The following is a 50,109-nucleotide window of genomic DNA, read 5'->3' as shown; positions in this document are numbered from 1 at the left end:
TGCCATCTTCTTGAATGATTCGTCAAATACTCTTTTCATGATAAAACAAATTTAAATCTATTTTTTTAAATATGTCTCCACTCAAAGGTAGCAACTCCACTCATTGATTATCCTTTTGGCGGAAAACTGTCTTTACCATAAGTATTGCGCTCCCTGATCTGGCCATTCCTGCCGTGAACGAGCATTTCCGAGCCTTGGTTAATTGCAATTTTCCGGGCGATTTGAACCGCTTCTTTTTGCGTTGACACTACCTTGGTAACTTTACTGTTACCCGCGCCTCTGATTGCCCAGTTGTCACCTTTTGGCACAACATGCTGATTTTTTTTAGTCATGATGATTAAAATTTAAAAATTAGTATTACCTTTGTTTCATATATAAGACAAATGTCAATCTTGTTGCAGCAAAGATATTAAGAATTTTTATATGTTGCACCAATGAAACAATGTTTAATTAATAAAACTTATCAACATGCAGTCAACACTTAATACAGACCTTTTAGCAGGGATGTTAAAAAGTAAAAGAGCAAGTAAGGGTTTGAGAGCTGTCGCTGAAGAAATTGGCAATGTCAGTGCAGCAACACTATCAAGAATAGAACAAGGGAAAATACCAGATGTCGATACATTTATCAGTATTTGTAACTGGTTGAAAGTAACTACCGATACTTTTATTTTGGGGGATACTTCAAATAAACCTACTTCAAATAAAGAGCATGTGGTTGCTCACCTTCGGGCAGAAAAAGAATTGAGTCAGGACACAGTCAACATGCTTATTAAGATGATTGATATGGCATACGACACCAAATAAGTGCAGACAATTGGCAACGCAAACAACGCTCATACGTGGATTTAAGGCAAAGGCCGAACGCATCTCGACTGAATATCGCGAGAAACTTGGTATACATGCATGTGCACCGCTTTGTGCTTTTAAGCTTGCAAATTACTTAAAGATTCCCATTTATAGGGCCACTGACTTTATCACCGATGCTGCTGAACTCAAAAAGTTAGAAGGTATCGATTGCGAGGGATACGGATGGAGTGCCTTAACGATGATTACCAAAGCAGGTAATCGTATTATCATTCATAATAATTACCATGTTCCTGCAAGACAACAAAGTGACATTATGCACGAGATTGCCCATATTATTTGCGAACATGAAGTTAAATTACCACCGCAAGGAATTAATTTACCTTTAGGGATGCGTGATTTTGATAAATCCCAGGAAGATGAAGCTATATATCTCGGCGCCACCTTACAACTGTCACGACCATGTCTTTTATGGGCTAAGAAAAACAATATGACCAATGCTGCAATTGCCGCCCATTTTAATGCGAGTATGGAAATGGTAAACTTCAGAATCGGTTCCACAGGGATTAACAAGCAGTTTTCTTTTCGAAAAAATCAGGTAAATTAATGCTGCATAATAGTAATTAATTTAGAAGACACCATCTTACCTGAAACGGCTAGTGCCGACTTGATGGAATATACTTTCCTATCGCCACAGACTAACGGCCGGGACGTTGAATTGATCGTCAGGTTGATTAAGTTCTACACCTTTTGAGCTTTCAAAAAAAGTTAACACGGAATCAGGTGCTCGATTGCAGTTTCCAATCACTCTATAGATTATTAAACCTCAGTATACTGGGTTTTTTGTAGACTACACATACAGTTCTTTTCCACAGGTGTTCGATACTCCCCTGACAGATTAAATATAGACCACTTTTGGTTTATTTAATAATAAAATAAGCAGACCCCTAAGTAAAATGATTATCTATAATTTTTTGCTTACACAAACTGAATAGTGCTATATAGATTTATCAAAATACTGTAAATCAATTTATTATAAATTTTAAAATGAGTTGAATAGCGTTAGAATTGGCACAAGGTGTTCGACTGTGATCCCTGACAGCCCACCAAGAAATTCCTTAAGAAATTAAGGAGTTTTTTTTATACTTTATATTTTCATTCGACCTTTGGGATCAATACAAAAACCTGTGGATTTATAAAAATTTATGCATAAATTTTAGTTAGTCTAAAAAGGAAAAACTCTACATTCCTTACTCCTCTGAACTGCGCTCTAAATGCTTTTATTTTTGCATTGAAAGATTCTGCCGAAGTATTTCAAAATAGTTTAAGATTGACTGGTAATTAAAAGTTATCTTCTCAAATAAACTACCTCGGGGCAGAGCCACCGAGGTATTAGAACAACGAGAGCTGTTGAGAATGTAATTTCTTGTATTCTTTCTCTTTACCTTGTGATTTCACATAAATTTGAATCGTATTTTCATCTACATGACGACCAACTGTATTTACATAATAACCTTTAGACCAAAATTCACCTCCCCATAATTTCTGCTTTACTTCTGGATGAAACTTAAAGATTTCTTTTGCAGTAATACTCTTTACTGTCATGATAATTTTTGTCGGACTCTCTGTCGGAACACTTTGAATCAGAAAATCAACATGATCTTGGTCAGTGCCAATCTCTATAAACGATATGTCATAACGCTTAGCGATTTCCAAACAAATATCTTTCAACGTCTTCTCTACAGCTGAACTAAAAACAACAAGCCTATATTTTGCTGGACAAACAAAATGATACAACAAAACAGAAACATTATGGCTCTTATGGATATACTCACTCACATAAAAATAATAAGAAAAAAAACGAAGCAGAGCTTCGGGGAATTAAACCCTTAGAGATTAAAAATTTGGGATTAGCTTTTATAAAACAAGCAACGTCCTGAAATCTCAGGACATTGCTTGTTATCTTTAAAATATTTTTTTTTTAGAAAACTTTATATGGTAATTACCTTCTCGAAAAATTTGCTTATTAGATTTTCTTAAACAAATACCCTCCATCTGAAAAACAAATTTATCACTGTTATTTTCTAGTGAGCTTCCAGCCAGTCTTTACCCAAACCAAGTTCAACTTCTAAAGGAACGGCCATTTTAAAAGCATTTTCCATTTCGTGCTTAATCATGGGTTGAATTTTTTCTAATTCGTCATTATGAACATCAAATACAAGCTCATCATGTACCTGAAGCAACATTTTTGATTTCCAATTTTCTTCCTGAAGTTTTTTATGAATGTTGATCATCGCAATTTTAATCACATCCGCAGCACTTCCCTGAATTGGAGCGTTAACAGCATTTCTTTCTGCAGCGCTTCTTACTACGGCGTTAGCTGAATTAATATCTTTTAAATAACGGCGGCGTCCCAAAATAGTTTGAACATATCCGTTTTCGCGGGCAAATTCTACCTGGTCTGAGATGTATGATTTTAATCTTGGATAAGTATTGTAATAAGCTTCAATCAAAGCAGCACTTTCGCTTCTTGATAATGAAGTCTGATTGCTTAATCCAAAAGCTGAAACGCCATATATAATTCCAAAGTTTACAGTTTTGGCATTGCTTCTCTGTTCACGGGAAACTTCATCCAACGGCACATTAAAAACTTTTGCCGCTGTTGCCTTGTGAATATCTTCTCCGTCCTGAAATGCTTTAATCATGTTTTCTTCACCACTTAAGGCGGCAATGATTCTTAATTCTATCTGGGAGTAATCGGCAGAAATTAAAGTGTGGTTTTCATCGCGTGCCACAAAAGCTTTACGGATCTGACGGCCTCTCTCGGTACGAATCGGAATATTTTGCAAGTTTGGATTATTAGAACTCAAACGACCTGTTGCAGCAACTGTCTGCATATAATCAGTATGAACACGTAAAGTTTTTTTATCAACTTGTTCTGGCAAAGCCAAAATATAAGTGCTTTGTAATTTCACCATCTGTCGCCAGTCTAAAATTTCTTTTACGATTGGGTTGTCATTTGCTAAGTACGTCAAAACTTCTTCACCGGTAGCATATTGACCGGTTTTGGTTTTCTTTTGTTTAGCACCACCAATTTTAAGTTTATCAAATAAGATATCACCTAATTGTTTCGGTGAAGCCAAATTAAATTTCTCGCCAGCTATTTCGTAAATATTTTGTTCTAAAGTTTTAATTTCAACATCCATTTCTTTTGACATGGCACTTAAAAACTCAACATCTAAACGAATTCCTTCTGTTTCCATAGCAGCCAAAACACTTACTAACGGAATCTCGATGTCTTCAAAAAGCTTTTTAGTTTCTGTTTTATCTAATTCTTCTGTAAAAATCTCTTTTAATTGTAATGTAATATCAGCATCTTCAGCTGCGTATTCCTTAATTTCTTCAAGTGCAACATCGCGCATCGAAATCTGATTTTTACCTTTTTTCCCAATTAAGGTTTCGATTGATTTTGGCGAATATTTTAAATACGTTTCGGCTAAAATATCCATATTATGACGCATATCAGGATTGATCAGGTAATGCGCTATCATGGTGTCAAAAAGTTTTCCTTTTACTGTAATGTCATAATTAGAAAGAATTTTTAAATCATATTTTAAATTCTGACCTATTTTCTCGATGTTTTCATTCTCAAAAAAGGGTCTGAATTTGTCTATCAAAACCTGAGCTTCTTCCTGACTTTCCGGAAACGGGACATAATATCCCTTTCCTTTTTCATAGGAGAAGGAAATTCCAACCAACTCAGCATGCAAAGCATCCAAACCTGTAGTTTCCGTATCAAAACAAACCGAAATTTGTTTTTGCAGATTTTGTAAAAGCAACTTAATTCCTAAATCTCCTTCAATTGCCTGATACGAGTGAGGTGTATTTTCTAAAGTATTGTAAAATGAAGCTCTTGCTGCTTCAGGATTTTCTTCAGTTGTTCCTCCTCCAAAAAGATCAAATTGATCCTCATTTTTAGGCTGAGGCTTTTTATATAATTTAGCATCCGGAGCATTATTTTCGGCTAATTCATTCCCTCCTCCTACTTTAAATAAATTGTCAAATTGTTCTGCCATTCTTCTAAATTCCAGTTCCTGAAAAATAGCATCGGTTTTCTCAATGTCGGGACGCGAAAGTTCGTAGTCATCTTCATTAAAAATCACATCACAGTCGCAGATAATAGTTGCCAGTTTTTTAGATAAAATCCCCTTGTCTTTATTAGCCTCGATATTTTCTTTCATTTTGCCTTTTAGCAAATGAGTATTTTCAAGAAGATTTTCCATTGTGCCAAATTCTTTAAGAAATTTTTTGGCTGTAACTTCACCTACGCCCGGTAATCCCGGAATATTGTCTACGGCGTCTCCCATCATACCAAGAAAGTCAATTACCTGCTCTGGTCTTTCAATTTCAAATTTTGCCAAAACCTCTGGTATCCCCCAAATCTCAATCCCGTTACCCATTCGGGCTGGTTTATACATGAATATGTTTTCAGAAACCAATTGGGCAAAATCCTTATCGGGCGTTACCATAAAAACTTTATAGTTTTGTTTTTCGGCTTGTTTGGCAATTGTTCCAATTAAATCATCTGCTTCACAGCCTGCAATTTCAATAATTGGAATATGCATGGCTTTTAGTAAATCCTGAATATAGGGAATCGCAATTTTGATTGCCTCAGGAGTAGCATCGCGGTTTGCTTTATAATCTGAGTACATTTCGGTTCTTACCTGGCTCCCTTCTTTATCAAAAGCAACAGCCAAATGATCTGGTTTTTCTCTTTTAATAACATCCAAAAGGGAATTCATAAAACCCATAATAGCAGATGTGTCCATCCCTTTTGAATTGATTCTCGGATTTTTTATAAAAGCATAATAACCACGAAAAATTAAAGCGTAGGCATCTAAAAGAAAAAGGCGTTTTTGAGTTGACATAAAAAAAATATTAGTCTGTAAAAATAAACAATTGGGTTTTAAAAATGATTCTGTTTTATGAATTTAAATATTTGTGACAGTTTAATCAGATGTTTTTTTAATTAAACAGGAGGTTCATGAACTTCCAGATGTTGTACAATGAAAAAGCTTAAGTTAATATCAAGTTAAAATTTTATTGATCAGTACTTTCTTCATTTTGTCTTCATTTTACAGAGGTAATTTTGGAGTGTAAAAAATAAATATTATTAATTTAAATACTTAGAAATCATGAGAAATTTATTGATGTTATTAGTAGCAGTTTTAGGAACAAGTGCAATGGTTAGCGCATTTCCAGCAAAAGAAGGTAAAGTAGTTTCTGCAAAAGAAGTAAAAGCAACAAAACATCCGAAACACAAATCTGAGAAAAAAGCAAAATCAGAAAAAAGTGAAGCTCCGAAAGCAGAAACAGCAAAAGTAAAAAAATAACAAAAAGTAATTTAGAATAAAAGGTAATTAATTTAAAACTTAAGAAATCATGAAATCACAGATTCACGAAAACAAAAAAAGCAACACACTTAGTCTGAGTAAAAATTTATTGATTGTTTTAGCAGCTGTTCTGGGAACAAGTGTAATGGTTAGTGCGCAAACAACTCCAACGCAGGCAACTCCGGCCAAAGAGGTGAAAGTAACAAAACACCATAATCATAAAGCGAATAAAAAAGCAAAAGCTGAAGCTTCAAAAGAAGAAGCAGCCAGCGTGAAAAAATAAGAATTGCTTTTGTTTTGTTTTCGAACTATTGTAACGGAGGCAAAACAGGAATAATGATTATAAGAATGCGATTGAAGAAGCTGATGAAGAAATTTGTCAGCTTTTTTTCATTCGTTAATTTTTTAATAATGCGCGACAGGACTTTTTATAATTGATTAATTTTAGTTGTGCTTAAATTGTTGTTTTTATGAATGTTTTGATTGTTGAGGATAATAAAGAGCTTGCCGGAGAAGTTTACGACTTTCTTTGTACTACAGGATATATCTGTAAAATTGCAAATAATTGCGAAGATGCATTGGAGGAATTTGGCAGTAATGATTATGATGCAATGCTCCTGGATTTAGGATTGCCTGACGGTGATGGTTTTGAGGTTTTGAAAGCCATTCGAAAAACAAAATCAAAAATAGCCGTGATTGTAATTACTGCACGTGGAGAATTAGATGACAGAATCAATGGTCTTCACCTTGGTGCTGATGATTATTTGACAAAACCTTTTGCGTTGACAGAATTGGCAGCCAGGTTATTTGCTGTTATTCGAAGAATTCATGGTTTTACTTTAAATAATTTAAGCATCCACGGATTTATACTTCAGCTTCAGGATTACAAAGTAAGCTACAACGAAACACCAATAAACCTTACCAAAAAAGAGTTTGATATTTTTCAATATTTGGTTTTAAATAAAAATCGGGTAATTACAAGACTACAATTAACGGAACATATTTGGGGAGACATTTTGGAGGTAAATTCAGATTCGAATTTTATTGACGTTCATGTACGAAATCTCAGAAAGAAATTGAACAAGCACAATTCGATAGATTGGTTCGAAACAGTTCGCAATGTTGGGTATAGAATTAATGAATAAATAATTTTTTGTGAAAATAAAACATCAATTAGCCATTTTTAATGCACTGACAAGACTGTTGGTTATTTTGGTTTTGTGGTTAATGCTGCCCATTTTGGTTGAAAATGTTGTGTATCGGCACATAAATAATGGATTGATCGAAAAAAAGAAAAAATTTATTGACCTCCTCAATCAAAAGGAAATTAATGATCTTATAGAAAATTCAGATGATTCGACCGAAACATATTCGCAGTTTACTACTTTACACAGCGAGTTTTTGGTTCTTTCCAGATTGTCTTCAAAACCCAGTCAGAAAAAAACAACTTTTAGTAATGATAACCGAATTATAGAAGGAGAAGAAAATGAATATAGAATTCTGCAATATCATTTTACTTATGGAAATCAGGATTATCAGCTTGAAATTGGAAGTAGTCTCAGCGAAGTAAACGACCTTACGTTTAGTGTTAGGCTTTTTATTATTATCGTTTTGGTTGTTATTCTTTTGATTACTTTTTTGGCGGATACCGTTTATATCGAATATTTACTGAAGCCTTTTTATAAAATTATTGATACTAAAATAAGGCGTGTCAACGAACCGGAAGCTTTTGATCACACGCCTATTAATGCAAAATCCAGAGATTTTAAAGAACTTGATTTTGTTTTGAATCAAATGATGGATCGTATCGCTGAAGTTTTTAAAAAAGAAAAACAATTTATTTCGAATGTTTCCCACGAGCTTTTAACGCCAATTGCTTTATTAAAAAATAAACTGGAAAATTTGCTGCAAAATGAATCTTTAGATGACAATGCCATTGATAAAATTGCAGGTTCTTTGAAAACGTTAGACATGTTAAAAAAAATTATCAATAATTTATTACTGATTTCAAGAATTGAAAATAACCAATACGAATCAAATGAACACATTAATTTTAAGGAAATAATTAATGATCTGAAAGAAGATCTTCAGGATCGAATTGATGATAAAAGAATTGCGTTTGTCAATAAAATGAAAGATGATTTTTCTTTTACAGGAAATAAAACCTTAATTCATATCCTGTTTTATAATTTGGTTACAAACGCCATAAAGTATAATAAAACTAATGGAAGCATTATGGTTTCTGATGGTTTTTTAAACAATCAATATTTTATTGCGATAGAAGATTCCGGTATTGGGTTAAGTGAATCTCAAATCGAGAATATTTTTAACCGATTTGCAAGAGTGAGTTCTGATCAGGAAGGACAGGGACTTGGATTGGCTATTGCTAAAAGTATCGCTGTTTTTCATCATATTGAAATTAAGATTTTCTCTATTTTAAATAAGAGAACAACATTCACTTTATTGTTTTCCGAAACTGAAGATAAAATTAAAAGTTAATTTTTTTCCTGAAAACCTCAATCTTCATTTTGTCTTCATTTAGCGATTCTATCTTTGAATCAAATAAATGAAACAATACAAATTAAACAAATAGACAATTATGAAAAAGTTAGTAATGTTTGCAGTGTTTGTTATAGGAACAGCTGCAATGGTAAATGCCCAAACAACTCCTGCTCAAACAACAGCATCAAAAGAAGTTAAGGCTACTAAGCCTAATAAGAAAGAACATAAAAAAGCAAAAGCTGACAAAAAAACAGAAACTAATGCTGTTAAGCCAGAAGCTGCAAAAGTTCAAAAGTAAACAGTAAAGTTTGCAAGTCAGACTTTGTTGTGGATTATAAAAGGTTAAAAAAAAAAATTGTAGCGGAAGCTGATGGAGTAATTCATCAGCTTTTTGCTGTTTATTGAGTTAAAATTTTGATAATAGAAAGCGGTAAAATTTTCATTCTTTGTTACTTTGTTTAAAACTGTAAATAATGATTCTTCGTTTTATAATTCTGTGTGCTCTTTTTTTATTTATTGAGTTCTATTCTTACCAGGCCTTGCGCACTTTAATCAAATTACGATGGGTTTTAATGGCTTATCAGCTAATCAGTGTATTACTTTTAGTTTTTATTATCTATTCTTTTACGCAATTTGACCGTTCAGTTGGGCAAACCAAATATACCATGTTTACAATGGGTTTAATGTTATTGGTTTATGTTCCTAAAATTGTAATTACGCTTATTTTGTTTGGAGAAGACATTTTTAGAATAGGCGCCAGTATCTTAAACTATTTCATGTATAATGCACCACGAAAAGAAATGATGCCGGACAGACGAAGGTTTGTTAGTCAAATTGCTTTAGGATTGGCTGCAGTTCCTTTTTTGTCGTTGATTTACGGAATTTTTGAAGGAAAATATAATTTTAAAGTTTTTAAACAAACTATTTTTTTTCCTGATTTGCCGGATGCTTTTGATGGATTTAAAATTACTCAGATCTCAGATGCTCACAGTGGGAGTTTTGACGATTCAGAAAAAATAAATTATGCTATCGATTTAATTAACGAGCAGGAATCTGACATGATTTTATTTACCGGGGACATTGTTAATACACATGCTAAAGAAATGCATCCCTGGATCAATGCTTTTAACCGGATAAAAGAGTACAAATACGGCAAGTTTTCGATCTTAGGAAATCATGATTATGGAGAATATGTTACCTGGCCTTCAGAGAAACAAAAGGATGAAAATTTTCAGGAAATAAAAAACCTGTACGGACAAATTGGTTTTAAATTAATGCTGAACGAGCATACTTATATTCAAAAAGGGAATGATAAAATGGCGTTGATAGGAGTAGAAAACTGGGGGGTGAATTTTAAGAAAGCCGGAGACTTAAATAAAGCGTCTGCAGAAGTTGCTCAGAATGATTTTAAAATCTTAATGAGTCACGATCCAAGCCATTGGGAGGCCGAAATTAAAAACCACCCTAAAAACTTCCATTTAACATTATCAGGACATACTCATGGAATGCAATTTGGTATTGAAATTCCAGGATATTTTAAATGGAGTCTGGCACAATACATTTACAAGCAATGGGCAGGGCTTTACGAAAATTTAGGAAGGTACATTTATGTAAACAGAGGATTTGGTTTTCATGCCTATCCGGGGCGTGTTGGTATTATGCCGGAAATCACGGTTATTGAACTAAAAAAGGGTAACAATGTGGCTTAATTCGGTAAAAATGCTACATTTGTATAATGTTAATCTCTTTTTAGTAGATTTAAAAATTTAAATTTTTGGTTTTATGTCAAAATTTGGAGAACTAATAAATGCTCAGGTTCCAGTGTTAATAGATTTTTACACCGACTGGAACGAATCATCAGTTTCTATGCATCCTGTAATCAAGGATGTAGCAGCAGCGCTTGGTGATAAAGCCAAGGTAATTAAAATAGATGTTGATAAAAATCAGGAATTAGCAGAAGCTCTACGAATTAAAGGACTTCCAACTCTGATGATCTATAAAGAAGGCCAAATGATCTGGAGACAATCCGGTGAATTGGATGCTAATACCATTATTGGAATCGTTCAGGAACAGCTTGGCTAATGAAAAACCAGGGATTGTTTTAGCTGACAACATCAAATACAAATCCATTTTCTTTTAGATAGCTTAAAGTCTTAGGTAGTGCAAATTTTAAATTTTGTGATGCTTTTATACTGTCATGAAAAACAATTACGCTTCCGGATTTTACATTTTTAGTAACATTTTCCAGACATTTTTCAGGTGTAATAGTTTGATCAAAGTCGGCACTTAAAACATCCCACATCACTATTTTATAGCCTAAATTTCGTAAGATTTTAGATTGTGTCTTTTTGATTTTTCCGTAAGGAGGACGAAATAGTGAGCTACTCAGTTTTTTCCCGGCCAATACAGCAGCACAATTTTTTACATTTTCAATATAATCATTTGTTTTGCTTTTCCATCCATTTGCATGGTTCATGGTGTGATTTCCTATTGAATGACCTTCTGAAATTAATTTTTCAAACAAAGAAGTGTTTGCATTAATGTTTTTTCCAATACAGAAAAAAGTCGCTTTTGCATCAAATTTCTTCAATTCAGATAAAACCCAGTCTGTAACTTCGGGAGTCGGACCATCATCAAATGTTAGGTATATTTTCTTTTCTTTGTTTGGAATATCCCAACAATATTTAGAAAATACCCTTTTTATAAATGAATTTGTTTTGACCCAATAAAAGCTCATTTTGAAACAATTTAGAGATATGTAAAATTAAAAAATGCAGCGCTATTTATCTAACAGCGCTGCATTTTTTTAATCAGTATCTTTTTCGTATATTATTCTTTTTCACGACCAAAACGTTCAAATACATTTACATACGTATTAAAGGTTGTTTTATGATTGTTATAAAAAGCGTTGTCTTTATTTTCTTTCATAACCTGAAGCAAGCTTCTGTAACGTTCTATATCTGTTATTATGTCAATGGCCAGATCAGATTGATCAGCACCGCTTAAGGTTCCATAATAATTCAGGTTCTCTTTGTATTTTTGAACCAATTTATTTAGCAAATCCTGGGCTTTTTCTTTTTCTCCTACTTTGTAATAACCGCCCGCAAAAGGTTCTACTAATGAATAATATCCATATTTGTCTAACGGCATTTTCGTCATGGCAAGATTGATTATGTTTTTAGCTTTGTCGATTTTGCCTTCAGCAATAAGCTGATTCATTAAACGAGAAAGATTGGTACGATAAGTAATACTGTTTCTTCTGGTTTCAGGGTCATGATAAATATCTCCATTGCTATTACCCCAATCCCATTTTGTTACGATGTCATACATTTTATCAGCATCAATTTGCCCCATATCCATTGGCCCTCCATCTTTTGAAGGTGTATTTTTGATTGGAACTAATTTGTATACCATTCCGTCAAGCTGTAAGTAGTCTTTCAGCCATAAATAATCTTCATCATCAAAAGCACCGCCGCTAAAATAAATTGGTCTCTTCCAGTTATTATTTGCTAAGATATCTAACATCATTAGGCGATTTTTATATATCGAAGTCCCTTTAATATCTATATCCAAATAGGGAACTATAGAATCATTGTATTTAGGATTAATCACTTTGTTTTTGATAATTGTATTTTTATCAACCGGAACCCTTATTTTATTAGTTGGGAAAAAGTGAATGGTTTGACCGTTTTGTAAAGTAACAGTCGATTTAGGATGCTTAATAAAAGTAATGAAATCATTAATATTCCAACGTGTTTCCACTTTTTGAATATGAGCTACATAGTCTAATTTATCTCCAACATATTCATCATGTGTAAAAGATATTGGTAAAGGATCTGACTCATATGCTTTGGCTTTCATTTGGTCAATATACCAGTCGGTCATAAAAAGACTTGTGTTTACAATTTTTACATCGGTACGAATACCTTCAATTTCTTGTGCATACCACAATGGGAAAGTGTCATTATCTCCAATGGTAAATAAAATAGCGTCTTTGTCGCATGAACTCAGATATGCTTTTGCCATTGCAACAGCTGTATATTTGCCTGATCTGTCATGATCATCCCAGTTTTGAGAAGCCATTAAAACAGGGGCTGCCAATAAACTTCCGGCAATAATAATTGGACCGGCAATTTTTGGAGCCAGATATTTTTGAATGGTCTCATATAATGAATACACTCCAAATCCTATCCAGATTGCAAACACATAAAAAGAACCAACCAAGGCATAATCTCTTTCACGAGGTTCAAAAGGCCTTTCGTTTAAGTAAATTTTCAGTGCAATTCCTGTAAACAGAAACAGCGCCAAAAGAACATAAAAACTTTTAAGATCTTTATTGGCATGATACATCAATCCTATTAATCCCAGGATAAAAGGAAGAAAATAGTAGGCATTTCGTCCTTTATTATTTAGTACGTCAGAAGGCAGATTGTCTTGTGAGCCTAAATGTACTGAATCTAAAGCTTTGATTCCGCTGATCCAGTTTCCGTCTAAATTATCATATTTTCCCTGAACATCGCTCTGTCTTCCAACGAAATTCCACATCAGATATCTCCAGTACATATATCCAAACTGATATTCAAACATGAAACTGAAATTATCAACAGTTGTTGGTTTTTCGATAATTAAATAGTCCCCATAACTTCTTAAAAACTTGATATACCCTTCGTTATCAATTTGCTTTTGAGCATAAGCCTGTCTGAATTCGTGAACCGTTTTCTCAACTTCATTACGTAATTGAGCAGTGGCTTTATTGTATTCATCTTCACTTAACTGACTAGCATCAATTCCGTACTTTGCTAAATCATCCTCGTAAGGGTAATTAGGGTTTATTTTAAATTGTGGCGGATTTGTAAAGTTGATGTAATTTTGAATATGGGCTGTTTCTGTGCTCCACATTCTAGGCAGAATTGTTTTTTGATTATCATCACTATTTTGATCTGCATTTTTATAATTATTCGTAATGATGTATTTACCGGTTTTATAATCCCTTTCGTAATTAGGCGCTTTGTCCAAATAAGGGGTTTTGGCATCTAATCCGGCAAAAACCTCGGTGTATTGAGGGCCATAAAATAAAGGATTTACTCCATATTGTTCACGATTATAATAAGCAAGAACTTCTATAGCATCTGATGGTTTGTTTTCGTTGATAACTGTATTGGCATTTGCGCGTACAGGCAGCATCATCCAGGTAGAAAAACCAATTAAAATGAATAAGATGCAAAGAATAATGGTATTGTAGAAAATGAGCCCTTTTTGTTTGGTAAATTTTAAACCAAAATAAAAGAAAGCAATAAAGAGCAAAGCAACGAAAATGGTTCCTGAGTTAAAAGGAAGTCCCATACTGTTAACCATAAAAATTTCGGTCTTACCGAAAAAAGCCATTGTTAAAGGAAGAAGTAATTTAAAGATAAACAACAAAATACCTATCACTACAACATTGGCAATAATGAAGTTTTTTATAGTAACTTTTTCGTAGTGTTTGAAGTAATAAAGAAATCCTATAGAAGGAATTGTCAATAAAGCCATAAAGTGAACCCCAAAAGAAAGTCCAACAACAAGAGAAATGATTAATAACCATTTGTTTCCTTTTGGTTTATCCATATCCTGTTCCCAACGCAATCCAAGCCAAAAAAGCAACGCGATTAATAAAGAAGCCATGGCATAAACTTCAGCCTCAACAGCATTAAACCAAAAACTGTCTGAAAACGTATACGCTAAAGCCCCAACAAAAGAACTTCCCAATATTACAATTGAATTATTTTGATCGATTTCTGCAAAACGTGCAATGATTTTTTTTAAAATCATTGAGGATGACCAAAACATAAACAAAATAGTAAAAGCGCTTGAAAAAACAGACATCATATTTACCATTACAGCAATATGTTGATTATCTAAAGCAAACATCGCAAAAAAGGCACCCATCATTTGAAATAACGGTGCTCCTGGTGGATGGCCAACTTCAAGTTTAGCTGCTGTGGCAATATATTCGCCACAATCCCAGAAACTCATGGTTGGTTCAACAGTTAGTGTGTAGGTAATTAAAGCGATTGCAAATGCAAACCAACCAATAATTGTATTCCATTTATTGAAATTGAATTGTGCCATATTTAGATGTTAAAATTTTGTATGTTTTCTATGTTACAAAGAAAATGTTTTTTTGTGTAAAGAAACGAGCATTAACAAAAAATTCTACAAAAGTATTTAGCAAAAGTAACCTGCTGTTTGTGAAATACTTGTAACTTTATTACGAATTCGAAAGAAAAAAAAACAAAAAATAATTAAATTTTTTATCCAAAAAATTTGCGCAAACTAAAAAAAGCTTTAAATTTGCACTCGCTTAACCGCTCTATTATTGGTCTATGGTGTAATGGTAACACAACTGTTTTTGGTGCAGTCTTTCAAGGTTCGAGTCCTTGTAGACCAACATAAAAAGCCTCTCAACTGAGAGGCTTTTTTTTATGCCAATTTTTTCCTCCAAAAAAGACAGAAGAAGTTTGAAATCAATGCCAAAACGAATCAATGCATTTTTTAAGCATAAATAGAATGATGTCATCATAATAACACATTCAGTATTCAGATTTTTTTTGCGGTGATCTTAATATGAAATTCAATAGAATCCGATATAGCCTGATCAGCTAAAAGGTCATAGAATTTTCCTGATTTACTCAGCAACCGCCGTTGCGAGGTGCACGCTTATAAATTATTTTACTATCTAATTCTACATAATCTCCCGATACTATTGGATATAAATACTTGGGAGCATGTGATACCGCATGGCTTTTTATAATTATTTTGTCGTTAACTTTCAGTTTATGCAATTGCTGAAATTGATTGTTAAAGTTTAAAAAACTATTATCAGACTTTTCCGACCCAAAACTAAGTATATAATCATCCCCATTAATCCTGACCATCACTCCGAAACCTAATCTTGAACCTGGTGGAAGAGAAAGAGACGTTACAACTCCCTTCATATTGGTATAATCCCTGACAGCCATCCTTATTTTGGCAGCACTTGCATACACTTTTTTACCCGCAGGAGATGCTTCCCATTTTTTGTACCTTATACCATCAGGGGTAGCCTCCCATTTTTTTAACACCGTTTTTCTTTCAGCAGCAGAGAGGGGATTTGGGATTGACTTTTTAGAAGTCTCGTTTTTAATTTCACGATTAGCATCCGAGCCATTGGGAAACGGAGCGAAGCTAAATACAAGTCCACTTACCACAACCAGAGGTAAGATCAACACATAGATTATTTTTTTCATGTTTTTTGTAGATTTAATTAATAATATAGTTTTATCTCTTAAAGTTTATGCAGCGAAATTACTTTGATATTTTTCGGTTTGAGAGATTAAAATTGTAAATAAAAATGTAAACTTTGTAAATAAAAACTTGACACAATGCAACTTAGTCGAAATCTAATCTCAGGAAAACGCAAATACGTGTTCGGGTCACTATTACTTTCGTTTATCTGTATAATCTGTGCCGCTTTCAGTATGGAAGATCATGAAGACTTTGACTTTGCCAAAAGAGAAGTTTTACTCCGCAAGATTGGACACGAACTACTTTTAGAGTCGGGCGATAGTATATCAAGGGTGCTAGCGGTAAAAAAGATCGCCGAAAATGAATACCAGATCAGGTTTGAGAACGATCTTACTTTTCAACCGTCCTCACTAGTGAATATAACCCGGCGTTTGTTGGCAAAAGACCCGCTCGCAAGTGATTATGTTGTTAACATCCTGAACTGCGGCAACTCCAGTATAGTTTATGGATATGCCATCTCCAAAAATAAAAAAGATGATATTGTAACATGTATAGGAAGAAAGCAACCCAAAGCATGTTACATGATGAATATTAAATTCAAACCGACGGGAATAAATACTGCAAAAAACGGATATCTTCTGGGCAGCCTGTCATTTTTAGTATTTACCGGATTTATTTTTTTGAGATCTGTTAAGCCACGAAAAGTTTTGCCCGAGAGTCAATACACTAATATGTACACTTTAGGCTCGGTGCTGTTCGACGCGAAGAATCGGAAGCTCATTATAAATGAAAACACAACAGACCTGACCGGAACGGAAACCCGTTTATTGCTCATCTTTGCATTGTCACCCAACTCGACCATAGAGAGAAGCCGCCTGCAAAAAGAGATATGGGAAGATGAAGGTGTTGTTGTAGGCCGTAGTTTGGATATGTTTATATCTAAGCTTAGAAAAAAACTAGAATCAGATCCAAATATCAACATTGTTGTTATACGCAGCAAAGGATATAAGCTTGAAATTAGCAGTCAGTAAAGTACCACATTACCCTAAATTACTTTAGAAGAAGACATTGAGTGTATTCACATCTCATCTGTTAAAAAACAGGATTTTCCCCAAGGTTATTTTCTTCTAAAAACGCTGTAATAATTTTTTATTACATTTGACATAGATATTGTTTTGTTTGGCAACTTTATTGCTGTAAAGAAATCAATTCATCAACCAAAACTTTAAAAATGAAAAAAAAACTCATAATTCTTTTATTTGTATTTACAGTTATAAATGTCTTTGGACAAGTGCCAACCGTTTCAGAACCTGGCAAAACGAATCCTTCTAATGAGGAAGTTTCACCAATTAATGATGTAGTCACAAACAAAATCATAAATCCGTTCGCAAAAGTTCCGTTATACGATAATGGAATCCTGATTTATGATTACGATGGCAACCTTTTTTCATTTGATTTAGATTCCGAACAAATTGTATGGACTGTAAAAGCAACTGATTCCTATACAGAAATGTGTGCAAATGCAGTAACGCTACATGACGGAGTTGTATACGTTCCTTTTATTAACGGTGAAATTTTCGCAATTGACAACCAAAGTGGTGATGTTTTTTGGAAATCCAGAATAGGAAATAGCACAGATAAGATCATACTCAAAAATCAAACTCCAATCGTAAATAATGGAAAACTTTATGTAAATGCTCAGAACGGCAATATTTATGCTCTTGATATAAAAAATGGAGCTTTAGTATGGAATTATAAGTTTGACAGCTTAAATAACGATATTCCGGTTCTCTATTTTGACAATAAAATTTTTACACCAAGTGAATCCTGTTTTTACAGTTTTGAAGCAAACACAGGTAAACCTCTCTCTCAAAGAAGTTTCGAGACCGCTATGAACGGAAAACCTGTAACAGATGGTGAAAATGTATTTATAGCAAATGAAAAGGATGTACTTTTTGCTTTAGGCCCTAATAAATTAGATAACCTGTGGCAATTTAAATTAGACGAAAATCAATACAACATTAAGGAACGTATATTTTGCAAAGACAAAAAAATATATTTTGGGACACAAGGTTCAACAGTTTCTTCTGTATATTCTGTTGACTCAAAAACAGGTACTCAGATATGGAAAACTGATTTTATGGAAGATAATATTCAATACATTACTGAACATGATGATACGCTTTGGGGCTATACCCGTAAAGGAAAACTTTTTCAGATAGATTTAGAGAATGGTAAACTATTATTCGAAGCAAAACTAACAACCTTACCTATTTCAAATCTTGAATTTCCGGATGATGTGTCCGTGTTTTATTATTGTGATGCCGGGTTAATTCAATTTGAATTTGAAACAAAAGACGAAAACATGATGTACATGAGAACCTCTATTAAGGACGACATCTATAGCGGATATTTAAAAATAATTCGATAGCAAAAAAAGAAGCTGTTTCAGTAATGAGTAGCTTCTTTTCTTCTTAATCTCCACCACACCCGCCACAGGAACTACCACAAGAACTTCCACAGCCAGATCCTCCGTTTGAACCTGCATTTCTGTTTATATAACCTGTTAAAGGAATGAAAGAAGTTGCCAGTATCACTTCTCCATACAGAAAATAATTCCATTGCCAGTCTTTTTCAGCTTCAGTACTCTTTTTTTCATCTTTAAAAGACATAGGAATTGTATCACTAAACAAGTAATCTATTATTTTGTGAAAATAAAAATTAGATATTATCACTAATGCAAAAAGCACAAAAAGCAAAAAAGTAACGGGTTTATCTCTCAAAACACCCGAAATAAATCTGCTAAAACCAATACTTAAAACCAGACCCAAAATCAACATAGCCCTTTTTATAATTTGCATAAATTGCTTAGATTCTGTAATTTTTTGCCTAATTCCGACAACTGCTTTTTCTAATTGTCCAAATATTGGTTTTTGGGATACTATTTTAAACAATTGAGGATAAGGCATGGGCTCATATTCTTTCATGATCTCAATAACACAATTTTCATATTTATTATCAGTTAACCCTTCATCAATGAGGTTCAGCCTATTATTCCCTAAAACCTCCACTTTATTATTGCTGATTAAATTATTTACAACCCCGTGAATAACAAATTCTAATTTGTTTTTTTGAAGAAAAACAAGTTCAAAAGGACTAAGATTTAACAAAATTAAATTTGCTTTTATATTCTCATAAAAGGAATTTAAGGCTGTTTTTACAAAGCGCATCAACAAAGTGATTACCGCTGCAAACAATAAAATATAAAAAATCAAAAATTCAGGATTCTGAATTTCTATTAAAATTGGCTTGACACTATAATAAATTGGAAAAATGAGAAGTGCAAATAATCCTAAAAACACTTTTTTAAGTCTGACAATTTCAATCTTGCTTCTATCCAAACCTAAAGAATCAAGTGCATTCGAATATTCCCAAATTTCCTGAGGTTGTTTTCCAAAATTCTGCTCATACAATTCTCTTGTCTTTTCTTTAGCCTTATGGAATTTTTGCGCCTCAGACCGGTTATGAGTCGACGGAATATGTTCAATCCTTTTAGACAATAGTGAGCAAAAATTAGAATATGAACCCGTGAAAATGAGGTGTTGATGCCAGACAATATCGACGATTTCTGAAGGTGAAACCATTTCATTAGCAACAGCAGCGAGATACATGAATTTTTTATACTCAAGGACTGCCGTTTTCGCAAAATGTAGAGTCCATTTATTTTCAAAAGCTAATCTAATCAAAAAACCATATTCATCATTTGGATTATCCAATTCAAATTTTAAAACTTCTTCCCAAAGTACAGCATTCATCAATATTGTTTATTTTTGGTTAATTGATTCCATTTTTTCAGCAATTCAGATTAAAATAACGGTTTACAGCTATAGTCTCTCAGTAAACTTTTAAGTATTGATATACAAATCATCTAAAGTTATGAGTCAGCTTTTCTTATGCGCTAATATAAAATTAATTTTACTACAAAAATTAATTACTTTTTTGATAAATTACCCGCATCATTTTATCTAAATATGCTTTAAATCGCCGAAAAACAATTCTAGTGTGGTTAGCGTTTTAATACTCTTCCTTCGTATTTCGAAATTTAGTGACGTTTAAAATTCATTAAAACAATGCTTTCAAAAAAAGGACTTTCTGATTTTCCTGTCTATGGAATATCAGGAGGTGAAGCGTTACTACAATTGTTATTTTAATTGATTTCAGAACCATAATTGCGACGGCTGTATACTCTTTCAATTGTTTAGTCGCTATTTTAAGGCACACAGTTCTGAAATATTTTCTATGGAAAAACAGGTAAATGGGCTATAGAAGCACTTGGTCTATATCTCTTTGAGCTTCGAGTATGTTTTTTATGGAAGCAGGCAAAATTGCGGTTTCAAAAAACAATAATTAGGCTTGATTCTGAAATTGAGAAATCATTACTATTTAAAAAAAATCTCATCCAAACAGGTAATTAAAAACCTCCCAAATCAATTGATTTGGGAGGTTTTTAATTATTATATTCTATCTAGTGTAATTTTCATCTCTTTACTTTCTAATATGAGCTTGTCACTTGTAATAGTGCTTTCGCAAGGGTAAGGAGTTCCCGTTTCGTCTTTAATCACTAAACTTTTCCCTCCTTTACTTAAAACAAAAGTACCATCCGTTATTTCACTTTGAAGATAACCTGTTACATGTCCGTCTTCTGTAAAAGTTAAGGTTCCTTTAGTAAGAATTTCATTTTTTAAAGAATCCGAAAGCGGTAATTTTGCTTCCACATTGGTGATTTTCCATGAATTTACCAATTTGTTTCGTCCTTTATGACATGAAACCATTAATACTGCTAATAATACAATCACATAAATAAATAAGTTAGATTTTTTCATGATTTTAGATTATAGGTTAAACAGGAAACAAGTTACAAAAAAAAATAAACACAAAATACTTGTAGTCAATTATTTATAACAAACCAAACAACAAACAAAGCTATTTTCTATCTTAATTCAATTTAAAAATATCTTCGTATTTGATATATTTTTTTCTGCTGATGGCGTATAACGGATTTCCATTTTGATCCGTAATTATCCCTATACTTTCGTCATCTGATTTCGGAAAACTGATTTTATAGCCTCTTCCATCTTCCAATTGAATTCCATAGGTAGAAACTGAATTTATAACTTCAACAGAATTTTGGGTATATTCAAATTTTTCTTTTTTTCCACTGTTGTTTGTTACCGTAAAATCTTTGGCATTGAAAAACAAATCAGACTTTACACCTTTCGAATCGGTTGCTTTCCATGAACCTCGATAGCTATCTGAACCACTGCATCCAACTAAAATTACTGCTAAAATTGCCAACAGGGCAATACTGATTTTTTTCATTTTTATTTAATTTAAGATTATAAAATTTATGCATCTTGACTAACTACATTTCAAGCTCATCAAAATCCTTAATTTTTGATAACTGAACCAGTTTATTCACTTTTATTTTTTCTGTTTTTTCTTCAAATACTTCATCGCCACCTTCTCCCTCCTGGTTGGTATTTGTTTTAGTTACTTTCTTCTTTGTTAAATAATTAATACTGGTTTCGCTATCAATTCTTGGTCCGAAATTGTCGCTCGAATCATATCCAATCAATTCGAAATCATTGTTTTTTAATCTAAAAGTATAAGTCCAATATCCGTATCTTCCGTGACCATAGTGCACATAGAGTTTTCCTTTTTCTATACTAACGTCTAATTCAGGTGCAAAGTAAACACCGCCATCTTCATTTTCAGACGAGAAGCAATCATAATTCTTTACTACCTGAATGTAATTGCCGTTTTCCTTAAAAAGCACAATTATTCCTCTTCTATTGCGATCTAATTCACCACGATATTCATCTGTAATAATGTTTTCTTTATTGGTTCCTTTGATGATTATTACGCGATCTTCTACTCCATCTTTATTGAGATCTCCTTTAATTTCCTGAAAAATCTTGTAACCAACCGGAATAAAATCGGCTATTGTTTTTCGGGTTTCTAAATTTCGCCCTACTGCCTCTGATTTCTTTTCTTCTTTGATTGAAACCTGTTCTTTTTCAATAGGAGTTTGACTTTTATTGGAATTGTTACAACTCTGCAACAGAACAAAAAATGCTGCTATAATTGAAACGAAATATTTTTTATTCATAATTTTAATTTGAATGATCATCAACATTTTTAATGTTTCACTTTTCTACACCAATTTTATAAAAGATCAGTCGAAGAACCTACAAGACTTAAAATTTCAACTTTATGTGTGTTATCTAATCCACTTTTATCTCTTTGTTCCTGAAAAGATTTAAAAGATGGAATATTGAGGATTTGCTTTTGTATTTCTTCATTTTTGTAGGTTGAAAAATGAAGAAAAGTTATTCCGTCCTCCTGTAAATAAACGTTGTAACTAAATTCAGACGGGTTCAATTTTTTGAAGTCGCTCAGAAATTTGTTAATATTCTCTTTGTTTGTTGCTACAAACTCAGATTTTACTGTATAGGTTACTTTCACCGTTATCATATATGTTTTATTTTGCGTCTCAATTTTTAACATTATACTGCTAATATAATATTATTTTTAGTACAAATTTTAAACAAATCAACCAAAACCTGATTATGAAACTGCTTGTTGCATAAGGGATGGGAATGGCATCCTTTTGTTTCCTTCTTTAGGAAACAAAAGATACAATGGACAGCCCGACCCTTGTGGTTATGCCCAAATTATAAAACTAAATCCTATAAAAAACTCCATCGTTAAAATGGAGTTGTTATTTTCTAATGTATATCAGTAGTAGTTTCCTCTTCGGGATTGCCTATTTTTCGCCAGTAATTAGCGAGTAGAGAACCTGAAACATTCATCCACGGGCTGAATACCGCTGAGGCCAGACCAACGGTTGCCAGCTTTCCCATCGCTCCTGCCAATCCGGAAGCCATACCGCCGTTTTGAAGACCGACTTCGAAAGCAATTGTCTGGCTGCTTTTTTTGTCCAGACCGCTTAATCTGCTGAGCCAATAACCAAAAAAGTAACCTGCTCCATTGTGCAGTACCGAAGCCAAGAAAAGCAAAAATCCAATCTGAATTAAGTTATCTCTTCCCGCAGCGGTAGTCACCAACGTAAAATAGATGATTCCGAACATCGAGAAATACGGCATAATCATATCAATTTTTGAATACACCTTATACAATAAATAATATAATACTCCCACGATAAAAGCACCACAGCTGAAATTTACGATTTCTAAAACGTGAGCTGCTGTACTGTCTTCCGATACAGCAAAAGAATTTCCGAAGAAAACAACAACTGCCAACCAAATTATTGAAAAAATAGTCAAAACATAAATTCTTCTTTTTGCGACAGCTCCATAGTTTTTCAGAATATCGTGAATCATGGCTGCAGCCAAAGGCACAAGCACAATTTTGATAATTTCCATCATCATATTGAAAAAATGTACCTCAACCAGAGTTCCTGCAAATATTTTCATTAGGAAAGGTGTCATAATCGGTGCTGCCAAAGTAGACATTGCCGTTACGGTTACGGACAAAACCAGATTTCCCTTTGCAATATACGTCATTACATTGGAAGCCAGTCCGCTGCTGCAGGAGCCTATCAGGATAATTCCGGCGGCGATTTCGGGTTCAAAAGCAAATGTTTTGGCAATTAAAAAACCCATAATCGGCATGATGGTAAAATGTCCTAGCAAGCCAATCAGAACACCTTTACCTGATTTTCGGATGCCTGTAAAATCCTCAATGCTCATTTGAGTTCCCATTCCGAACATTACCATTTGGATGATGATCAGAATAAGCCATTTGTTGCGCATATCGAAACTGCCGACGTGCAGGAAAAAATCAGGATAGATTAGTCCGGCACAGACAGCTGTGATAATCCAAAACGTATATTGATAGCCGCTTAATGCTTTCAGATGCCCTACCCCAATGGCAATACTGGAAAATCCAAAGATTAGACCCAATTTCCAAAGAATTTCTATTTGCTGTAACCAGCCGAAACCGGCAACGATGAAAAATAGTGGGGCAGCCCAAAGAAAATATTTACGCATACTAAACATTATTAAAACATATTATTTTATTCAAAACTTTTCTTTAAACCATATAAGTTATATAAGTAAATATAAGTTGTTGCCTTTTGCGCTTAGCTTAAATGTCCTTATATAACTTATATGATGATTTTTTTTGTTAGAAATAAAGCTCTGCCAGTTTTTTCATGGCAATGGCTGGACTTGCTAAGATTGGCACTAGTTTTTCTTCGGTGCTTAAACCGTCAACTACACGCGCCATTGAAGCTTGTGCCAAAACAATTACATCAACTTCTTGCATTAATTCTTTTAGGGCTTTGGCTACCATTTCGTCATGTTTTGGGGCATCTCCGCTCATTAAAGCTTCAAAAGCGCCTTCGCATAATTTGGAAGTAATTGTTGCATTTTTACCTGCCAGTTCGGCTCTTCTTCGTACCAGGTCGCTCGTTGGCTCAAGAGTCGTCGGTAAAGTGGCAATCACTCCAATTTTATTGCTGATCTGTACTGCTTCATCCGCCATTGCCTGATCTACACGAATTACCGGAACGTTACTCAATGTCGCAGCGGTTTCAATCGCTACACCAATAGACGAACAGGTTACCAAAATTACATCCGCACCTGCTGATTCAGCAAGTTTAACGTGACTCACCACTCTGGAAGCCGTATTGGGCATTAATTTTCCTTTTTTGATTACGTCTTTAATCAGGCTGTCATCGACTATATTGAATGTTTCAATTCCCTCTAAAAACTCATTACTCAATTGCTGAAACAACGGAACCAATGTTGCTGATGTATGTACGAAACCTAAAACTTTTGCACTCATAATTTTTCTCCTTTTAATACTTTTATAAAATAATCGGCCGTACCTACTTGTCCGCCTTTAAAATTCATTTCTATTCTATTAACCCATTCATTGTCCGAAACGGCCTTGCAAAGCGGTGCTCCGGGCGCTATTGGCGCGATCATTTCCAATGCCAGAATTTCCAATTCGGAGGCAGCATAACTGGAAGTATCGCCACCTGCAAAAAGGATTCTTTTTAGTGGAACTGCTTTTAAAACTTCTTTGGTGATTCTCCCCAAAACACTTCCGTAAAGAGTACTGCATTGTTTCTGAATATCATTTTCCGAAATTCCTTTTGATCTGAAATACGCCTCTGTTTCAGCAATACGCGGGTCACTTGAACCTGTGCTGGTATGCAAAATCGTGCTTTTTCCCTGATTGAAATTGTCAACAATTCGAGCAACGGTGTTTTTTATAATTGCTTCCTGACGTTGAATATCGACAGCTTTACTTTCTAAAGCGATTTCCAGAAACCCATTTTCGAGTGCATATTCAATTTGACTGGATGTTACCGGAGAACAGCTTCCCGATAAAACGAGTATGGGCGAAACTTCTCCTGCTGATTCGAATATCGCTTCGTTTCCGATGATTTTTTCGTCTTCCCAAGCCAGTCCCAAAGCCATTTCGATTCCGGATGAACCTACTGAAAACAATGTTTTGTCAGTTGTCAATTGGTTAAAAACACTTCCGATGGTTTTGAGATGTTCCAAATTGAAACCGTCAAAAAACAGAATTTCAGCATTGTTGTTTTCTACCGCTTCGAGAACTGCTGATGTGCCTTTTTCGATTGTTGTTAAATTGACAAGATTGATGGATTTCTCCGTTTGTTTTGCCAGATGCAAAGTCAAATCGCCTTCCAAAGCGGGTGTAACAGGATGTTTGATCATGGATGGATGTCGGTCGATACGATAAATTTCGCCGTTTCCGATCGTTCCCATTCGGGCAAACAGATTTCCGAAAACACAAAATCTCCCTAAATGTGGTGCTGATGGTGAAACCAAAACCGTTTTCTGATTGAAAACTTCGCTTCCGATTTCGATTGCTTTTCCGATGTTTCCTACATGTGGCGCCGAATCGAAAGTGGAACAGACTTTATAATGAAAGTGATTTGGGGCAAAACTTTTCAGATTTTCAAAAGCACTATAAAGTTCTGTGTCCATTTCCATAGGCGACATTGATCGGCTTTTTCCCGCCAGACCAATGGCCTGAATTCCGGAAAAGCGGTCTACGTCTTTTTGATTCGGTTTTCGCAGAAAGAGTATCGTTTTCACTCCGGCCAGCGTCAGGAATTCCATGGCATCAGTCGAGCCTGTGAAATCATCGCCATAATAGGCCAATAGCAATTTATCGTTCTTCATTATTTCGAAAATTTCTTTACCGACTCGGCAAATTCCGGATATTTCAAAGCCGTTTCTTCCACAGACAAACCGTCAACGGCTCCTGTCCAGGCTTGCTGTAATGCATTTACTCCGGCTTTTGGGCCCATTGGATGTGCCAAAATTCCGCCACCTGCCATATACAGCAAATCGGTGGTTTGGGTTCTTCGATAGGTTTCTACGGCTTGTCCTCCCCATTGGCCGGAAGATACTACAGGCAATATTTCGTATCCGCCTAAAAAGGGTTTCAAACAGGATTTTATCGAGGTAACCACCGAATCATCTGATTCCCAAAATTTATTCTGTATGCCGTTGACGTGCAACTGATCGACTCCTGCCAGACGCTGAATTTTTTGATAGGCCTGAAATTCAATTCCCAACAACGGATGCCTGTTTAGCATTCCCCAGCCGTTTCTGTGACCGTGAATAACGAGTTCCCCCTGATCACAAATTTTCTTTGTTCCCGAAAGCCCGACACTATTAATACTGATCATCGCACAGCTTCCTTCTTCCTTTTTAATCAAATCGTATTTTCGTTGCATTTCGTCAATTTCATCACTGATATTGAAGGCATACATTACTTTTTTACCTGTCTTTTGTTCGTTGTCACGAATGACTTTCATAATCGCTTTTACACGGTCATCAAAAAACGAATTAGCAGCTGACCCCATCAATTCATCATCTTTGATAAAATCGATTCCGGCATCAATCAGTGATTTTACCAAAGCAGTGGTTTCCTCAACGCTCATCCCGATACTTGGTTTTATAATAGTCCCAATCATTGGTCGGTCGGTTACGCCACAGGATAATTTAGAACCTTTGATTCCGAATTTTGGTCCTTTGAAATGAGTTGCGAAAGAATCCGGCACTTCAAAATCCATTAGTTTCAAACCGGTAAATTGTGTGATTTCGTATAGATTCCCCTGTAAAGTGCTGATCAGAACTGGCAGATTATAGCCGAAATTCTCTATCGACCAGCTTACTTTTACTTTTGCTTTCTGGTATTTTTTCCCGGGAATACTTCCGCCCGGAATGGATGGTTCGTCTGCCAAATCCAATAATTGAATATCCTCTACCCTCGCCGCAAAACGTTTTTTCAACTCTTCGGTTTCACCCGGAACCGACACAAAAGTTCCCGAAGACTGCTCGCCCGCCAAAACCGCCGAAGCCTGTTCTACATCATAAGGCGTTTCGATAAGATATTCTGCAAAAACTCTTTCCATTGTCTTTCAATTTTTTAAGAAATCCTAAATAAATGAATTTATGGGGAGTAAGTGTCCTGCTGTGTGCTGTATGTGAAATTTATTTTGAAGTCAAGTTAATAACCTGAATCCGATATTTTAATTTCAGGAGCAGAAAGATTAGGCTCTATCAGTGAGCATTGGTCCCGCTCTTCGTTACAATTTTGTGAGCCGAACCCCGGCACACAAAGATTTTCACTGCGATCGGGGCTAAAAAACAACATTTTGCTTTTTTGTAATCATTCAAAAAAAGAAAACATATACGAATCGAATAGCAAAAAAAACAAACAAATCAGATCGAAAAACAATTATTTCCTGTTGTGTTTGAATTCGTATATTCGCCCATTATTTTGAAAAAAGAAAATGATTGCAAAATTGAATGAAAAAAAATCCTATCCATGGATTGTTGTTGGCTTGTTGTGGTTTGTCGCTTTATTGAATTATTTAGACCGACAAATGCTTTCTACCATGAAATCAGCGATGATGGATGACATTCCTGAATTGGCCAAAGCTGAAAATTTCGGTCTCTTAATGGCTATTTTCCTTTGGATCTATGCGCTTATGAGTCCAGTCTCCGGAATTATAGCGGATCGGTTTAACCGAAAAAGAATCATCATAGCCAGTCTTTTTATCTGGTCCGGGGTTACTATGGCGATGGGTTATGCCACAACTTTCAATCAGATTTATATTTTGCGTGGCATTATGGGTTTTAGTGAAGCTTTTTATATTCCGGCCGCATTATCCTTAATTGCAGATTACCATCAGGAAAAAACACGCTCTTTTGCTATTGCAATTCATACCACAGGAATTTATCTAGGACAGGCACTGGGCGGTTTTGGAGCCACTGTTTCTAAACATTTTTCATGGCATTTCAGCTTTCATTCCGTAGGTTTACTCGGTGTGCTTTACAGTGTCATACTGATCTTTTTTTTACAGGAAAAGAAAACTTACATTTTTGATCCTACAAAAAAATCATCTGTCAGTAATGAATTCAGACAAATGTTTAAAGGATTGGGAATATTATTTGGTAATATTTCCTTTTGGGTTTTACTCTTTTATTTCGCTTCACCAAGTTTACCGGGCTGGGCTGCCAAAAACTGGTTACCCACCTTATTTACCGAAACTTTACATTTAGACATGTCTCTGGCGGGACCAATCGCAACGGTAACCATTTCGATGTCTTCCTTTTTTGGCGTTTTAATTGGTGGTGCCATTTCAGACAGATGGGTGATGAAACATCTTAAAGGAAGAATTTACACCAGTGCTATTGGATTGTTTCTTACCATTCCGGCATTGTTTTTATTTGGCTACTGCTGTGACACAGCGGCTATTATTTTTGGCGCTATCCTTTTTGGACTTGGATTTGGAATATACGACACCAACAACATGCCTATTCTTTGTCAGTTTGTTGCGCCACGCTACAGGGCTACCGGATATGGAATTATGAATTTTGTCGGTATTTCAGCCGGGGCTGTTATCACCGAGTTTTTAGGAAAAGCTGCTGATAATGGAGGAATGAGACACGTTTTTGTATTGCTGTTATTTGTAGTTGTGAGTGCTATTGTTTTACAACTGGTTAGTTTGCATCCAAAAACTATTGATATGACTGAGGGGAATTAGTTTTGAGGGTAAACACGAAACCTCATTAAATTAAAATGAGGTTTTGATTTAAAATTTGATTAATACTTTTCCATTATCTCCATTATTTTTCTTGCCGGATCCCGTATTTCTACTGCTTTACTATTTAGATAACCTTCGCTATCTTTTTCAGTTAATGCTTTTATGGCTACATAATATGGTGCTAAAATTGTATCAAATCCATTTTCTTCAAGAATAGATAAAAACCAATTACCATATCCTAATTTTACAGTAACAGATCCAAAACGCCACCAATCATCTTGAGTAGTAAATGGAAGACACAACTCTAATTTGCTAAATGCTTTTTCTACATATTCTTTTGCAATACCTTCATTTCTATTATACAATTCAAACAAAGTTTTATTTAACCAATAACTATCTGCAACTTTTTCATCAATTTCCAATTTACTAAAATATTCATGAGCTTCAACATACCTGTTCATTTTGTCTCTATACAAGAATACTAAATTATATTTTGGTACGCTCGAATCTAATTTTAATTCGATTGCTTTTTTATATGCTTTTTCAGCTTTATCATAATTCTGAAAATGGTCTTGGTATAAATTCCCCAGAATATTCCAAACGGCAGAATTATTTGGATTAATATCAATAACCTTTAAATATGCATTCTCTGCTTTATCATAATTTTGCAAGTTTAGCATATACAATAAGCCTAAATTATTCCAAGCATCTAAATCGTTCACATTCATTTTAATAACAGCTAAATATAGTTCTTCAGCTTCTTGATATTTACCTAAATCTGAATGATATAACAAGGCTAAATTAAAAAATGGATCAATACAATTTTTATCAATTTCTATTGATTTTAAATATGCTTCCTCTGCTTTATCAGGTAGTAAAAATTCATGCCAATAAAGATTTCCTAAATTATTCCATGCTCCTCCAATTTTGTCATTTAATTCAATTGTTTTCAAATATGCTTTTTTAGAATCTAGATTTTTCTTTAAAACTTGATAAATATTAGCCAAATTAAACCAAGCTTCAGCATTATTCTCATTTGCTTCAATTTCTTTTAATAACTGCTTTTCAGCGTTAAGATATTCTTGATTCATTTCGTTAACTATATTAACATCATTCTCTAAACCAAATTGTTCGTATATATTAGGGTTTTCTTTTGCTTCATCTTTTAAATCTTTATAACATTTATCCGTAAGTAGTTTTTTCAAATCTTTATCTTTTACAACTTCTGCCATCGCTAAATTATATGTAATATGATTCAAACTTCTACTTTCGATTGATAAACTATTTTTAGCCATTGTATGCAAATCATCACCATAAAAAGTTTCCAAAAACTTAGACAAACAATACAATTCTTTCTTTTGTCTACGGCTGCTTCGGCGCATTAAAAACCAGATATTAAAAAATCGTTCACTAATTTGATAAGCGCTTCCTTTAGCTTTATAAGCATCTAATTTTTCTAGCCAGCCTAATTCCACTAATCTTTTTAATTGAGGTGAAAGTTGACCGTTTTCCAATCTGGTTTCGGCTCTCAGTTGTTCCAGATTCATTGGATCCCAATGTAAAGCTATTGCATCAACAATAATCTGCATTTGTACAGATAACTCTTCAAATCTAGCTTTATACAACGGTGTTATCTCATCTAATAATGCTTCCAAATCGTCATTAATTTCTTTGGAAAATCCTTTAACGATAATTTTAAAAAGCATTACAGCTGTTCTTGGATTGCCTCCTGTAAGCTGATGTATAGTTTTTAGGCGAGCAATCTCTTCATGAATATTTGCTAAAATTTCCTGCGCATTGGTCAATTTTGCCAGATTATTTAAAATATCCAGAAGCTCTTCAAAACTCAATTTATTTAGGTAACTAATCTGAAAAGCATCATAAAAAGGCGCACCATAATTAAAAGTTTCTTCAATTTCTACAGCACTCGCTCCAATAAGAATTGGCGCTTCATTTTGCATCAACCATGCACGCAATTTATGTTGTTCACTTTTGTCTAATCTATCAAAAATAAAACTCATATTATCGATTAACAACACAGGTCTTTTTTTAATTTTTTTTGACATTTCAATCAAAAATTGAAAAGCTTGTGTTGCTAATTCTTCATCATCTTTAATACTGCCCAATTCTTTAACTTTTGAGTCAATTAACCTAACTTCCTCTTTCATTTTTAGCAACTCCAAAACATCGGCTAAAGCATCTAAACTGTTCAGCCAGAATTCTGATAAATTATTTAGGTTGTATTGTTCTTCCGGAAAAAGTAGCGGAATAAACTTGGAATCATTCTTTCTCAATTCCACTTCTATTCTTTTCAATAAAGTGCTTTTCCCCATTCCCCTCTGACCAATAAACAAATAATGCTGGGGAATGCTATTTGGTTTTTCTTTATTGATTTTATCCATCAATAGCTGAAAGTATTTTTGTCTTACTACAAACAAATTTTGAACTGTGTCATCATCCAATCTCTGCGGATTATATAAGGCTAACTGACTTAATGATATGTGTTTTACTTTATCCATTATTTCGAAAATCTATTATACCAAAAATCTCTTAACAGCGGAGAGCGAAAACTATACTTTAATTCTTCTTCAATTAAATAACCATCGTTTTGCAACATATAAAGAAGCTTACTTAAAGTTGAATCCGCCTTTTCAGGATCATTAATTTTAGTATTTAAAAAAGAAACAAGAACACTTCTACTCTCTCCTTGTTTATTAATTGAAAGTCTTTTCAGCAATTCTCGAGCATAATTTTCCAGTTCATTGTACTCTTGCAATCTTTCTTCCCAAGTGTTCAGATGTTTTTCGCTTATTAATAAATTGTATGCTTCGTCAACAGTTTGATTTGTAATTTCTTTATCTTCAACCTGTACTAAATGATAGAATTTAAAAAATAAAATCTGTATAAAATACGGAAGTAACCATCCTAACTTATCCAATTTATAATCAATTATTTCTTCGGAAAGTACAATTTGATCTGATTTTGCTAATTCAAATAGCAGTTCTTTAGCCTTTTCTCTTTTAAATGCCCCAATTGAATAAGGATCAACATCATTAAATGTATGACTCAAATTATGTTGACTTGTAAAATTATCTATCCCTATTGAACTACAAAATATCCAATGAATTTTAGTTCCTGAAATTTGTCTAAAGCTTCTTAACCAGTTCAAAAAGAATTCAGCATTTTTCTTTCCATTAACAGGATCGCTTTCTATAAAACTATTTAATAATACTGTTAGTTCATCAACCATTATTAATGTTTCTTCTCCATGATTAAGTAACTTTTTTAAATTATCATATGAATCCTCTTTTTCTTTTTGGTATTCAAAACTCCCTTTTACACCAAATACTTCTCCTGACAGTTTAATTCCAGATAGTAATGACTCAATTAAATCGGAAGAAGTACTTTTTGCTTTTTCCCACCAATCCTGCTTTTGTAATTCCTTAATAAAGACTTTTAAAAAGCCTTCTTCAGATTTAATTTCTTCCAGATTAATTTCCAAAGTATTCCAACCTGCAGCATGAGCCTGCGTTATTATTTTTTTTGCTAAAGAAGATTTCCCAACCCTTCTAGGAGCAGATAGTATTATTGAATTTCCTTTTTGAATATGTTTCCATACATATTCTAATTCCTTTTCTCTTCCAAAAAAATTGTTGCCTTCTACAGGAGAACCAGTTATATTATTTATCATATTACATTTTTTATTTCAGACAAATATATATACAAATTTGTATATATACAAATTTGTATATTAAAAATTAACATCTTCTGAAACCAACTCCCGCATAAGGGATGGAAATGGCATCCTTTTCTTTTCCTTCTTTAGGAAAAGAAAAGATATAATGGACAGCCCGACCCGTAGGGATATGCCCAAATAACAAACTAGATTCCACAAAAAAACTCCATTATCGCTAATGGAGCTTTTTGATTTGTTCATCTAAATCGAAGAAAATCAATCAAACGTATTACTCAAACAATTCTTCTGTTTTAGTTAAAAATTCTTCCGTTGCTTCTTCAATATTGATATTCATTCTTTCGGCTAAAACGGTAAGCCACCAAATAGATTCGCCTAATTTATGTTTCAGTTCTTCTTCTGTATTACCTTTAGGCCATCTTTCTTGCTGAGACATTACGTGACGTCCAACCAAACCTGCATCGGTTAAAAAAGCCAAAGCATCTTCTTCAACCGTCCATTCGCTGCCGTGATGTGTAAGTTCAAGTTCACGATATTTTGCTCTTATTTTTAAAGAACGTTCTTTTAATTGTTCAAAATTTATTGATGCCATAATTTAATTTTTATTGAATAATTCCTGAAAAGCAACCGGACTTACATTTGTCTTTTTCTTAAACAATTTATTGAACGATTGCGGATGCTCAAACCCAAGTTTATAAGCAATTTCAGAAATAGACAAGGTTCCTTTTGCAATGTATTCTTTTGCTTTTTCGATCAGTTTATCATGAATAAACTGTTGTGTATTTTGCCCCGAAACACTTCGCAATAAATCGCTCAGATATCTGGATGACAATTGCAGTTCATCTGCCACAAATTGTACCGTTGGCAAACCATTTTCAAGCGGTTTTTCGGTATTAAAATAATCTTCGAGCAGGTTTTCGAGTTTAGAAAGCACATCGTTATTAACTGCTTTTCGGGTAATAAACTGCCTGTTGTAAAAACGATTGCTGTAATTCAGCAAAAGCTCTAATTGCGAAATAATTACGTCCTGACTAAAATTGTCAATTCGCTGATCGAGTTCGTCCTGAATATTAGCAAAAACAGCCAAAATTGTTTCCTTTTCTTTCTCTGATAAATACAAAGCTTCGGCAGCAGAATACGAGAAAAAACCATACTTTTTAATATTTTCATTTAAAGTATAAGGTCGAATAAAATCAGGATGAATATTTAATGACATGCCGCTGTAATCGGCTTCTTCTTCATGCATTTTTAAAATTTGTCCGGGTGCCACAAATGACATTCCGCCTTCTTCAAAATCATAGAAACCATGTCCGTAACGCAATTTTCCGGAGAAATTAGTTTTAAAAGATATCTTGTAAAAATCTAAAATGATGCCCTGCTCAAAATCCTTTGGATCAAAAATCGCTTTGCCATAATCCAAAACACTAATTAGCGGATGCATGGGTTTTGGCTGTCCCATCGCTTTATGCAATTCTGATATGGACTGGAATATTTTAGGCTGATTTTTCATTTTTGAAGTACGATTGTTTTACAAATTTACGAAATGTTCTACTGGCGTAATATTCCAGCTCACGGTACTTTGATCGATCATGTCGTGAACAACAGAATCACTAAGTTCCGACATTAATTTGTGCATGGCATTGGTTCCATCTTCTGTACTATCCCAAACGAGCATATCGTACACAATACCTTTTTTTAATTCGAAAATAGTTCTGGAACAAAATCCTGTTTGTCGTTTTAAAAATGCATCAATTTCGACATTCGCATCAATAAATTGTTGCGTCGTAAAACCATTCAGTTTAAAAGTAGTCAATTCTATCGCTTTATTTTTCATGTGATTCTAAAATTAAAAAGTAAACATTGTTTTGATATTTTGCACCTGCGTTTCGGCACCCAATTTCAAACGTTCATCATACAAAGCATTGGCATCATTCCCGGCAACATATCGCAGTTGGTTTTTATTGTCAGTTGCCGCTTGGTAGATAATTTGGGCAACATCTTCGGCTTTGGTGTAATTCTCCAGTTTTTCTGCGCTGTAACCTTTGCTAACTTCAGCCGTTAGTTTTTCATAAGCAGGATGTTGTCCAACTTCCATAGATCGCACAGCAAAATCAGTCTGCATTCCGCCGGGAGCGACTACTTTTACCTGAATTCCAAATTGAACTAATTCAGACGCTAAACTTTCAGAAAAACCATCAACCGCAAATTTGGTAGCGCTGTAAATCGAACAAGTCGGAAAACCCATTAATCCGAAAGTTGAAGTCACATTAATAAAAGTGCCGCTTTTCTTTTCACGAAAGTGAGATACAAAAGCTTTTGAAACTTTAATAACGCCCAATAAATTGGTCTCAATCTGACGTTCGATTTGTTCTTCTTTCAAAGATTCTAAAGCACCAATTAAACCATATCCGGCATTGTTCAACACGACATCAACAGTATATTTCTCTGTGACATTTTTGATTGTTGCTTTTATTTGACCTGAATTTGAAACGTCAAGCGGAAGTAGAATTACATTTTCTAATTGATTTAATTCGGTTTCTTTTTCGGGATTACGCATGGTGGCGATTACCTGCCAGCCTTTGCTTTGAAATAATTTTGCTGTTGATTTCCCTAATCCTGATGAAGCTCCTGTAATAAAAATTGTTTTTTGCATTTTTTGATTGTTTTAAATTTATAATGCAAAGATCAGCCGAAGTACAACCTTAGAATTAGCCATTTTGGAGTTTGGATTAGCCAAAATGACGGGCATAAAAAAACTCCATTATCGCTAATGGAGTTTTGAATACAATTATTTTTTGAAGTTCTTATTCTACTTTTACAAGTATTGTAGCTGACATTCCGTTTACGGTGGAAGTTTTTAACTGAATGTTTTCTTTCTTCCCGTTGGATTGGATGATGGCGATGCATTTTCCATTAAACACTTTGTAGGATGAAGCTTTAAAAGAATCCAGATTGGCCTGATAACCATTGTCGAGTCCAACGAGTTTACCGCCTCCGGTTACTTCAAAATCGATTTTATGATCGGCATTCGGAACCAGATTTCCGTCTTTATCTGTGATCGAAACGGTGACGTAAACCAAATCGTAAGTATCATTTTTGATAGTTGATTTATTTACTTTCAAATCAATTTTGGAAGCTGCTCCGGCAGTATGAATTTCTTTTTCCAAAACTACTTTTCCGTCTTTTCTGGAAATGGCCTTTATCGTTCCGGGTTCGAATTTTACGCGCCATGAAATATGTAAATCATCATTTTGCTTTGATTTTTTTCCGAGAGATTTTCCGTTTAAGAACAATTCTACTTCATCGGCATTGTTGTAATACGCCCAAACATCGACTTCCTGATCTTTTTGCCAGTTCCAGTGTGGGAAAAGATGCAAAACAGGTTTGGTCGTCCATTCGCTTTGGTACATATAATAGACATCCTTGGGAAAGCCCGCCAAATCTACGATTCCGAAATACGAACTTCGTGCCGGATACGGATACGGATCGGGTTCGCCCAGATAATCGAAGCCTGTCCATATGAAAGTTCCCGCCATAAAATCCTGTTTTTTGATGGTTTTCCAATTCATTTCATGCGTTGTTCCCCAATAGGATTGTACCTGATCGAAAGCCGAAACGGTCCAGTCTGCATTTCCGTCAAAAGGGGCGCCGTGTTTTGGAGGCCAGGCCTTAATGCCATCCGAAGGAAAATCGTAATGTCCACGGGTTTCGAGTGCCGAAACACTTTCGGATGCGAGTATTTTTTGCCCTTTGAAACGAACCGGAAAGTCTTTGTAATCTTCGTGTTTGTAATTGAATCCCAACAAATCCAAAGCTCCCGACTGGTAAATGAAATTTTTCTCGATAACATTCTCGGTCAAAGCGCTCGTAACGGGACGGGTGGTGTCGAGCGATTTTACGATTTGAGCCAGTTCTCTGGTAATCGCAATTCCGGTGCTGTCAAATTGTTCGCGGATTTCGTTTCCGATACTCCACATAATTACTGATGGATGATTTCGATCTCTTTTGATGAAATCTTCCAAGTCCTGTTTGTGCCACGCATCCCAGTCTTTATGGTAATCGTTGGTTACTTTTTTCTTTTTCCAGACATCAGTAAATTCATCCTGAACAATAAATCCCATTTCATCACATAACTGCATCATCTCTAAAGAATGCGGATTATGCGACATTCGGATGGCATTGGCCCCCATTTCTTTCATGATTTTCAGTTTTCTTTTGACTGCGTGAATGTTCTCCACAGCTCCCAAAGCTCCATTGTCGTGATGCAGGCAAACGCCTAATATTTTGGTTGGTTTTCCATTTAATGAAAATCCTTTTTCAGCATCGAAATTGAAGAATCTAAATCCTAAAGGTGTTTCGTAATTATCAACTGCTTTTGAATTTTCGTAAATCGTAGTGACAATTTTGTACAGATTCGGATTTTCGGTATCCCACAATTTTGGCTGGTTTACGTTTAGATTGTGGATTTTTTTTGCATTAGAATTCGCATCGATTTTCTCTGTTGTTTTAGCATTCGCGACTTCTTTATTATTCGCATCCAAAATAGAAGTTACCAATTGAAATTCTTTTTCGGAATTGGTTTTATTTTCAATCATTACTTCCAAGCGAACCGATGCTTTTTCTGCCGAAACTTCCGGAGTCGTTACATACGTTCCCCATTTCGCAACGTGCAGTTTTTCGCTCGCCACCAATCGCACGTTTCTGTAAATTCCGGAACCGGTGTACCATCTTGAATTGGGCTGTGCATCGTTATCGACTTTTACGGCGATTACGTTTTCCTTTCCGAAATGCAGATATTGCGACAATTCATAAGTAAATGAAATGTATCCGTTCGGGCGCATTCCTAACGAATGTCCGTTGATGAAGACTTCACTGTTTTTGAAAACACCGTCAAATTCTATGGAAACGTTTTTGTTCTTCCAATCTTCCGGAAGTATAAATGTTTTGCGGTACCAGCCTTTTCCTGCCGGCAAAAATGCCTGTGCCTGTTTGGTTTTACTGTCTTTATCGAAAGTACCTTCAATACTCCAGTCGTGTGGCAATTGCAAATTTCTCCAATCGGAAGTATTGAAATCAGGTTGAATTGCCGTTGGATGATCGCCTAATTTGAAATTCCAGTTTTGATTGAAATCTTCAACGATTCTGGCGTTTTTACTTTTTGATGCACAGGCAACTAAAAGCGACAATGCCAATACAATTGTTATTTTTTGTAGAATATTTTTATTCATAAACTTATTATTATAATCCAATTACGACCAGTTTGTCATTCCGACGAAGGAGGAATCTCCGCAAGTAACTCCACAATCAAAGTCGATCTTTGTCGATCTTGCAACGAAGATTCCTCCTTCGTCGGAATGACAAAACAACGCAAAATCAAACTTAAAATGACCTTATATAACTTATATGGTTTAAATTATTTACTGAAACTCAAAAGAATCCAAAAGCAAACCTTTCATATCCTCTGATTCTATTGTGATTTTATAGGTCCCGGCATTAATATAACCGCCGGAAGTTGTATTCAATATCTTCCATTTTTCTGTTGCTGAAGGAAACTCAATCGTATCATTTCGCATCAGGATTCCGTAGGCGTCTTCCATTTTGAATTTGACTTTTAACGGAGTTTCGTTTCGGTTCATAAATCGGAAACGCATCAGGTAAATTCCCGCAACGCCCGGTTTGACTTCAAACTGAATGCTGTTGTTTGTTTTTTCCTTGAATTCAATATAATCCGCTTTTTTGAAATTCCCTTTTTCGATTCCGGTTCCGTTTGTTTTGGCGGTCTCGGCTTCTAAAAGTACAACCGGTCTTGAATCGTCTTTCTCGCCCATATCGTACGTTGGAACAACTGCGATTGTAGTATTTTCAAAACCAACTTTCTCTCCTTTTTTTACTTTTTTATGGAAAACCGAAAATTCCACTTTATCTGAATTTTTAGCTGTTTCAGACAACTTTTTGTAACCAGAAATAGAATCTTTTGATTGGGTAAACAAATAGATTTCTGAATCTTCTTTGGTTGTGAATGAACCAGAAACTTTAGAATTAGATGACAATTGCAAATAATCGGCAGCAAATAATTCAGAAGGTAATTTTATAAAAACCACATCAGAATCTGAATATTGTGTAGAATTGATATCCAGCCAGGAACCAATTTTAGTTTGTGAATTACTTGCAACGTTCTGAATATTTCGTGGCGAAGGCGAAGCTCCTTTTGCATTTTTATCTTTGGTTGCAATGGCAATTGCTGAAATAATAGCCTGACTTGCTTTTACATTAGGGAAAGAGATAACGATTTTTCCATTTACACTTTTTACAACGAAGGCTTTCTTAAGCGCCGAATCGTGTCCGACTTCACTCCAGATATCCAAATCTTTCAACACCACATTGTCATTTATCGCTACGTCAAACAAACGCCAGCCTTTGCAATCCAGTCCTCCACCGGTTCCGTACCAGGGTTCTGTGAAATACAATTCTACCAGATATTCTCCGTCAGGAGCTGGGAAATCGTAACGCAATTTGTCGATTCCGTATCTGAAACTTTGAAATAATTTCCAGTCTTTTGTTCCCGAAATTGGGTCGAAAGTGCTTCTTTGACTGGCATAAAAATCAGGCAATTGTTTGAAATTATCTGTCCAAGACAAAGAACCCCAGGTATTTTCTCCGCTTTTATGAACATCAGCCTGCCATAAATTGCCGAGAGAATCCGTGATTTCACTACCGCCACTATTGACCCTGTAAATATAATTGTAGTTTTTCTGAGGCTGTAAAAGTGTTTCTTTTTTGGTTTCTAATACCTTGAAATTTGGCGCTTTTGGCAAATTGTTCAAAACGATATAATCTTTCGCAACCGCTTTTCCGTTTACATAACCCACAGCATACAAAACATTGTATTGAACATTGACATTATTCCATTGAAAATGCTGTCCTAATCCCGGATTTTTTAGTTTTCCAAGTGATGTTTTATTAACATCATTGAACAGTTCAACCTCATCACAATTGGAATAAACATCGATTCCGTTTTTGATTCCCGGTGCATCCCAACGATTTGTCCACGTGTGCGAAACGATATACACCATTGGATTGGTTTTGTTCGAAACATAATTGGCGCGGTACATATAATACGCGTCCAGAGGTTCGCCCCAAATGCTGAAAAGTCCTTTGTAATTTACGGGTTCAACCTTGTCAATATCTCTAAATCCTTCTCCGTTTTGCACGCGTCCCGGATTTTCGTGCGAAGCAAAAAGCCAGTTGAATTGCCCAGCTATTTTATCTTTTACCGATTCGGCTTCACGGACTTTGATTTCCATTAGTTGGGAAAAACGGTTTTCGCTTAAAACTCCTTTTTGGTCGAATTCGCCTTCGGTATGGAGATCGTGTGAACGCCAGGCGCCGTATTCGCCGTTTAGCAATTGCGTGCTCATTTCGACATCATAATTAAACGGATCGCCACCATAAGTTCCAGACCAGTTTTGCACGACATTCCAATCCGTTCCTTCGCCACCGTTGCAGGTGGTTACGATGCGTTGCGAAGCCGACATTGGATCCATTTCGCGAATGATTTGGGTACATTCTTTAGCAAATTCTTTTGGAATCGTGCTTTCATTTTGTAATCCCCACATTATTACTGAAGCATTGTTTCGGCGTTCTTTGATCCATTCGCGTAATAAGATTTTGAAATTGGCCTTGAATTCGGGTGTATCGTACCAAATATGTGCCGAAAACTGACTCCAAAACAGGATTCCGTTTTCGTCTAGTTCTTCCTGATATTTTAAATTATGAGGCTGATGTGCTTCTCGAAAAGCATTGAAACCTCCCGCTTTTATTTGTTCGATTCTCGAATGAATTTGCTCATCAGAAAACGAATGGCTGTTTCCTATTAAGTGTTCGTATTCGCAGGTTCCGTTGATGAACAATGGTTCGTCGTTGATGTAAAAACGATTGTCTTTTCCATCTCTACTAACTGGCCAGCTTACCCAACGGATTCCGTAAGGTGTTTTTAATTCGTCAATTTTCTTTCCGTTTTCCGAAATTGTAGTGACTAATTCATATAAATATGGTTGGGCTGGCGACCATAATTTTGGATTTGCAATTTCCGGAAGTGTTTGTGCTATTTGTTTTGTTTCTACTGAAGTGTTTTTGATATCACTTTTTACGCTAACTACTTTCTTTCCGCTTTTATCAAAAAGGGTGTTTTCGATGGTTAGGCTTCTGTTTGAAGTTCCGTAGTTTTTGATTTCGGTAGTAATGTTCAGGATTGCTTTTTCTTTGGAAGTTGCTTTATCATTCCAAATATGAACACCAAAAGGTTCTATGCGAACTTCGTCGGTAACGACCAAAGTTACGGGTCTGAAAATACCCATTGGCTGTGAGCCTTCTGAGAATCCCCACTCTCCGGAACATCCGCCACAAACCCAAGGCAAATCGGCAATGAAAGATGGATGCGAGGCTTTGACGATGATATTATTTGTATTTTCGAAAGAAATGGCTTTTGTAATATCGACTGTAAAAGTGGTTCTTCCGCCTTTGTGTTCGCCGACTTTTTTACCATTTACCCAAACGGTGGCGTACGAACTTACACCTTCGAAAAAGAGGAAAAGTCTTTTTGAAATATCTTTTTTGTCAAGTTGTAATGTTTTGTGATACCAGGCAGTTCCGTGTAAATTACCGTGTTTGGTTCTTCGGAATCCGTAATACTGATCCCAGTTGTGGGGTACGTTTACTTTTTGCCATTGCGCATCTACTTTTGGATTTTGTACGAAGGTTTCTTCCTGCTCCGGAAGCTTGTCCAGAACTATGGTTTCCCAAGAGGAGTTCAGCGAAACTTCTTTACGAAACTTCGCCGGTTCCTTGCTACTTTGACTCCATACAAAGCAAGCACCTACAAAAAAATAAAAAATAAAAAAAACTATTTTCTTCATATGTTTTAAACCATATAAGTTATATAAGGTTATTTAAGTTCTGGTCTTTTATGCTCATTATTTTGTCATTTCGACGAAGGAGAAATCTCCATTAGTAACTCCGCAAAGAAATGTTGCCAATCTTTGTAGAGCATCTTGCGGAGATCCCTCGTTCCTCGGGATGACAAGATTGTGTTTTATATTATCGTAACCTGAAATCCTCTCGTGATGTGATTGCTTCGTTCCTCGCAATGACTCGTTTGTTCGCGTGAGGGATGGCAGTGGAGCTCTTTTTTTGAGGCGATTTTTCTTCGCCTCAAAAAAAAGCGGGAACGTACAGCCCGACCCGTAGTTTTTACGGAGGGTCACGCCCCAATTATCTTAATAAAACAACCAGTCTACCGCACCTTTTTCGCCTTCGTCGATGTAGCCGACATCACGGGTCGTAATGGTTTGATTAGCATCGATGAAGCCCAAAATCAGGACTCTTCCTTTGCCCAAATCGAGTTTGTTTTCGCCCGGTTGGAAGGTGTAGGTGTGAATGTTGATTCGTGGCAATTCCTTCAAATTCATCGCGCTTGCCAGTATTACTTCGGCCTGACCGTGGGCATTTCCGGCTGCATCTGTCTCTAGACTTGGCGGGAATAAAAATCGTTTTTGATCGGAATTGAAATAACCTACCACTAATTTTACGGCTTTGGTATTTTTGAATTTCAGGTGTGTTCCGTTTTCGTTTTGAGCGGTTTCATCGAAGGTGATTCCTTTTAAGTTTTGCAATTCAGAAGCCACTTTTGTCAGTTCTGAAATTGTTGTTCCATACACTTTTGTTCCGTTTTTGACAGCGTAAGTTCCTTTGCTTTCTTCCGAAGATTTATTTAAAATTTGGTTATCAGGAACCGCCTTTTCATTTTTATCGGAAAAAGATTTATTGTTGGCGGTTTCACTCAACAAAGTTACCTCAGCAGTTTTCCAAGGCTTGGCTTCTTTAGTTACAATTTTACCATCTTTTGACGATTTTAGAAGTTCTAAATTTCGTTTGAAATTCGCTAATTCGCGTTCGTAATGTGGCAATAATTCTGCCCAGGTTTTGTTGTTTCCGTCGTCTCCGCCAATCGGGATTCGGCGTTGTGCGGTCTGCATACTGTTGGCATACAAATAATGGTCTTTGGTTAGATTTACCAATAATTCGTAGTGTTTGATGCTCTCTTCAAGATGCGGAAGGGCTTTATCCAAATCGGAAATCTCATTGGAATAGCTGTAGCGCAACACCAAAATCGCGGCTTTCACTTTCTCCGAAAAGAAATCGGCGAAGGCTTTGTAAGCGTGCATATCGTTTTTAAGGCGCAGGAATTCTTCCTTGTCTTTCGTTACTTTTGACTCGGCTTTATCGATGGCTTCAACGGCTAATTTTCCGTGTTGCGTGATTTCGGCGATGATTTGCGTTGGCAATTCCCCAACGTGAGGTTCTTTGTTCCACTCTTTTTTGGCGTATTCCAAAAGCAATTCGCCAACAGGTCCGCAAGATTCGTGGAAGCCCGGATATACGCGCCATTTGGCTGGATTTACCAATTGACTTTCGAACATTCCCAATAATAAAGTCTGACGATTTCCTTCGGTGATTCCGAAACGTCTTAATGTTTTTGGAGCAATTTCTCCCGACTCATCGTAGGCTTTTTGGATGTTATTTGCTGCTTCTACATCAGTTCCGTATTTAGCAGCTAAATCTTCACTCCAATATTTAATTTCTTCGTTTCTGTCTCTTTTACTATTCCAGGCATACCTTGCCCAGGCTTTGTACCAAATCCAGTCGCGATCCATTTCGAGCAATCGTTCACCAGTTTTTGTTTTATCAGCCGTGTAAGGCCAATCCCAATAGGAAGCCTGCGGGTACAAATGAAGCGCATTGGCTCCGTGTATGGTGTGCATTGCCTGAACAGTTTTCTGGATAAAATCAGGAGATCCGTAACGGAAAGGCTCCAGATTCGCCAAAATATGTACGTTTGAAATGTGAACCGAATTTAGCGAACTTAACTTTTTATGAATTTCTCCCCAAGGTCCGCCTGGCGTGTAAGTGGTCAGGGACTCGCCATTGTACTTGTGCATCGTGTATAAATTTTTATACAACGGAAGCGATTTCTCCATTACCAACGGTGCATCCGTATCGTGCGCACGAAGGATAATTGGCGGTTCATCTGTTTTTCCTAAAGCTTTCAGTCCGTCCTGAACGCCCGGAATAATCGTTTTGGTAAACCATTCTACGTCATCTTCAACCGTATTAATGGCTTCACCCAAACAAACCAACAATCCTACATTTGGATATTTTTCGATAAAAGCGGTGATTGATTTTTTAGTGTAATCAGCGATTTCAGGCGTGATTGGGCGTGAACGATCTTGTGTTTTAATGTTGTAATGCTCTGCAAAAGGTTTGGAAACAATGATATTATAGAACATCTGAATCACCCAGATTCCCCTTTTGTTGGCTTCTACAGTTAGGTAGTTATAAATTTCTTCGTTCTTTTTGAAATCTTCTTCGCTTACTTCCAGTGCGAACGGATAGTCTTTTAGTTTTACCAACGAAGCAAACGGATGTCCGTTCCATAAATACAGGGAATTCAGTCGGTTGTCGACCATCATATCCAGGTATTTTGTCCACAGTTTTTTGTCGTAAAACCAAGGGAAAGATTCGGGAGTGTATGGATATTCGTAAACGTCTCTTCCGGGAAGATAAACCGGTTTTTGCACTCCGATACAAGATCCTCGCAAGACCATTTCGGGACTGTCCTCGATATTGATTTCGGATGGAATTTCACCTGAAGTTTTGATTCGGTCTGCCAATTCCAAAGCGCCGTACAAAGCTCCGGTTGCATCTGTTCCTTCAATGAAAATGATGTTTTTTTGCGTGCGGATTTGAAAGCCTTCTTTTTTGGTTAATTGGCTGTCATCGATTTTAGCAGTTTTAGAATTTTGTTTCCAAAAATCGGTTCCTTTTTCGCCAATTACGATTACTTTATCTTTTGACTTTTTAGGAGTTTTGTCTGCGAAAGTTATTTTGAATCCTTTCGCTGTTGCGGTTTCTGATAGTTTTTGGGCTCCAAATTCTGCTCTTGGTGCATTTGCATCACGAACGATGGTGATATTTTGCGCTGATGCAAAAGCAGTAATTAATCCTAAAAAAAGTAAGCTTAGATATTTCATTGTATTGTGATTTATTCTTAAACCTGACAGGTTTTTGAAACCTGTCGGGTCTGTTTGATTCCGATATTAATTCTGAAAAATTTTCTTCAAATAAGCAACGTTGGCTCCGTAATTCGCTTTTAAATTATGAACCTGCGTTACATCACGGGAACGTTCTACGATTAACCAGCCACTCCATTTCATTTCGTCCAGTACTTTTTTGATTTTAGGCATATCGACATTTTTATCGTTTTCCAGCCAAACGCTATCTGTTGTCGAAGCGTGAATTTGTGCCAGATGCTTTTTACCTAAAATCTTTAATTCTGTTGCGATGTCTCTTCCGTTATCCACGGCATTCGCAAAATTGAAAGAGCTTTTGATGTGTTTACAGCCAATTTCTTCCAACAGTTTTTTCTCTTCGGTAGCGTTTAGTGAAGTTTCGATGGCGATTACTCCTCCAATTTTTCCGACTTGTTTGCCTGCCCATTTCAGTCTTTCGATAATTATCGGGCGTAGTTCCGGATTTTTAGTCAGATCGCTTTCTGTACCCAAAGGCAAATAAGCGACTTTTACTTTCATATTTTTCATTGTAGCCACACAATCGTTAATCATCAAGGTAATCGAATCTCTTTTGGCAAAGGATTGTGCGTAAAATCCGGACATTGCAATCGAACTGATTCCGACTCCTGTTTCTTTGGATTTATCCAGAAACTTTTGTCTTTCAATCGGATCGCCTAATTTGCTGTCGAATGTGGGTCTTTTTCCCAAACCACCCATATCGAGTTCGATTCCGTCTGCTTTTATTTCGCTTGCCAAACCAAAGGCACCGAGTTTTTGTCTTTTTAAAATCATCCAGTCGCAAACGGCCACTTTATATTTTTGCTTTTTTGATGATTGAGCTGAAACTTCGCTGTTGAATGTTCCTGCCAAAACAATTGTCAGAACTACAGCGATAGTTTTAATGAAACTACTATTTTTCATATTCTATTTTTGCTACAAATCGTAATTTTCAATTCGTAATTCGTAATTAATTTTTACTCCTCTTCTGCTTTAACAGCTTTCACTTCAACTCCTTCTTGTCCTGGCCAGATTCCATTTTTGATTGGAATTGCTTTCAATTTACTTGGATCAATTTTTACGTATTTCAGTTTCTCTCTTCTCCATGTATAAACGATATGTACCATTCCGTCTGAACTTTGAATGATGGATGGATACGAATATTGGCTGATTTTTGAATCTTCTAAAACTAACGTCGCTTTCCAGTTGATTCCGTCATCAGAAATAGAAAGATTTAAAGGTGTTCTAGGTCCTTTAGCTTCTTTTCCCGGAGGCAAAACGTGGTTGTAAACTAATAAGTGTTTTCCGTTTTTAAGCGTTACGGCATCGGTTCCGGAGTTGTTATTTGGCAAATCTATCAACTGAATATCCGACCAGGTTTTTCCGTTGTCTTTAGAAAAAGTGCTGAAAATAGCCCTGTTTTTCGTTCTTCCAATTGCCTGAATGCTTCCGTTTTTATGAAACAAAATACTTGGCTGAATAGCGTTGATTTTTTGTTTTTCTCTTGAAATTGTATCGCCCATCACCCAGGTTTTTCCGAAGTCCGGAGTGGATTCCATACGCAAATGCCAGCCATTTCCTTCGGTACTTGAAGGAAGCAATAATGTTCCGTTACTCAATAAAACCGGTTTGTTTTTGATGGGTCCCAGAAAATCTTTACTCGGCATATCAATTTTATCAGACCAGGTTTTTCCTCCGTCAGAAGAAGTTCTGTAAACGCCCCACCACTCAGATGGTTTTGGTCCTATTTTATAAAACAGCATCAAATCGCCACCCGGAATTTGGTATAAAACAGGATTCCAGGTCGGAAATCTAGTTCCATCTTTCATCACACCATCTGCAACCTTAATGGGTTCACCCCATTTGTCGCTTCCTTTTGGTTTTATAGCCGAATAAATACAAACATCGGGATGTCTTTCGTGTGATCCTCCAAACCAGGCCGAAACCAAATCTCCATTTGTTGCTTCCACAATCGTTACAGAGTGGCAGGAAGGATAAGGCGCTTTGTCGTAAATGAATTCATCTACCAAAATTCCTTCTTTCCAGGTCTTTTTTTCCAAAGCAGATTTACAGCTTCCCAAAAGTAGCAGTCCAAAAAAAGCGATGGTTATGTGTTTGAGTTTCATTATTTATATTTTTAAATTTTATAGTTTTTATTTTTAATGCATTATGAAAATATCCGAATGTGAAAATTTATTAAGTGTAAAAATGACACTAAAAAATCAAATACGCATCCTGTACTATCCCGAATTAATGGGAATGTGTTTTAAAAAATATCATGAGATTGTTATTGAAAATTCTATGCGTTTTTTCAATTACAAGAAGAAAAATAATTGTTGCTAACAACATTTTATTTATTTGGTAAATCTTTTTTGTTGGGAGGTAAAAAATTCTCACCGGTTACGACATTTTTGCCCGTCTTTTGTTCTAATTCTATTCTTGCATTTTTAGCAACTGCACCGCCTTTTTTACTGGCTTCAGCATTTTCCTGTAACCCTATTGCTTCTTCGTTTTCAGCTATTTGTCTGGTAGAAAGTTCGGCTAATGCTGTAAAAATCAATTCAGCTTCGCTCATATGGTCACGCAGGTTTTGTGATTTTAAACCCTTTGCTTCTTTGTGTTTCTTAACTGAAAGTCCTGTCCATTCCTGATGGATGATATTGGTTAGAATAGCAAATTCTTTTTTCTCTTCAATACCTGCTTCTTTCCAATAATCGGTAAGTTTATTGCGGGTTTCCTGTCCCATCATACGTTGCTGAATCCACTTTTCGCTTCTTCCGTGTTGTTTCCAGTTTTCTCTGGCTCGGTCTATACTTTGTGCCGGATCCTGAATTTCCTGAATACGTTCATACCCTACTTTTGCCAGCCATTGCTTAAAAGGTTCTGCTTTGGGCGATGGAATAGATTGCACTATTCTAAAAATATCTTCAACATTTCCTGCCAATATTTTACGATTTTTACCATTAGTAAGCATCGTTACCTGGGGACAATTTGTCCCTATGTAGCTTCCGAGTTCAACATCTCTTTTTCTAATTTTTTTTAAATAGTCTGTAGGGTTTTTAGAATCTGTTAAAGCTTCAACAATATCTACTACTGAAAAATACCATATTTCATTATCAACATCATAATGGCTTCGTACTTTTTTATCTTCAAAAATTTTGACAGCATCCATAAATTACTTTTTTTAACTAATTCACGCAATAATACGAAAAACCTTCTTAATTTATTTTACTTCACATTCAAAACATAAGACCCCGATTCTAAAGTGAGAACTATGTTATTATTTTCTGTTTTATAAGAAGATGAAAATTGAGCCAGTTTTTGCCTGTTTACCATTACCGATGAAGCATTCGCTGTTGGCAAATAAACCACAGCCGATGAATTGGCGGGAATGGTAATTTTCCATTCTAAAGTATTTTTGGTTTTCTTCCAGTCGCTTTTAATCAATCCGTAACTGGATTCGTAAGAGGCATTTACAAAAGTCAGTCCCGCATTGAAATCCGGTTTCATAATGATTTGTTTGAAACCCGGAGTTTCAGGATTGCTCTTGATTCCTGCCATATTTTCGTAATACCAAATCAGTAAATCGCCCAAAAGCATTACGTGATTTTGTGAATTCATTGTGGGATCTGCAGTATTTCCGTTCCATAATTCCCAAATGGTAGTGGCACCGTTTTCGACCATATATCCCCAACTTGGATAGGTTTTGTTGGAAGCCAGTTTATATGCCAAATCTCCTCTTCCAAAATTTGTCAAAGTTCGCATCAAAAATTGCGTTCCGATTACGCCTGTGCTGATATGACCATTTTTAGTTACCTCAACTTCGTGAATCATATTCTGAAAAACTTTGTCTATTAGATTTTCAGGAACCATCCCGAAAGCCAAAGGCAATACATTTGCCGTTACCGTATTATTGGCATAATAGTTTTTTTCGGTATTCAAAAATTTGGCATTGAATGCTTTTTTGATTCTTGTTGTCAAATCATCATAATGAGCAATATCGGCATCGGCATTGGCGATTTTGGCAAACTTTTTCATTATGCCCAAAAGCTGATAATAAAACGCACTCGACAGCAATTGTCCATCTGTCAAACGGGCAGGATCTTTGGAACGAATCAACTCTAATGATTCCGGTGGAACACACCAATCACCATATTTGTCCTTGTCCATTAAATCATTTTGAAGATAATTTTCTTCCATATACACCATCCATTTTTTCATAGACGGATATTGTTTTTTAATCACTTCTGCATCGCCAAATTGTTGGTACAGCATATCACCCACCGTGATATACGTTCCCGGCCAGGTCACATTATCACCGTAATAACGCCAAAATGCCGGCGCTACATCTGGCAATCCTCCATCTTGGGTTTGAGAATATTTAATATCGTCCAACCATTTGGCATACAAAGTTTGGTTATCGAATAAAAAACTTTCGCCATAAGCACCTGTAGTGCGGTCTCCCAACCAAGGCTGACGCTCGTTTCGCTGTGGACAGTCGATTGGCATTCCTTTATAATTTCCGCTGATTCCCCACCAGGCATTTTTGAAAATTTGGTTCATCGTTGCATCCGAAGATTCAAAAGTTCCCGTCGTTTTAATATCATCATAAACCACTTTTCCGATGAAATTATCCAAAGTTGGTTTGGTTGGAAAACCTGAAATTTCCACAAATCTAAATCCGTGAAATATAAAACGGGGTTCCCAAGTTTCTTCTCCTTCGCCTTTCAACGTATAAACATCAGTAGTTTTGGCATCACGCAAATTGGCAATGTATAGCAATCCATCAGCCTGCAAAGATTCGGCAAATTTCATTGTGATTTGGTCACCGCTTTTTCCTTTTACTTTCAGTTGCAACCAGCCCACCATATTCTGACCCATATCCAAAATATAAGTTCCTTTGGCAGTCGCTTTGATCGAAATTGGTTTTACCTCGCCCATTATTTTCATACCCGGCGTCATCTGTGCTTCGTAAAAACCACCCGGTTCCTGAACATATCTGGCATTTACCCAGGTTGCATCATCAAAATTGGTGGTAGCCCAGCCTTTCATTTCCTTGCGGGCATCATATTCTTCACCGTCGTATTCGTTGTTGGACAAAATTGGTCCGTCGGTCGTTAATTTCCAGGTATCGTCTGTCCGGATGATGTCTTTGGTTCCATCGGTATATTCGACAAACAACTGCAAAGCCATTTTCGGAAA

40 protein-coding genes and 1 tRNA gene (1 of these 41 cut by a window edge) are annotated in these 50,109 nt (G+C 35.6%); 13 read left to right on the top strand and 28 right to left on the bottom strand.

What is annotated here, in order from left to right; all coding sequences use genetic code 11:
- Positions 1–107 precede the first annotated feature (107 nt).
- A complete protein-coding gene (locus tag FLACHUCJ7_RS01125) occupies positions 108–332 on the bottom strand; it encodes a DUF2188 domain-containing protein (RefSeq protein WP_180907590.1) in 225 nt (74 codons plus the stop codon).
- Positions 333–468: 136 nt separating this feature from the next.
- Between FLACHUCJ7_RS01125 and FLACHUCJ7_RS01120 the strand changes: the two genes are divergently transcribed.
- Together FLACHUCJ7_RS01120 and FLACHUCJ7_RS01115 are read left to right on the top strand one after the other, a co-directional pair.
- Positions 469–804 carry a helix-turn-helix domain-containing protein gene (locus FLACHUCJ7_RS01120; RefSeq protein ID WP_171568493.1) on the top strand — a complete coding sequence of 112 codons (336 nt, stop codon included), beginning with the start codon at positions 469–471 and terminating at the stop codon, positions 802–804.
- A 10-nt stretch (positions 805–814) separates the two neighbouring features.
- Positions 815–1,411: an ImmA/IrrE family metallo-endopeptidase gene (locus FLACHUCJ7_RS01115; RefSeq protein WP_180907589.1), complete on the top strand. Its 597-nt coding sequence runs from the start codon at positions 815–817 to the stop codon at positions 1,409–1,411.
- Between the two features lie 785 nt (positions 1,412–2,196).
- On the opposite strand, the gene tnpA is transcribed toward FLACHUCJ7_RS01115, so the two are convergent.
- Both tnpA and polA read right to left on the bottom strand, forming a co-directional pair.
- Positions 2,197–2,643, bottom strand: a complete 447-nt coding sequence (tnpA, locus tag FLACHUCJ7_RS01110) for an IS200/IS605 family transposase (protein ID WP_180907588.1) — start codon at positions 2,641–2,643, stop codon at positions 2,197–2,199.
- A 245-nt stretch (positions 2,644–2,888) separates the two neighbouring features.
- The gene (gene polA, locus FLACHUCJ7_RS01105) at positions 2,889–5,732 is read right to left on the bottom strand and encodes a DNA polymerase I (protein ID WP_180907587.1); all 2,844 of its coding nucleotides are present in this window, start codon (positions 5,730–5,732) and stop codon (positions 2,889–2,891) included.
- 267 nt (positions 5,733–5,999) lie between these two features.
- Between polA and FLACHUCJ7_RS01100 the strand changes: the two genes are divergently transcribed.
- The 7 genes from FLACHUCJ7_RS01100 to FLACHUCJ7_RS01070 all read left to right on the top strand — a co-directional run bounded on the left by FLACHUCJ7_RS01100 (position 6,000) and on the right by FLACHUCJ7_RS01070 (position 10,781).
- On the top strand, positions 6,000–6,197 hold the full coding sequence (locus FLACHUCJ7_RS01100; RefSeq protein ID WP_180907586.1) for a hypothetical protein: 198 nt from the start codon (positions 6,000–6,002) through the stop codon (positions 6,195–6,197).
- Between the two features lie 49 nt (positions 6,198–6,246).
- Positions 6,247–6,480 carry a hypothetical protein gene (locus tag FLACHUCJ7_RS01095; RefSeq protein ID WP_180907595.1) on the top strand — a complete coding sequence of 78 codons (234 nt, stop codon included), beginning with the start codon at positions 6,247–6,249 and terminating at the stop codon, positions 6,478–6,480.
- Between the two features lie 187 nt (positions 6,481–6,667).
- Positions 6,668–7,342: a response regulator transcription factor gene (locus tag FLACHUCJ7_RS01090; RefSeq protein ID WP_180907585.1), complete on the top strand. Its 675-nt coding sequence runs from the start codon at positions 6,668–6,670 to the stop codon at positions 7,340–7,342.
- A gap of 10 nt (positions 7,343–7,352) precedes the next feature.
- Positions 7,353–8,696, top strand: coding sequence for a sensor histidine kinase (locus FLACHUCJ7_RS01085; protein ID WP_230408775.1), 1,344 nt, complete (start codon positions 7,353–7,355; stop codon positions 8,694–8,696).
- Positions 8,697–8,796: 100 nt separating this feature from the next.
- On the top strand, positions 8,797–8,997 hold the full coding sequence (locus FLACHUCJ7_RS01080) for a hypothetical protein (protein WP_078225656.1): 201 nt from the start codon (positions 8,797–8,799) through the stop codon (positions 8,995–8,997).
- Positions 8,998–9,172: 175 nt separating this feature from the next.
- On the top strand, positions 9,173–10,408 hold the full coding sequence (locus FLACHUCJ7_RS01075; RefSeq protein WP_078225655.1) for a metallophosphoesterase: 1,236 nt from the start codon (positions 9,173–9,175) through the stop codon (positions 10,406–10,408).
- A 73-nt stretch (positions 10,409–10,481) separates the two neighbouring features.
- The gene (locus FLACHUCJ7_RS01070) at positions 10,482–10,781 is read left to right on the top strand and encodes a thioredoxin family protein (RefSeq protein ID WP_078225654.1); all 300 of its coding nucleotides are present in this window, start codon (positions 10,482–10,484) and stop codon (positions 10,779–10,781) included.
- Between the two features lie 19 nt (positions 10,782–10,800).
- Here the strand turns inward: FLACHUCJ7_RS01070 and FLACHUCJ7_RS01065 are convergent, their stop codons facing one another.
- Together FLACHUCJ7_RS01065 and FLACHUCJ7_RS01060 are read right to left on the bottom strand one after the other, a co-directional pair.
- Positions 10,801–11,436, bottom strand: a complete 636-nt coding sequence (locus tag FLACHUCJ7_RS01065) for a polysaccharide deacetylase family protein (RefSeq protein WP_180907584.1) — start codon at positions 11,434–11,436, stop codon at positions 10,801–10,803.
- 92 nt (positions 11,437–11,528) lie between these two features.
- Positions 11,529–14,807 carry a glycosyltransferase family 117 protein gene (locus FLACHUCJ7_RS01060; protein ID WP_180907583.1) on the bottom strand — a complete coding sequence of 1,093 codons (3,279 nt, stop codon included), beginning with the start codon at positions 14,805–14,807 and terminating at the stop codon, positions 11,529–11,531.
- A gap of 248 nt (positions 14,808–15,055) precedes the next feature.
- Between FLACHUCJ7_RS01060 and FLACHUCJ7_RS01055 the strand changes: the two genes are divergently transcribed.
- Positions 15,056–15,126 (top strand) — tRNA-Gln (locus FLACHUCJ7_RS01055).
- 241 nt (positions 15,127–15,367) lie between these two features.
- On the opposite strand, the gene FLACHUCJ7_RS01050 is transcribed toward FLACHUCJ7_RS01055, so the two are convergent.
- Positions 15,368–15,946 carry a hypothetical protein gene (locus FLACHUCJ7_RS01050; RefSeq protein WP_230408774.1) on the bottom strand — a complete coding sequence of 193 codons (579 nt, stop codon included), beginning with the start codon at positions 15,944–15,946 and terminating at the stop codon, positions 15,368–15,370.
- 249 nt (positions 15,947–16,195) lie between these two features.
- Here FLACHUCJ7_RS01050 and FLACHUCJ7_RS01045 point away from each other — a divergent pair, with 249 nt between their 5' ends.
- Complete coding sequence (locus FLACHUCJ7_RS01045) at positions 16,196–16,993, top strand: winged helix-turn-helix domain-containing protein (protein ID WP_230408773.1); 798 nt, start codon at positions 16,196–16,198, stop codon at positions 16,991–16,993.
- Positions 16,994–17,193: 200 nt separating this feature from the next.
- On the top strand, positions 17,194–18,393 hold the full coding sequence (locus FLACHUCJ7_RS01040) for an outer membrane protein assembly factor BamB family protein (protein ID WP_180907580.1): 1,200 nt from the start codon (positions 17,194–17,196) through the stop codon (positions 18,391–18,393).
- 43 nt (positions 18,394–18,436) lie between these two features.
- Here FLACHUCJ7_RS01040 and FLACHUCJ7_RS01035 read toward each other — a convergent pair whose 3' ends face one another.
- From FLACHUCJ7_RS01035 to FLACHUCJ7_RS00995, 9 genes are all read right to left on the bottom strand, one after another.
- Positions 18,437–19,777, bottom strand: a complete 1,341-nt coding sequence (locus tag FLACHUCJ7_RS01035) for a hypothetical protein (protein ID WP_180907579.1) — start codon at positions 19,775–19,777, stop codon at positions 18,437–18,439.
- A gap of 699 nt (positions 19,778–20,476) precedes the next feature.
- Complete coding sequence (locus FLACHUCJ7_RS01030; RefSeq protein WP_180907578.1) at positions 20,477–20,845, bottom strand: hypothetical protein; 369 nt, start codon at positions 20,843–20,845, stop codon at positions 20,477–20,479.
- 112 nt (positions 20,846–20,957) lie between these two features.
- A complete protein-coding gene (locus tag FLACHUCJ7_RS01025) occupies positions 20,958–21,341 on the bottom strand; it encodes a hypothetical protein (RefSeq protein ID WP_180907577.1) in 384 nt (127 codons plus the stop codon).
- Between the two features lie 43 nt (positions 21,342–21,384).
- Positions 21,385–22,131 carry a hypothetical protein gene (locus FLACHUCJ7_RS01020; protein WP_180907576.1) on the bottom strand — a complete coding sequence of 249 codons (747 nt, stop codon included), beginning with the start codon at positions 22,129–22,131 and terminating at the stop codon, positions 21,385–21,387.
- A gap of 56 nt (positions 22,132–22,187) precedes the next feature.
- Positions 22,188–22,496: a hypothetical protein gene (locus FLACHUCJ7_RS01015; RefSeq protein ID WP_078227865.1), complete on the bottom strand. Its 309-nt coding sequence runs from the start codon at positions 22,494–22,496 to the stop codon at positions 22,188–22,190.
- 254 nt (positions 22,497–22,750) lie between these two features.
- Complete coding sequence (locus tag FLACHUCJ7_RS01010) at positions 22,751–24,034, bottom strand: bile acid:sodium symporter family protein (RefSeq protein ID WP_230408772.1); 1,284 nt, start codon at positions 24,032–24,034, stop codon at positions 22,751–22,753.
- Between the two features lie 136 nt (positions 24,035–24,170).
- Positions 24,171–24,833, bottom strand: coding sequence for an aspartate/glutamate racemase family protein (locus FLACHUCJ7_RS01005; protein ID WP_078225643.1), 663 nt, complete (start codon positions 24,831–24,833; stop codon positions 24,171–24,173).
- Entirely contained in the window at positions 24,830–26,209 is a 1,380-nt protein-coding gene (locus FLACHUCJ7_RS01000; protein ID WP_180907574.1) for a four-carbon acid sugar kinase family protein, read from the bottom strand. The genes FLACHUCJ7_RS01005 and FLACHUCJ7_RS01000 overlap by 4 nt, the downstream gene beginning before the upstream one ends.
- The gene (locus tag FLACHUCJ7_RS00995) at positions 26,209–27,450 is read right to left on the bottom strand and encodes a ribulose-bisphosphate carboxylase large subunit family protein (protein ID WP_180907573.1); all 1,242 of its coding nucleotides are present in this window, start codon (positions 27,448–27,450) and stop codon (positions 26,209–26,211) included. The genes FLACHUCJ7_RS01000 and FLACHUCJ7_RS00995 overlap by 1 nt, the downstream gene beginning before the upstream one ends.
- A gap of 381 nt (positions 27,451–27,831) precedes the next feature.
- Between FLACHUCJ7_RS00995 and FLACHUCJ7_RS00990 the strand changes: the two genes are divergently transcribed.
- Entirely contained in the window at positions 27,832–29,088 is a 1,257-nt protein-coding gene (locus FLACHUCJ7_RS00990; protein WP_180907572.1) for an MFS transporter, read from the top strand.
- Between the two features lie 59 nt (positions 29,089–29,147).
- On the opposite strand, the gene FLACHUCJ7_RS00985 is transcribed toward FLACHUCJ7_RS00990, so the two are convergent.
- The 13 genes from FLACHUCJ7_RS00985 to FLACHUCJ7_RS00925 form a co-directional block, all read right to left on the bottom strand.
- Positions 29,148–31,607, bottom strand: a complete 2,460-nt coding sequence (locus FLACHUCJ7_RS00985; RefSeq protein WP_180907571.1) for a tetratricopeptide repeat protein — start codon at positions 31,605–31,607, stop codon at positions 29,148–29,150.
- Positions 31,607–32,779, bottom strand: coding sequence for an ATP-binding protein (locus tag FLACHUCJ7_RS00980; protein ID WP_180907570.1), 1,173 nt, complete (start codon positions 32,777–32,779; stop codon positions 31,607–31,609). Before FLACHUCJ7_RS00980 ends, FLACHUCJ7_RS00985 begins: the two co-directional genes overlap by 1 nt.
- A gap of 274 nt (positions 32,780–33,053) precedes the next feature.
- A complete protein-coding gene (locus FLACHUCJ7_RS00975) occupies positions 33,054–33,374 on the bottom strand; it encodes a nucleoside triphosphate pyrophosphohydrolase family protein (RefSeq protein WP_180907569.1) in 321 nt (106 codons plus the stop codon).
- A 3-nt stretch (positions 33,375–33,377) separates the two neighbouring features.
- Complete coding sequence (locus FLACHUCJ7_RS00970; protein WP_180907568.1) at positions 33,378–34,292, bottom strand: helix-turn-helix domain-containing protein; 915 nt, start codon at positions 34,290–34,292, stop codon at positions 33,378–33,380.
- A gap of 18 nt (positions 34,293–34,310) precedes the next feature.
- Positions 34,311–34,616 carry a hypothetical protein gene (locus tag FLACHUCJ7_RS00965; RefSeq protein WP_180907567.1) on the bottom strand — a complete coding sequence of 102 codons (306 nt, stop codon included), beginning with the start codon at positions 34,614–34,616 and terminating at the stop codon, positions 34,311–34,313.
- A gap of 12 nt (positions 34,617–34,628) precedes the next feature.
- A complete protein-coding gene (locus FLACHUCJ7_RS00960; RefSeq protein ID WP_180907566.1) occupies positions 34,629–35,435 on the bottom strand; it encodes an SDR family oxidoreductase in 807 nt (268 codons plus the stop codon).
- Positions 35,436–35,586: 151 nt separating this feature from the next.
- Positions 35,587–38,010: a sugar-binding domain-containing protein gene (locus FLACHUCJ7_RS00955; RefSeq protein ID WP_180907565.1), complete on the bottom strand. Its 2,424-nt coding sequence runs from the start codon at positions 38,008–38,010 to the stop codon at positions 35,587–35,589.
- Positions 38,011–38,199: 189 nt separating this feature from the next.
- Positions 38,200–41,697, bottom strand: a complete 3,498-nt coding sequence (locus FLACHUCJ7_RS00950) for a malectin domain-containing carbohydrate-binding protein (protein ID WP_180907564.1) — start codon at positions 41,695–41,697, stop codon at positions 38,200–38,202.
- A gap of 360 nt (positions 41,698–42,057) precedes the next feature.
- On the bottom strand, positions 42,058–44,871 hold the full coding sequence (locus FLACHUCJ7_RS00945; protein ID WP_180907563.1) for an alpha-d-galacturonidase: 2,814 nt from the start codon (positions 44,869–44,871) through the stop codon (positions 42,058–42,060).
- Positions 44,872–44,937: 66 nt separating this feature from the next.
- Positions 44,938–45,831 (bottom strand): sugar phosphate isomerase/epimerase family protein, encoded by an 894-nt coding sequence (locus FLACHUCJ7_RS00940; RefSeq protein ID WP_180907562.1) that lies wholly within the window; start codon positions 45,829–45,831, stop codon positions 44,938–44,940.
- A gap of 53 nt (positions 45,832–45,884) precedes the next feature.
- Complete coding sequence (locus tag FLACHUCJ7_RS00935; RefSeq protein WP_180907561.1) at positions 45,885–47,033, bottom strand: sialidase family protein; 1,149 nt, start codon at positions 47,031–47,033, stop codon at positions 45,885–45,887.
- Positions 47,034–47,257: 224 nt separating this feature from the next.
- Complete coding sequence (locus tag FLACHUCJ7_RS00930) at positions 47,258–48,079, bottom strand: BRO family protein (protein ID WP_180907560.1); 822 nt, start codon at positions 48,077–48,079, stop codon at positions 47,258–47,260.
- Between the two features lie 56 nt (positions 48,080–48,135).
- Positions 48,136–50,109, bottom strand: partial view of a glycoside hydrolase family 78 protein gene (locus tag FLACHUCJ7_RS00925; protein ID WP_180907559.1) — the 3' portion only. It continues 780 nt past the right edge of the window; 1,974 of the gene's 2,754 nt are visible here — the last part of the coding sequence; the start codon falls outside the window, past its right edge — the gene reads right to left on this strand; its stop codon occupies positions 48,136–48,138.

Source organism: Flavobacterium salmonis (genome assembly GCF_903819435.1).
Lineage (GTDB): Bacteria > Bacteroidota > Bacteroidia > Flavobacteriales > Flavobacteriaceae > Flavobacterium > Flavobacterium chungangense.
Note: the sequence above shows the minus strand (reverse complement) of the source record. Positions and strands in the feature narration are given on the sequence as shown.

Bases quoted from the DNA above. Each gene is read 5' to 3' on its own strand.
- FLACHUCJ7_RS01075 (WP_078225655.1), top strand. From the start codon at position 9,173: ATGATTCTTCGTTTTATAATTCTGTGTGCTCTTTTTTTATTTATTGAG.
- polA (WP_180907587.1), bottom strand. From the start codon at position 5,732: ATGTCAACTCAAAAACGCCTTTTTCTTTTAGATGCCTACGCTTTAATT.
- FLACHUCJ7_RS01025 (WP_180907577.1), bottom strand. From the start codon at position 21,341: ATGAAAAAAATCAGTATTGCCCTGTTGGCAATTTTAGCAGTAATTTTA.
- FLACHUCJ7_RS00935 (WP_180907561.1), bottom strand. From the start codon at position 47,033: ATGAAACTCAAACACATAACCATCGCTTTTTTTGGACTGCTACTTTTG.
- FLACHUCJ7_RS00990 (WP_180907572.1), top strand. From the start codon at position 27,832: ATGATTGCAAAATTGAATGAAAAAAAATCCTATCCATGGATTGTTGTT.
- FLACHUCJ7_RS00970 (WP_180907568.1), bottom strand. From the start codon at position 34,292: ATGAAAAATCAGCCTAAAATATTCCAGTCCATATCAGAATTGCATAAA.
- FLACHUCJ7_RS01095 (WP_180907595.1), top strand. From the start codon at position 6,247: ATGAAATCACAGATTCACGAAAACAAAAAAAGCAACACACTTAGTCTG.
- FLACHUCJ7_RS00950 (WP_180907564.1), bottom strand. From the start codon at position 41,697: ATGAAGAAAATAGTTTTTTTTATTTTTTATTTTTTTGTAGGTGCTTGC.
- FLACHUCJ7_RS00965 (WP_180907567.1), bottom strand. From the start codon at position 34,616: ATGAAAAATAAAGCGATAGAATTGACTACTTTTAAACTGAATGGTTTT.
- FLACHUCJ7_RS01100 (WP_180907586.1), top strand. From the start codon at position 6,000: ATGAGAAATTTATTGATGTTATTAGTAGCAGTTTTAGGAACAAGTGCA.
- FLACHUCJ7_RS00930 (WP_180907560.1), bottom strand. From the start codon at position 48,079: ATGGATGCTGTCAAAATTTTTGAAGATAAAAAAGTACGAAGCCATTAT.
- FLACHUCJ7_RS01015 (WP_078227865.1), bottom strand. From the start codon at position 22,496: ATGATAACGGTGAAAGTAACCTATACAGTAAAATCTGAGTTTGTAGCA.
- FLACHUCJ7_RS00960 (WP_180907566.1), bottom strand. From the start codon at position 35,435: ATGCAAAAAACAATTTTTATTACAGGAGCTTCATCAGGATTAGGGAAA.
- FLACHUCJ7_RS01060 (WP_180907583.1), bottom strand. From the start codon at position 14,807: ATGGCACAATTCAATTTCAATAAATGGAATACAATTATTGGTTGGTTT.
- FLACHUCJ7_RS01040 (WP_180907580.1), top strand. From the start codon at position 17,194: ATGAAAAAAAAACTCATAATTCTTTTATTTGTATTTACAGTTATAAAT.
- FLACHUCJ7_RS00995 (WP_180907573.1), bottom strand. From the start codon at position 27,450: ATGGAAAGAGTTTTTGCAGAATATCTTATCGAAACGCCTTATGATGTA.
- FLACHUCJ7_RS00955 (WP_180907565.1), bottom strand. From the start codon at position 38,010: ATGAATAAAAATATTCTACAAAAAATAACAATTGTATTGGCATTGTCG.
- FLACHUCJ7_RS01070 (WP_078225654.1), top strand. From the start codon at position 10,482: ATGTCAAAATTTGGAGAACTAATAAATGCTCAGGTTCCAGTGTTAATA.
- FLACHUCJ7_RS00985 (WP_180907571.1), bottom strand. From the start codon at position 31,607: ATGGATAAAGTAAAACACATATCATTAAGTCAGTTAGCCTTATATAAT.
- FLACHUCJ7_RS00975 (WP_180907569.1), bottom strand. From the start codon at position 33,374: ATGGCATCAATAAATTTTGAACAATTAAAAGAACGTTCTTTAAAAATA.
- FLACHUCJ7_RS00945 (WP_180907563.1), bottom strand. From the start codon at position 44,871: ATGAAATATCTAAGCTTACTTTTTTTAGGATTAATTACTGCTTTTGCA.
- FLACHUCJ7_RS01030 (WP_180907578.1), bottom strand. From the start codon at position 20,845: ATGAAAAAATCTAACTTATTTATTTATGTGATTGTATTATTAGCAGTA.
- FLACHUCJ7_RS01080 (WP_078225656.1), top strand. From the start codon at position 8,797: ATGAAAAAGTTAGTAATGTTTGCAGTGTTTGTTATAGGAACAGCTGCA.
- FLACHUCJ7_RS01005 (WP_078225643.1), bottom strand. From the start codon at position 24,833: ATGAGTGCAAAAGTTTTAGGTTTCGTACATACATCAGCAACATTGGTT.
- FLACHUCJ7_RS01120 (WP_171568493.1), top strand. From the start codon at position 469: ATGCAGTCAACACTTAATACAGACCTTTTAGCAGGGATGTTAAAAAGT.
- FLACHUCJ7_RS01000 (WP_180907574.1), bottom strand. From the start codon at position 26,209: ATGAAGAACGATAAATTGCTATTGGCCTATTATGGCGATGATTTCACA.
- FLACHUCJ7_RS01020 (WP_180907576.1), bottom strand. From the start codon at position 22,131: ATGAATAAAAAATATTTCGTTTCAATTATAGCAGCATTTTTTGTTCTG.
- FLACHUCJ7_RS01045 (WP_230408773.1), top strand. From the start codon at position 16,196: ATGGAAGATCATGAAGACTTTGACTTTGCCAAAAGAGAAGTTTTACTC.
- FLACHUCJ7_RS00940 (WP_180907562.1), bottom strand. From the start codon at position 45,831: ATGAAAAATAGTAGTTTCATTAAAACTATCGCTGTAGTTCTGACAATT.
- FLACHUCJ7_RS01090 (WP_180907585.1), top strand. From the start codon at position 6,668: ATGAATGTTTTGATTGTTGAGGATAATAAAGAGCTTGCCGGAGAAGTT.
- FLACHUCJ7_RS00980 (WP_180907570.1), bottom strand. From the start codon at position 32,779: ATGATAAATAATATAACTGGTTCTCCTGTAGAAGGCAACAATTTTTTT.
- FLACHUCJ7_RS01125 (WP_180907590.1), bottom strand. From the start codon at position 332: ATGACTAAAAAAAATCAGCATGTTGTGCCAAAAGGTGACAACTGGGCA.
- FLACHUCJ7_RS01035 (WP_180907579.1), bottom strand. From the start codon at position 19,777: ATGAATGCTGTACTTTGGGAAGAAGTTTTAAAATTTGAATTGGATAAT.
- FLACHUCJ7_RS01065 (WP_180907584.1), bottom strand. From the start codon at position 11,436: ATGAGCTTTTATTGGGTCAAAACAAATTCATTTATAAAAAGGGTATTT.
- FLACHUCJ7_RS01010 (WP_230408772.1), bottom strand. From the start codon at position 24,034: ATGCGTAAATATTTTCTTTGGGCTGCCCCACTATTTTTCATCGTTGCC.